A 56,283-nucleotide genomic window follows, 5' to 3' on the forward strand; every position below is an offset into this window, starting at 1 on the left:
CGATCCGGCCTGCCCTTCATACGAACCGCCCTACGAACTGTCAGGCCTTGGACCCTTGATGGGGCGCGCGATCAAGTTCGATCCGACCGCCGGTACCGCATCGCTGATGCTAGACTTCTCTCTGTCGAAGCGCGGCGCGGTCGCAAGACCAAACGGAAGCGCCGCGTCAGCCGACAGTGTGAGAAACAAGACCCAAAAATTGTCTCTGCGTGGGCTGCTGCATTTCCTCTGGCATGAGAGCGGGCTGACGGAATGGACGTCGCATTGGATAGGCAAGCGGCACTGGTCGCAGGTCTATCACCATCTGTGCGAAGCCGCCCGGCGGACGGAGGTTCGTGGGCAGGCACTGGCCGACCGGCTGCTCATTCCCGAACCGTTCCGCGCCGGTGACAAGGCGGCGATCGAACAGCGCCGGGCCCAAAAGCTTGTGGGCCTCTTCCAGGCGGCGGCCGGGGCGAAAAAGCTGATGGTGCTGATTGGGGAGATCAAGGAGTTCGCAGAGGCGCGCAACGGCCGTCAGGTGGTGATCAAACACATGCCGGGCTTCCGGCTCTATCTCGAAGAGCCTGCATGGCGGTCCCTGCAACGGCGGTTCGAAACGGAGCTGATGCTTTGGCAGAGCACCGAGACATCGCATCTGATGGCGATCATGACGATAGGGGGCACGCCAGCCGGCATTACCACCATCAACGAGATTGCCCTGATGGCTGTTACCGAACAATGGCTGCCGATCGAGAGCGCCTATGAACAGCTGCTTGTCGATCGACTCGGGCGCCTGCGCTCCAAGTCGGTAAAGGGGTTGAGGTTCAATCTCCCGCGCATTCACCCGTTAGCAAATGCGGTCCTACCCGAAGCAATGCCCCTGCCCTGCGCGCTCTATATCGTCCCACCGGATGCCGGTGATGACTTCCAGGCTGCCTTGGGCGAGATGATCGATGCGCGGCCGGATCTTGAATCCTGGATCTGGCGGGTCACCGAGGGTGAGATGCCGCCGCTGCCGGCCTAGGTCGTCAGCCTATTCGTCCTGGGCACCGTCCAGCAACCCGTCATAAACTTCCAGGAGCGCATTGGTGATTGCCTGCCCGAGGCCGCTTCCCGCGTCACGAAGTTCTCCCTCGGTGCCGTCCCGCGCGGCTTTCGCCAGCTCGAACCGCTGTTCGCCGACGATCTGCTTGGCGGCCTCGATCGCCCATGGGCCGAAATCTCCACGGCTGTCGATCGTGAGTGCGTCGTCCATTGCCGTCTACCCGTTGATGAAAAGCGACTTCTATCGTGACTCCTCGATGATCGCCAGCATTCATCAAAGTCGTGAATCCAAGCGCCTCCATCGATTCAAAACTGTCGTCGGACACGCTGGCGTCTCTTCATCATCGTTTGCCCATGGCGACTTACACCTTCCGGCTCTATTGCCAGCGCATCGACGCGACGAAAAACATGGCACGCTCTTATGCCCTGTCCATGCAGCCGACCCTGTTCGCAGAGATGGCCGTCGTACGCCGCTGGGGCCGGATCGGATCGCGCGGCGGCGAAAAGACCGAGGTGTTCGCGACGGAGCGTGAGGCTGCGATGCATTTCCTGGATCTCGCCCGCAGGAAACGCCAGAAGGGCTATCGACCCGTTGGAAACTGTGGAAATCCGGGGTTGCGGAATACTTCTTCGGCATCGCGTCAATGACAGGCCGACTTCCGCCTGTCAGGGATTTCGGATCAACTTCGATGCGGAGAGAAGAAATGACGACCACAAACGAAATCGCCGACAAGATCGCCGGCGAACACAGCGTAACCAAAGCACAGGGCAAGGCGATTGTCGAAGCGGTGATCGCTTCGATCACCGAAGCAGCTATTGCCGGCAACGAAACGAGCCTTCCGGGGTTCGGCAAGTTTAAAATCAAAAATACGCCGGAGCGCGAAGCTCGCAATCCAGCAACCGGCGCGACTATCAAGGTGGCAGCTGCTAAAAAGCTAGCCTTCACGCCGGCCAAGGCTCTCAAGGACGCGCTGAACAAGTGATCTTGTGAGCAGGCATAAAAACAGCCCGGCTTGTGGCCGGGCTGTTTGTTTTTTGAAATACGCCGCTCAGCAGGGAGCAGCATTGTTCAGCAGATCCTGAACGATCGTTTCACTGACCGGTCGGACTGCTTCACGGCTATGATCGTCCAGCAGCCGGTGAAGAGTGCCAGATGCGAGCGGCACGAAATCAAAGCCTTGATTGACAGCTGCAGCGCGCAAGGCTGCAAGTGTTTCGAATTCCTGATATTCCGTACCAAGCCAAAGTTCGAGATCCGCGCCATCGGGAGTTGCGAAAGCCTGAAGGAAGAACGTCTGCAGAGGGCGATCATAGCCGATAGTGGCGTCTGGGTCGACGTGACATGAGGCGATTTTCGTAACGGTGGTGGTATAGCGGCTCATGGGGAGATCCTTTGTTGCCGGTTGCTGGCTGGGAGAAGAAGCCGGCCCCGCTAGGAGGCCGGCAGTCCCAGTCAGGCCGGGCTGTTCCAGAGGATGACCTTCTTGCCGGGCTCCCCGCCGGGCGCCGGGGCGACGTTGCCGAAGATCACGCCGATCTCGGGCGCTTCCAGTTTCGTGGAGATGTATTCCTCGCCGGTCTGGCGGGAGATGCGGTTCCATGCGGCGCCGATTTCGAAACCGGTCTTGCGGTGGATGATGCGGTAGTCGGGTGCTTCCTCGCTCGCCTTGTTGGCGTTCGGGACGATGGCGATCGGGGCGTTGACCCGGATGGTGGCGAAGATGCCTTCGAGTGTGCCGTCGGTCTTTTCGGTGAGGGTTGCGATCGTGGTAGCCATGGGATTGTCTCCTTCGTTGCATCGGGACCATTCCCGATGGCGCCCGAAGAAGGGGCCGCGCCGCAGGCGTCACCGCAGCGTAGCGAAGGGAAACCCCTTGCGGGTTGACGCTGATCGCGGCCGGTCCCTTAGAAAGGCGACAAAAGAACGGGAATGGTCTTTGATTGCGACGTCGGCAGGAGACCTCGCCGTGGCGGCCGTTTGCTGCCGCGCGGAGTGCCGCGCTCGTGACATGCGTCGGTGGTGTTCGGGTCAAAGGACGCTAGCCGTCAACCAGTCCGACGCGACGCGAGTGATCAGCACCGTCCTTATCCATCCTCATCATCGAAGACGGCTTCGGTCGGCATGACACTCGAACTGTCGGCCTTTCCCTGACGCGACTGCAGTTCTGCGGAGCGAAACCGAGTAACAGACCTGATTTCAAGGGATGTCGCCCCGGAGTGCCGCGACGGTCAGGCATCGAGATCGATCGAGAACCGCCCGCGATGGGCCGGCCAATTACGCAATCGTGGCCGCATCAATCAGATAGCGTCAGAGATGCGCCGTGGCGGAGACGACTTCGGGAGGGCGGTGGGAAACAAGACGCGTAAGAAGCGGCATGAAGCGGCGGCACGCCTTAGTCGAGGCGGCTGACCCGGCCGGTTCGGCCGCGCGCCTCGGCAAACAGTCTGGCGATCTTCACCATGAAGGGTTTGCTGAAGCGGCCGAGGATGTCCTGATCGGGCTCAATGTACCAGGAGCGTTCGAGGATATCGTAATTGTATTCGTCGACCATGATCCAGCACTGCTTTAGATCACTTAAGCCCGCACGCTTGCGCTCGATCTCCGGGATCTCCAGAGCGATGCGAGCCGTCTGTGGCTGCGTGGCGATGGCGAGAAGCGCGAGATGGGTATTCCATCGGTTGCACTTCGGATAGCGATGACAACGCAGACGGGGCGCTGTTTGCGGCCCTCGGTTTCGCCGCGCTGCTGCTGCCAGGCCCACAGGTACGGATAGGAGATGACCTCGCCGGGGCGGAATTCACGGCTCATCGTCGTAGCCTTCGCCGCGTGCTAGCCGATCGAGCGCCTCGTCGAACAGTTCCGCATGCTCGGCGGGCATTTCCGAGATATGAAAGGCGCGGCGCGGGTCGCCACCGCTGCGCATGCGCTCATAGTGCTCGTAGCTCATCAGCACGAAACGCGGCTTCTTGTGCCGGGTGAGCATGACCGGCTCGCGGCTCGCCGCATCGGTGATATCGCCGATCTGCTTGTTGAGGTCGCCTGTCGTGAACTGCTTCATCGCAAAGATCTCCACTTCGATTCCCATATACTCCATTTTTCCCATATTTTCCATCTTTTCCATGTATCCGGGGAGACGGCGCTTACGCGCCGTCTCCTGAAGCCTGCCAGACCGGAATGCCGAGCCGGCGTGCCTTGTCGGCGAGATTGCCGGTGATGCCGTTTCCGGGAAAGACGATCAATCCGACGGGCATGACCGAAAGCATCTCGTCATTGCGCCGGAACGGCGCAGCCTTGGCATGCCTGGTCCAGTTGGGCTTGAAAGTGATCTGCGTCACCTTGCGGGCTTCAGCCCAGCAGGCGGCGATACGTTCGGCGCCTTTTGGCGAGCCGCCATGCAACAGGACCATGTCGGGATGTTTCGCATGCGCCTGATCGAGCTTCGCCCAGATCCGCTCATGATCGTTATAGTCCATGCCGCCAGAGAACGCGATCTTGGTGCCGGCGGGGATCAACACCTCGGTCTCGGCGCGACGGCGAGCCGAAAGGAAATCTCTGGAGTCGATCATCGCCGCGGTCATATGGGCGTGATTGACCTTGGAGCCGGTGCGCGGTCGCCAGGACGATCCGGTCTGCGCCTCGAACAGGTCGGCGGAAAAATCGCGCATGAACTCGAAGGCATTGCGGCGTTCCAACAGCGTGATGCCCTCGGCGATCAGACGCTCGAGCTCGACACTTTTCACCTCGGAGCCGTCCTGTTCGCGCTGTCCGGTGCGCTGCGCCTCCTCGTTTCGGTCGAGCTCGCGCTGGATGCGCTCGCCGGCGCGATGGAAGAGATTGGGGATCGACCAGAACAGATCTTCGAGATCGGGCTCCAGCCGGGTATCGCCGAGCATCTCGGCGAGGGCGTCGAAGACGGCGGTGAGCGAAGCCTGGACGATCGGCTCTTCGGGCAATGGCCGCGGGTCGGGCTCGCCCTGGAAGGGACGATAGCCGAAGACCTGCATTTCGTAGATGAAGCGGTCTGTCGGGGAGGAAGCGTGGTTGGGCTCGAAGCCGGCGTCGGCGGAAAGGATCAGGTCCATGGTGGTCTCCGTTCGGTGGGCCGCGCCTCTCGCGGCCTGACGGCGAACCCGGTCACGCGGGCCGAGGCCGGAACCGCGAGTGAAGCGCAGCGGCCCAGCGAAGCGCCGGGCGGGGACAAGAGGGTTTCTTGATCCGCGAGGAATGACGGGCCATCGCATCGGCGCGAAAAGTGGGAACCGGTTTTCGGAAGAGCCGATGCGCGAAAATGGACCGGCAGGGGAAGAAACCGACTGACCCGTTGAAGGCCCGCACGCCCGCGTGGTAAGGGTCGCCTCTCGGCAGGCCCGCGGGCGCGCCCATCCGGAATGAGGCCAATGGACGCCCTTCGCCAGTGCCGCCGCTAGCCCCTCCCCCAGCCTTTTCGCCCAGCTTCAGGCGGGGAGGAAGGTCATCGTGTGTTCGGGGATGAGTTGAGCCCTGAGGCTTGCGGTCAGCCGGTCGGGACCCAGCCAGCGCAGATCCTCGTTGAAGTCGCCGAGCTCCGGCGACAGCACCAGCGGCAGGATTCCGTGCGCCTGCGCCCGTCGGCTCAGTCCCTCGATCCCATGCCGGCCGGCGGCATCCGCGTCGGCGGCGATGTAGAGGCGCCGGCATCCGGGCGGGAAGTTGAAGGCCGCGAGGTGATTGGCCGTCAGGGCCGCGACCATCGGCATGCCGGGCATCACGTGCGAGAGCGACAGCATGGTTTCAAGGCCCTCGCCCGCCGCCATGAGAGGAACGGGTTCATCGACAGGAAAGCGCAATCGCACACCATTGCCGAGCAGCCCACCAAGCGCGCGGCGGGGATCGTCCACCTTGGCCTTGCCGACGCCGCCCGGGTCGAGCCCTGTGGATAGATACGTGCGGTGGACGCCGGTGATCGCACCGGCGTGATCGGTCACAGCTGCGACCAGGGCCGGATAGCTGGACGTCCGGCCGGTGGCCAGATCCCGGTAGTAGCAGGACGGATGGAAGCGCAACGCTGCGTGGATCGATGCCCTCAGGATGCCGCGCTCACGCAGATAGACGTCGGCAAGCGTGCCCGCCAGCGGCTGGCTCATCCGAAATAGACGCCGTGCACGCTCAGCCGCGGGCCTCTCGACCGGTGCAGCGTCGCTGGCGTCACTACGACGGAACGACATCGGTTCTGGTTGGGGCAGGCTGAGAAAGTAGCGCGCCTCCTCGGCAACGTCACGGAAATCCACAAGACCACAGCTCTCACGAACGAGATCGAGCAGATCACCGAACTGACCGGTCGCCGCATCTGTCCATCGGCCGGCACGTGGGCCGGTCAGATGCACATAGAGAGACCGGCCCTTACGATTGGCGACGTCGCCGACGAGCCAGTAGTTGCCGGCCCGGCGGCCGGCGGAGAGATAGTGGCGGCAGAACGCCTCCGCGTCTTGCGCGAGACGGTCCGCCAGATCGGAGGCGGAGAGCATGGCAGACCTCCGTCACGACCGGCGCGCGGTATCGACAAGGCGATGACGCTGCATCAACTGCGTGAGGATTACCGGACCCTCGTCGGTCGTCGGCACGAAGAAACGCAGCTTCCAATTGATCATCTCGGAGAACAGGCCGATCGACCGCAGCCAGTCGCGCATGCCATCCGTGAAGCCGGCAAGTTCGATGCGGTACTCGCTCATCACCCGCACCCGGCGGAGCGTCATATCGCCGGCAAGGCCGACGATCGAGGACCCGTCGACTAGCGACGCCCAGACCTGTTCCGGCGCGATCAGCGTATTCTGCCCGATTCCGAAGTTGCGGCAAAGGCCGGCAAGCCGGTCCGGTGCAATGACACGTCCGATGATTCGCTCACCGTCGCCCATCTGGAGACGCCGCACCCGGCAAAAATCGTGCGGCAGCAACCTCCAGATCGGCAGCAGCAGTCCGCTGACGATGTGCATCACCGACGTCGAAAATTCCGGCAAACCAGCGACTTCGGCATGCCAGGCAAGGGCGAAGACCTGTTGGTCGACCTCCTGCCAGTTCGTTTCCTGGAGCTGGCGGACCTCGAAACGGAGCTCGTCCATCGGCCGGATCAGCGACACGCCCGGTTGGACGGAGCCATCCTCGAGTATGATCGAGCGGGTCGGCACCATCACCGCCGGCCGGCCCGACTTTCCGTTCATCATCAGCTTCGCCCGCGGCTCCCGTCTGACGAGAGCCTGCGCGTCATGGAACAACATCGGTGCGTTGCGATCTCTGCGTTCTATGGTCAGCAGGTGCGACTGCGCGCCGGTGACCGGATGTGTATAGATCAGCCGGCGGTCGGTGACCGTCATGCTCTCGGCGGTGATCGTCTCCAATCCCTTGTCGTAGATTCCAGCGGCGATCGCTCCTTCGACGCGTGCCGCAAGCAGCTGCTCGAAGGCTTCGAACAGCACGTTCTGCATCGCGATGGTGAGCGCCAGCATGCGATTGAGGAAGGTCTGGATCGGAGGGAGCTCGTCCTTGAGCCCACCCTCGTCCGATGTCAACGACAGGCCCGTGATGCTCTCAAACCTATCGAGCGAGCAGCCCTCGATCTTGCCGGCGTGAAGCAGGCCGTAGAACTGCCTGAGTGCATCGCGAGCATACTGGGATTCGAGATTATCCTCGCTGCGGAACATGCCCTGCCCGCCGGTCTGGCGCTGGCCGCGGGTGATGGCGCCCAGGGTGTCGAGGCGGCGGGCGATGGTCGAGAGGAATCGCCGTTCCGCCTTGACGTTCGTTGCGATCATCCGGAAGCGCGGCGGCTGTTTCTGGTTGGTGCGATGGCTGCGACCGAGGCCTTGGATCGCGACGTCGGCGCGCCATCCCGCTTCCAGAAGATTATGCAGGCGCAGGCGCTGGTTCCGTGCGGCGAGATCCGCGTGATAGGATCTCCCGGTTCCACCGGCATCGCTGAAGACGAGAATGGCTTTCTCGTCATCCATGAAGGCACGCGCTTCGTCGAGATTGGCGCTGCCCGGCCGGCTCTCCACCCCATAGCGGGCGATCGTGCTGCCGTCGTCGCGGCGAACGATGCGGCGCGAGCGGCCGGTGATTTCGGCAACGCGCTCGGTTCCGAAGTGCTGGACGATCTGGTCGAGCGCCGTCGGGATGGCCGGCAGGCTGCCGAGTGTTTCGAGCAGTTCGTCGCGACGCCGTTCGGCCTCCCGGCAGATGACAGGGTTGCCATCCACGTCATGGACCGGCCGGGAACTGAGATTGCCCTCGGCGTCGGAGAATTCCTCGAAGAGCTGCACCGGGAAGGAGTGCATGAGGTAGTCTATGACATAATATGCCGCGTCCGCGTTATGCAGAGCACGGCGGGTCAACTCTTTGATCTGCTTTTTCATTTCTGATCTCCACTTGGCATAATCATGATGCCTCTGCTCTCAACAGCAGAAGGACACCCTCATGGCTTCCCACCCCAACTCTCGCTCCGGCAGTGACCCACGCGCCGCCGTTCTCGACGATCGTGCTCTCGTCCAGGGCTATCTGGCGCAGCACCTCAAGCTCTCGGCAGGTGCCCTGAGCGCGGCGCGACATTTTCTGAAGTGGGCAAGTGCCCACGATATCGCCTACAAGGATCTCGATGCGGCCGCGGTTGATCGTTTCGCCCGGCATCGCTGTCGTTGCGGGCGCTACAGCTCCCGGCAGTTGCGTGACGCGATCTACATGACCGATGTCCGCCGGTTCCTCCGTTATCTGGAGAATGCCGGGATCGTGACCGTTGCGACCAGTGTCGAACGGCTGGACAAATACCTGCCAGAGTTCGCAGTCGGGCTTAGAGCCGTCGGCTATAGCAAGCCGACCTATGCTGGACGATTAAGTCAGGCACGGCATTTCGCCGAATGGATCTTGCAGGTGCGCATTCCTGCAGAGGAGATCACCGACGACACCATTGAACAGTTCGCTCTGCACGATTGTCGGTGCGGTATCCGAACCAAGCGGGGCAGACGGGTGACCGGCACAGGAACTAGAGATCGCCGTCGCGGTGCCCGTCGCTTCGTCAATTTCCTGCGTGAACGGGGTGTGATCAATCTCTCTGCGCCACCCGATACTCTGGCGATCGATCCGCGGCTGGACGGCTTAGCCGAATGGCTGCGCCGCGAGCGTGGGGCAACTGAGGAGACGATCCGGCGCTACCAGCACGAGGCCGGACGCTGGATCGGCGTACTCGGCCAGGATCCAGCGCATTACAATGCAGCAACCATCCGCTCTATCGTTCTGGATCAACGCCAAGAACGATCGCGTGCTTCGATCCGTATGACGGTGACCGTGCTGCGCGCGTTTCTGCGCTTCACCGTGAGCCAGGGTCTTTGCGCCCCATTTCTGCTGCATGCAGTACCGCCAGCAGTTCGACGGAAGCTATCAACTGTTCCGCGTGTGATCCCGGCAGCGACGATTGAAGATATCATCGCCTCATCTGGCACGACGACACCGGTCGATATCCGGGATCGCGCCATCCTCCTGCTGCTCGCGCGAATGGCGCTGCGGGCGGGGGATGTGTGGCAACTGCGTCTATCCGATATCGACTGGCGGGCCAGTCGATTACGGTTGCACGGCAAAAGTCGTCGCGGGACGATGCTGCCGTTGCCCCAAGATGCGGGTGACGCACTTCTCGCCTACATCGAGGATGCGCGGCCCGTCGTCTCGACGGACCGGGTATTTCTGCGGACACAGGCGCCGTTTACACCGCTGCGTTCTTCGGCCGAGATCGCCGGCATCGTCGCCCGCGTCCTGAAGCGTGGTGGTTTCTCCTACCTGCCGACAGGATCTCATGTGTTCCGTCATTCACTGGCGTCCGCCTGGCTGGGCGACGGTGCCGACCTTGATCAGATCGGCATCGCCCTCCGGCATGCCTCTCGGGACACGACCGCGATCTACGCGAAGGTGGATATCTTGATGCTGGCAGCCGTTGCCCAGCCGTGGCCGGGAGCAGCGTCATGATGCACCACGACGTCGATCGCTACATCCAGTTGCATCGCGCCCTCGGCAAGAAGTTCGATGCGCAGGAACAGGCACTGAGTCAATTCGCTGTACTCGCCAGCGAAAGAGCCGCAACCATCATAACCGTCGAGTTGATACTAGAATGGGTGCGTGAAGCGGCTACGCCGAACGCCGCCCGTATCCGTTTTGGCCTCGCACGCGCCTTTGCCGAGTTTCTGCACGGTGAAGACCCACGGCATGAAGTGCCGGCCGCAGGGCTGATGGGGCGCGGCAGACGGCGGCGGCCAGCTCCTTACATTCTGATGCCGGATCAGATCACAGACATCATGGCGGAGGCCCTGAAGGTGCCGGGCTTGGCTCCGATCAGCCCGCTTACATATCATCATCTGTTCGGATTGCTTGCCTCGACAGGGCTCCGCATTTCGGAAGCTCTTTCCCTCCGCTACGATGATCTGACGGATGACGGCCTCATGGTTCGCAGCGGCAAGTTCGGTAAAAGCCGCATTGTCCCGTTGCACGCTTCAACCCACACTGCGCTTGAGCAATACCTTGCCGTCCGACGTGAGGTTCGCGGCGCAAGCGACGATCTTTTTGTGCTGGGTCACGGTCATGCGCCGACCAGGACCAGAGCCCATGTGGTTTTCGTCCGGATTGTTCGACAGCTCGGGTACCGCAACCCAACGGGGCCTGGTCCCCGGCTGCACGATCTACGCCACACCTTCGCAGTGCGGTCTCTGGAAGCCTGCGGGAATGATCCGCAGGCCATTCAGCGACACATGCTTGCGCTGAGCACCTACCTCGGCCATGCCGAGGTTGCCAACACCTATTGGTATCTCGAGGCGACACCTGTCCTGTTGCGCACGATCGCTTCAGCGACCGAAGGCGCTTTTGTCGGAGGTGCAGCATGACTCCGCTCGCTCCTGACCTTTCTGCGTTCCTGCAAAACCACCTTCCGAATGAACGTGGTGCAAGCCCGCATACAATCGCGAGCTACGCGCATGCATTCACGCTCTTGCTGCGTTTCACCGCCGCTCGGCTCAAACGACAGCCCTCCGACCTCATGATCGAGGATCTCGACGTTGGACTCGTGCGAGCATTTCTGCGGCATGTGGAAGAAGGGCGGGACAATACCGCCCGTTCTCGCAATGCAAGGCTCTCGGCGATCAAGGCGTTCTTTCGCTTCGTCGAACATCGGCAACCGGCCTGCCTGGAGCAGGCTATGATGATCCGGGCGCTGCCGGTCAAACGAACGGACACCCGGCTTATCGACTATCTGACTCGGGAAGAGATCGGAGCGCTGCTTGCGGCACCCGATATCCGCACACGCGGCGGCCTGCGTGACCGCGCGATGCTCCATCTCGCTTATGCCGCGGGTTTGCGGGCATCCGAACTGTTGGCGATGCGGATGGAAGACTTCCCCGACAGATCGCTTTCCAGCGTTCGCGTCCTCGGCAAGGGACGACGAGAACGTATCCTGCCGCTCTGGAAAGAAACTCAGGCCGCATTGCGTGCATGGCTGGCCGTTCGGCCAGATGGTCACGGTCCAGAACTCTTCCTGAGCCGGGACGGCAAACGCATGAGCCGCGATGGATTCGCCTACAGGCTCAGCTTGCACGTTGCCAAAGCCGGCAAGACGGTGCCGTCGATTGCCAGCAAGAGCGTCACGCCGCACGTGCTTCGGCATAGCTGTGCCATGCACACGCTCCAGGCAACCGGAGACGTCCGTAAGGTGGCGCTCTGGCTCGGTCATGCCAGCATCCAGACCACCGAGATGTATTTGCGCGCCGACCCGACCGAGAAGCTTGCTCTTCTCGAAGCGCATCATGCCCCGCTTATCAAGCCCGGAAGATTCCGGGAGCCATCGGACAAGCTGATGGCCGCTCTCGCGGCCGCAACCAACCCACGGCACCAGTAAATCTGAACAGCCACCACCGAAAACAGTGCCGGGCGATCTCCGCCCGGTGCCTATGATTATGCCAAGTGGAGATCAGGAAATGAAAAAGCAGATCAAAGAGTTGACCCGCCGTGCTCTGCATAACGCGGACGCGGCATATTATGTCTTATCCCGAACTCGGGATAAGACATATTCCCGCGGCGTCACGTCGACCTGCAGATCGCCCCATTCCTCGGTCGGGATTTGCGACAGACGGCGTTCGGTCAGTGCTGCCCCCGTGGAAACGATCTGGACAATGGCGGCGTGGCCATCTTCCAGATCCTTGGCGGTCGCTGCAAGCAGGGCCGGAGTCTTCATGCTGATCAGCAGATGGTTGAAGAAGCGCTGCTTCGAGCTTTCGAAGGCAGAACGCGCCGCGGCCTTGGCATTGTTGTTCAGCGTACCGCTTTTGCCGGTAATACCGGAGGCCTCCATCGCCGCATCCAGATGATTGTGGATCACCTGGAATGCCTCGGCATAGGAATCGTAGATGCGCACCTGTTCCTCGGTCAGCTCGTGCTCGAGGATCTCGTATTCGACGCCCTCGAAGGACAGTGAGCGCGATGCGTAGAGGCCCATGGCTTTCAGGTCTCTTGCGAGAACTTCCATGGCGGCGACACCGCCGTCTTCGATCGCGGCAATGAACTCCGAGCGTGTGGGAAAAGGAAAGTCGCTGCTGCCCCAGAGACCGAGGCGCTCGGCATAGGCCAGCGATTCGACTTCCGATGCGCCGGTCGCCGAGACGTAGACAATACGGGCGTCCGGAAGGGCACGTTGCAGGCGAAGGCCAGCCCTGCCCTGCTGCGACGCCGCCTTGTCGCCGCGCTCGGACTTGCCGCCGGCTGCGTTTGCCATCGCATGGCCTTCGTCGAAGACGATCACGCCGTCGAAATCGTCGCCGAGCCAGTCGACGATCTGCTGAACCCGCGAGCGCTTGCCCTCGCGCTCATCGCTGCGCAACGTCGCAAAGGTCGTAAAGAGGATGCCCTCTTCCAGCTTGATCGACCTGCCCTGGCGGAACCGCGACAGCGGGGTCACCAGCAGCTTTTCCTGGCCCAGCGCGCCCCAGTCACGCTGGGCGTCCTCGATCAGCTTGTCGGACTTCGAAATCCAGACATGGCGACGGCGGCCTTTGAGCCAATTGTCCAGGATGATGCCGGCGGCCTGGCGGCCCTTGCCCGCGCCCGTGCCATCGCCGAGGAACCAGCCGCGACGGAAGCGAACGGCGTGGTCGATGTCAGGCGCGACAGCCTTCAGGTTGTCGAAGGAGGCATCGACATTCCAGTAGCCGGCGAGATAACCGGAATGGGCTTCGCCGGCATAGATGACGCTCTCGAGCTGGGCGTCCGAGAGATCGCCGCTGGTGACGGTGCGCTTCGGCAGGTGCGGACGATAGGTCGGTTTCGGCGGTGCGACGGATGCCATGGCAAGGGATTCGACCAGCGTGTCGGGATGGGGCCTTGCGTCGGGGATGTGGATCGACTGCAGCCGATAGGGCTCGTAGAGACCATCGGCGGCGCCAATATGGTCCGGCGCAGCAGCATCGTGCAGTTCGTAGGAGAGTTCGATGATTTCATCGCTCACAGGTGCGAGATGCTCGACCGTTGCGCGGGGAATCCGGGCGGCAGCAGTTGGCCGATGCGGAGGAGCGATGACCGCCACAGGCTGCACGGCGCCGGCGGCCTTGCGCGCCGCCGTCTTCGCTACGACATGACGGTGGGTTCCGTCGGAGAGCGTGCCGATGGACGTCGGCGATGGCGAACGCGTTGGAAGGCCGCTGATCCAGGCGAGCAGCGTTTCCAGATCGGGCGCGGTGCCCTTCGACGCCACCACCTTGGCCGGATCATCGGCGGGAATCTTGTCGAAGACGGTGAGCCGCGTCTCCGTCGTGGTGCCATGGCGGGCGTAGATTCCGCCATCCATCGCTGCACTGAACAGGACGGTGCCCTCCCATTGGAGCCGGACGAAGGCGTCGCGCCATGAGCGGTTATCGGGGGAAAGGCCTGAGCCGGTGATCGCGACCAATCGGCCGCCGGGGGCAAGGCGGGCAAAGGCTGCGGCGAGATGACGCCAGGCGGCGTCAGTGACTCGGCCCTCGACGTGAACGCCGGCGGAGAACGGCGGGTTCATCAGCACCACGGCCGGCCGCACAGTGCGATCGAGATAGTCGTCGATATGGGCGGCGTCGTGCTGCGAGATCGACGCTCTGGGAAAAAGCTGTGCCAGCAGTGAGTGGCGGACGGAGGCATATTCGTTGAGCGATAGGCGTGCGTGTGCGAGCTCTGCGAAGATCGCCAGGAGGCCGGTCCCGGCCGACGGTTCCAGCACCACGTCGGCCGCTATCATATCGGCGGCGAGGGCTGCGACATAGGCAAGCGGCAATGGTGTCGATAGCTGCTGCAGCGCCTGGCTCTCCGTGGATCGCCGGCTATGGGTTGGCACGAGCTTTGCCACCTTCGTTAACATCGAGAGCACAGATTGCCGTGCATCCGTGCGGGCCATGATCGCCGGACCGAACTTGCGCAGAAACAGAACCTGGGCGGCTTCCGTTGCCTCATAGGCATCTTTCCAGAGCCAAAAGCCCTCGGCGTCGCTGCCGCCAAATGCCTCATTCATGATTTGCCGCAAATCAGCGGTGCCGACGGCTTTACCCCGTTCAAGAAGCGACGTGATTTGAGCGGCAGCATCCAAAAGTGCTTCAGCGCTGCTTCTGACATGAGGTCGTGGAGAGGTGGAGACGGTTTGAGGATGCGAGATGATACTCATCGGACGATGCTCCAAAATTGAGGAAAGAGCGGCGCACCCCAAGCGTCCTGCCGAAGGTTTGGATGAGCAAAACGGGGGGTAGCCGGCGAGGAATTGCGGGATCGCCGACTGAAACTCAGCCAGCGATCATCAGCGCTTAGGTTGCCGAACTCGCAATGAAGCCGGTCGGATCATCGGGGCCGGGCGGCAGATAGGCTTCGTAAGGATTGCCGTCGGCGAGATGGCCGAACGGCGTGAAAACGTATTCGTCCTCACTGCGGCTGACGGCGCAAAGCACGTAACGCGGCTCGCGCGTCGCGGCATCCAGGCATTCCAAGAGAGCAAGATTGCCCTCGGACGCGGTGCGCAGCAGCGTGTCGAAGTTTGTGCGGGCATGATCGGGGATGGCCATTGGGGTGCTCCAGACATAAAGATGCCCGGTGCTTGGCCGGGCTCTGGGATGACGATGACGGGATTTTGAGACGCGCCTGGAGTTCGGAGCCCAACCGCGTATGGAAATCGTCAGGCGGCGCTCTCGAGTAGTTTTTTCGCCTTGCCCTCAAGCTCCAGGCGCGTGTCCTGATTGGTCTTGCCGCGGGCGAGCGCGGTGATGCCCTGCACAAAATCGAAGATCGACTCGGGCGGCCGGCCTTCTTCGGAAAGAACTGTTTCGATGATCTTGGCGGTCTCCGTTTTCGAGAAGCCGCGCCGGCGCAAGAACGCCTGGCGGTCCTCATCATCTCGCGCAACACTGCGCTCGCGAGCCGCCTTGATGCCTGCAACGAACGACGCGGGAGAGGAATTGGCAAAGCTCGTCAGTGCGGGTGCTGCTTCGTGGGCGAAACGATCGGCCGCGAATTTCGAGTGCCGGATGGTGATTTCCTCAAAATTTTCGCTGCCCCAAATGTTTCGGTTGGCACACACGGCCCGAAGGTAGAATGAGGCGATGCCGAGCGTCTTCGATCCGACCTCGCTGTTCCAGGCATAAAAGCCCCTGAAATACAGATCAGGCTCTCCGTTGCGAAGCCGCCCGGCCTCGATGGGATGGGTATCGTCGACGAGAAACACGAACACGTCTCGATCCGAGGCATAGAGCGTGGTCGTATCCTTGGAGATATCGACGAATGGATTGTGGGTCATGCTGGCCCAGTCGAGAAGGCCGGGCACCTTCCAGATCGTATCGCCGGTTCCATTGCCGGCAATCTTCATGATCGCTGACACAAGTTCATGGTCCCAGATCCGCCCGTATTCCAGGCCCGTTACCGCTCGTAGCTCGACACGGCCGTCCTCCATTTCGAGCGTCTTCACCAATTCCGCACGATGATTAAGCAGGCCGTGCTGCAGGTTGATCGCCGCGAGCGGCGCGGGCAGCTGACGCATATAGGTCGCCGGCGCGCCGACCAAGCCGCAGAGCTGGCCGTAGCTCCAATGGGTCGGCGCGATCGGCTGATGCCGGCCGGGAACGACGAGTTCGAGCCGCTCGGTATTGTCACGTGTGGCCTCGACCCGGATCGCAGCGCTTTCGACGGTTCGGGCATGCGCGCGCTCGGCCCGGGACCGGACGGTTTCGTAAAGCTCTGTCAACGACAGGAACCGCTCGTCGTCTGGACGGGAAAACCATTCGGACGAGACCCGGCCGATACGTTCGCCGCGCGAGATATCGACCTTGAAGCCGGAGGACACCGGCCGCGTGCTGGGGACTAAAGTGTTCATTGGAGTGTCTCCTGAAAAACAAGCGCCCGGCGCTGTGGCCAGGCTGGGTTGAGGGGAAGCGAAGTGGATGGTCTTCAGTCAGTCTGGATAAAGGCGCCGATGCGCTGCCCGGATCGCTGCAAGTGCTGACTGGAATTCGGCGTTGCCGACGACGTCGGAGAGGTCAATCGTTATCGCGATGTTGAGGCACGCCGCATGGATTTCGTCGTCGGTCACCGCGGCCGGCGATAGCGCACCGAAACTGCGGTCGACATCCAGCACGGCCGCGATCGCATTGCGAACCTGATCTTCCTGTAGGCGAGCGAGGATATGGCTTGCCTTCGGTGGATCGACAGGCTGATCAGGGTCCGGCGCGCGGCCGAGAATGGCGGCCCCGCGCAATCTCCCAAGCCGAACGCGTCAGCCAGTCGGGTGATGGCGGCCGCGCTGCATGCGCGTCATCGAAGAAGATCTTCAGCAGGCCGAGCAGGATCTCGAAATAACGTGCACGTCGCTCGACGGCTTCATCGAATTGCGAGGGCACCGGGATCGACGGGCCGGTATAAGCGCTATGCGTGCCTCCCCAGATGCCACTGACATGGACTTCGCCGGGCGATTCGTGATCTTTCTCGACGATATCCCAATTGTCGTCCTCGATGGCCGCGCGGCAGGCCGCCTCGAGCGTTTCGGCGGCGTAGGTGCGATGCCGGAAAATCGGCAAATGGTAGGTGGTTTCGATCGTAAAGTCGGGCATTGGACTACTCCTGAAACTGGAAACGGTCCGGTCTCCTTGCGGAGCCGGGCCGTGGGTTGATCGCAAAAAACGACTATTCGGCTGCGTCGGGGTGCTGCTGCTCGTCGAGCTCGTCCTTCTGCGTGGACACATCATCGGCATCATCGGTCAGGAATGCCGGGAGATCGGGATTCCCGGGCTCGTCGGCACCCTCACTGGAAACCTCGCCGGTTGCGCTGGTCGCTTCGTCGACGGAAGCGACGTCTGTGGCGAGACGGAAAGGCTCGGGGAGCCAGCCGCTGCCGGTCATCAGCCGTTCGGCCTCGCGGGCCATATCGGCCTTCTTGAGATGGCCGATCAGCTCCGCCGATTGATCGCCTTTGGCCTCGCGGACCGCCTGCAGAATGCGAGCCTTGGTGACGCGTCCGAGATAGTTGTCGGCCGTCGGCACCCAGCCGGCCTCTACCATGCCGAAGCCGATCGAGCGGGCCAGGAGATCGGCATGCGCGAGTGCGTTTGTTCCACGGCTCGATGACCGCGTTGATCGACAGCGAGGCGCAATGCGCGAACAGCGCCTGACGACTCACCTCGTCAAGCGCGATCAGAAACGCCCAGAGGTCGTTCGGGTCCTTGGGAAGATCATGTCCCCAGGCCTCCTGCCGCTGGTCGATTTCCTTGGCCCAAACAGTGTCGCCAAGCCCGGGGGTCTGGCTGAACCGAGCACTTTGCAATGTCAGTTCCAGGCACGAATCCGAGCCATTGAGATAGAAGGTCTTCAGCACAAAGGCATGCAGCACGGCGATAAAGGCCATGAGCGGATCGTTGGCGAGCGCGTTGCGCAACGCGATGGTCCGTGCTGCGGTCAAGTCGAGAACAAGACGATCGGGAAGCGGCTTGATTGCCTCGTCATCGTCGTCGGCTTGATCGACCACCTCGCTCGGTGCCGCGGCTGCGGCTGCGGACGAGTTGCTGTCTCCACTGCCGTCGGCATCGCTTGAAGCGAAATCTGCCCGTAGCTCGTCTTCCGGTCGCACGAAACCGCGTTCGATCTTGAGTTCGCCACTGGCGGCGAGCGAGATGAAGACGCCACCGCGGAGAACATCTTCAGGGTCGAACACATACGGTCGGTCGTTCAGCCGATCGAATTCGGCGCCAAGCTCTTCGAGCTTCTGTTCAGTTGCCTCCGAATAATCGCTGGCCTCGGCATATTCGGCATCGAGCCTGTCGTATTCAGCGCGGATGGCGTCGTGGCGCGCCAGTTCCTCCTCGGTCATCTCGGCCTGGGTGCCGTAGACGCGGCGAAGGCCGGATGTGTGGCCATACGGGAAGTCGAACGCCGTCTCGACCCATTTCCAGCCCTCGGCCGACCGGATTGCCTCGGCGTCAGCCTTGAGTTTTTCCGTGGCAAGCCGTTCCAGCAATGCAGGATCCTGCAGCCATCCGCCCTGATCCTGCTCGAACAGGTCGCGCATCACCACACCGCCGGCTGCTTCGTAGACATCGATGCCGACATAAACGGCGCGACGATCGGCGGCGCGGACCGCGGTTTCCGTCAGCAGGCGTCGGATATAGTAGGGCTCGCGGCTATGCGAGCCCGAGATCGCATCCCAGACCTGCTCCTGGCGAAGGTGATCGTCGGCAATCGAAAACGCCGTGATTTGCTCAAGCGTCATCTCGTCTTCGGCATAGAAATCGAGGAGCCGTGGGGAGACGGACGCAAGCCGCAGGCGCTGTTTAACGGTTGCGACCGAGACGAAGAACCGTGCAGCGATCTCCTCCTCGCCAAGCCCCTGCTCCCGAAGCGTCTGGAAGGCGCGGAACTGGTCGAGCGGATGCAGGCTGACGCGCTGGACATTCTCTGCAAGCGAGTCCTCGACCTCAAGCGTCTCGCCGCGGCTGACGATGCAGGGAACGCCTGCGGTTTTTGCCAGCCGCTTCTGGGAAACCAGCCGTTCAAGCGCACGGTAGCGGCGGCCACCGGCGGGAATGCGGTAGATGCCAGTCTCGTCGCCGTTCTCGTCAAGCTCAGGACGGACGTTGAGGCTGGTCAGAAGACCGCGATGGGCGATGTCTTCCGCGAGCTCCTCGATCGAAACACCGGACTTTATCCTACGGACGTTCTGCTGGCTCAACACCAGTTTGTTGAAGGGAATATCGCGGGCTGCACTGAGGGTGATCTTTTCGATGGCCTGGGCCATGTCGGTTTCTCCATGACGGACCGGCCGGAGCCTCTCTCCAACCCTCTCAATCCGTCAGTGCGCCAAGCACAGCCTCTAACTCTGAACCGAAAGGAGGAAACCGAATGGGCTAAAGCCACCAACTACCCTGAGAGGGGCGCAGCCCCTCTCCCGCCCACGCGGTGCAGAGTGCGGCGACCAGCAAGTGGGTGAGGTTAGGCGACTGCTTCCGGACAGCCGTAAATTAGCAGAACCCTTTAAAGCTGGACGTGAGCGAACTTCCGGTCCCGAGATCGATCCAGCCAGTGGGTCCGCCATGGCGAGGGAAACTGAACCGACGGATGAAGCCTCGTCAGAGAGGTCCTTACCCACTTCCTGCGACCTGGCATGATGCTTCTTGCGTAGATTCTCCACCGGGCGCACACCTTTGCCGACAGGTCCTAGTTGCACGAAGTCTCGGTTTATACCACTGTGTAGCCGTGACGGAGGGTACAGTGATGGATCAGAAAAAGCCGAACCCGATTGATGTACATGTTGGATCAAGGATCCGATTGAGACGGGCCATGCTGAAGATGTCCCAGGAGAAACTGGCCGACGGGCTTGGGATTACCTTCCAGCAAGTACAGAAATACGAAAAAGGGACCAATCGGGTTGGCGCCAGTCGTCTTCAGATGATTGCAACTATACTGAACGCGCCTGTCGGCTATTTCTTTGCCGATGCGCCAACCCCGTCATCGGCAACCGATAGCAAGCCTGTCGTGCACGAGGAAGATGCGGTGACCTCCTTTCTGGCAACCCGTGAGGGGGTGGAACTCAATCTGGCATTCCAGAGGGTGGCAAATGCGAAGCTGCGCCAAAACATCGTTCAACTGGTCAAATCCTTGGGGCCCCCGTCAGGTCTGGATCGCGATCACGCGGATCCGGGCGCAACGCGTTAACGGATCATTCCGATGCTCCGCCTTGTGACATTCGGCGGCCTTTGGCTTGCTGACGAGGAACGAGGGACAGTGCCACTGCCACAGAAGGCACTGTTCGGCCTCGCCTATATGTTGGCCAGCGATGAATTTGAGCTGCCGCGAGATTATCTGGCGCGGCTGCTTTGGGCAGGCGATCAAGACGCAGCCAAGATCAACTTTCGAAAGATGACCGAGCGCGTGCGCAAATGCGCCATGGACGGCTGGCCCGCTCCACTCGATTTCACGGCTTCGACCGTACAGCGGTCCGCCGAGCCCCTTGAGGCGGACTTCTCCGTCTTCTCCAATGATCTTGAAGCGCTGCCGCGATTGAACGCGATGTCGGAATTGATGACGCGGCAGTTTATGGACGAAGCCAATTTACCCGTCGGCCTGAAACCATGGGTCGAGAAACAACGGTCGGTCCAGTGGCAACGTTTTCGCGCGGGACTCTTCGAGGCACAAGCCGCCGCGGCAAGTCGGTCGGAATGGGCCGATGTCAAGGATAGCGCAAAACAACTCCTCGAACACGATCCGGGCGATTCTGCCGTGCGCGAGGTGCTGCTTGGGGCGCATCGTCATGAAGACCAAATTGGATCCTCTAGATCATCGATCGGTCGAACCGAGTTCACGTTGCCCATGGGGACAGCAATCGTCCCCCCGATGCCCATGGAACTCCCCCGGCTGGTATTGCTTCCTCCCCAGGAAACAGAGCAAAACTCTGCTTATCCAGCTCGCGCGTTGATGGAAGATATCACGATAAGTCTTTGCTCCTTGAGGACGGTGGCGGTCGTTGCTCCGTATACGGCAGCCCGCATCCGGCAGGATGCGGATAAGATGGCCCAGCTGGAGAGACATTCCATCTCCTACGTCCTTGACACCAACATCAGCAGCGAAGGCCTCTTCGTACAGATGGTATTCCTTCCCTCGGACAGCGTTTTGTGGGCGGAGCGTTTCCGCCTCAACGCCAGCTCACTTGCTTCACACCGCAGACAAGTGGCGCAGATGATCGTGATGGCCATCAGCGACCACCTGCAGCGCACCGAAATTGTGCTCGCTGATTACCGTGCTCATCCGGATGTCTATAGGTCTTATCTTGCAAGTGCCCAGCATCTCAACAAGTTCACGCTCCCTGACGTGCGCCGGGCCAGAAACGCCTTTCGAGAAACGCTGAGAATGCGCGGGGATTTCGCGCCGGCGTTGGCGGGTTTGTCCCGTACCTACTCCTGGGAATGGGTCTTGACGGCGCGGGGAGAAACCCAGCTGCTGGTTCAGGCGGAAGAAACGGCAAGAAAAGCGGTGGCCTTGGAGCCGGAACTGGCATCGGCGCACCGGGAGCTTGGGCTATCGAGGCTTTACCGCGGCGATGTCGACGGAAGCCTGGAGGCATTCGATCGGGCGGAGGGATTGAGCCCGCACCTTGCCGACGCAATATGCGGGTATGCCGACGCTTTGGTTCATGCATCGAAGCCCGCCGATGGGTTGGCGAAGATCAGCAAAGCTATCCGCTTAAATCCGATATGCCCCGACGATTATTTCTGGATTGCGGCCGGGGCCAGCTATTTCCTGGGTGAATTTCATCAGGCTGTCAGCTACATAGATCAAATGGGGGACTCCTCGTCGGCCCGGAGATTGCTTGCGGCGAGTTATGCTATGGCCGGCGATACCGCGAAGGCACGCGTCCATCGCCGCAGGGCTCAGGAGCTCAACCCGCAATTCGATCTCGACAAATGGCTTTCCGTGCTTCCGGTGAAAGAACAATGGCAGAAGGAACTCTACCGAGAGGGCTTGCTGAAAGCCGGATTTTAGATTTTTCGTGCCAACAACCTGAGGGGTAAATATGGCAAGAGTTGTGATAATCGGGCTGCCCGGAGACGATCAGCTTTATCTGGCGGACATCGACGCAGGAACGGTCCTGCCGATGCAGCCGCCCGTTTCCGGACCGCTGGCCGCGGCAAACGATCTTAGAAATGCAGGGGGAACAATTGTCAAAGACGTCAACCTGGCGGTTGCAGTCTCCTCCTCCGAACAGGCTTTCTCCGGTGTCTTCGATGGCTAAGCTGCCGACGGCGTAAGCGATGGACCGCATCTGCTTACCCGAGGAGACCTATGAGCGGGTGCGTCCTTTTCTGAAGACGCTTGGAATAACCCGTATCGGCCGCCAGACCGGACTCGATCATATCGGCATTCCGGTCTGGTGCGCCTATACTCCAAACGCAAAATCGATCGTGGTTGCTCAAGGCAAAGGACTTGCCGATGCCGATGCGAGAACATCCGCGGTCATGGAGGCCATAGAGCGGGCGGTCGCTTGCGACCCGTTCCTGTCGATCAGGAATGTCTCCGCGTCTGCTCTTTTGGATGCCGACGAGCGTGTCGACCTGCTTGTGCCGTTTCTTGGCCGAAACCAGTCCCCTCCCCGAGCAACCGAAATTATGGCATTTGCGGCGGGAGAAGACCTCTTCAGTTTTGATCGCGTCTACGTTCCGGCCGAAGCCGTGTCACTCGATCGGACCCTGTCGAACTGCCGATACTGGCAATCTTCGGATGGCCTTGCATCGGGCAACACATATGACGAGGCAATTTTCCACGGTCTTCTCGAGCGCGTCGAACGCGACGCTCATGTCTTGTGGCAGGTTCTTCCTCAATCCAGTCAGCACTCCAGGTGTCTGGAACCCGACGCATTCAGCGATGAGGACATTAGGTCCCTCATCGTGAAGATCGAGGATGCGGGCATCCTGCTGCGCATGTTCGACATGACAAGCGATATCGGCGTACCGTGTATCGGCGCCTTCCTAGCGGCGAAAGCCGCGCTCGCGTCCCGTGCGCCGCGATATGCCGACGTGACGTTCGGCTGCGGTGCTCATCCATCCCCCGAACGCGCTGCCATACGCGCGCTGACGGAAGCCGCGCAGTCCCGGGTCACTTATATTAGCGGCGCACGCGATGACGTATTCCATGAAACCTATCGGCGGCCGCTGCCCGCGCGGTTGCTAAAGTTGTTTTCTGCGGATCCTTCACGCAGCGCGCCTTTGCCCGGTCCAGGCGACCTCGCAGGAATCCTGGGGAACTTGGAGCGGTCGGGTATCACGCAAGCAATCGCCGTCCGATTGAGCGAGCCGACATCACCTTTTGCGGTCGTCAAGATATTGGTACCCGGACTGGAAAGCCCCGAGGGAGAGCGACGGCACAGATTTGGCGGCAGGGCGATGACAGCATCGTTTACCTTATGAAAGTACTTTTTGTCGGTCCAAGCCTGCCGGAGGCAGGACGTTTCGTCTCCGACGATATGAGTGTGAGGCCGCCGGCGATGCAGGGAGACGTGCGGCTGGCGGTCGATCAGGGCGCGCGGGCCATCGGATTGATCGACGGCGCCTTCGAATATGTCGCCCCCGTCTGGCACAAGGAAATTCTCTACGGTCTCTCGAAAGGCGTGGCGGTCTTTGGAGCGGCGAGCATGGGTGCCTTGCGAGCGGCAGAGTGTCACGCCTTCGGCATGATCGGCATTGGGGAAATCTTTGCGGCCTATGCGAGCGAAACCCGTGTCGACGATGCGGATGTCGCACTGCTGCATGGACCGAAAGAGCTTGGATATGTCGCTATCACCATTCCGATGGTCAACGTCGACGCAACGATCGCCGGCTGTTGCACGCGCGGTCTGATCTCCGCCCGGGAAGCGCGGCATCTCACGGAAAGCGCGCGATCTTTGTTCTTCAAGGCCCGTAGCTGGAACGCGGTCGTGGCAAACTGCTTGGAGATTGCGAGTGGGCGCGCCAACGAATTGCTGCGAATTCTTCGCCACAACTATGTGGACCAAAAAAAAGCGGACGCCATGGCCCTGATCGATGCCCTGCGTCACGCCGACGCCTATTCTCCCCCCACTCACTTTGAATTTAACCGAACATCTCTCTGGCGCGACGACTAGCGTCATCAGCCATGCGTTGTGTCACGCCGATGTCACGCCCGACGCCCTCAAAGAGTTTTAGATTGCCCGCACAGGTTGGGGGTTGGTGCATGGCATGCTCGGATTTGCAAATTGATATGGAAGCAGAACTCGTCGCTCTGGCGAGGCTGGTGATCTACGCGAGAGAGATCGCAAAGGGCCTCAAATCGATCGAGGTCGAGGCTGGACTTTCCGTGACGCTTGAAGCGATCACCAAGGAGCTTACCGGTGATCTGGATGTTACGGCGGCCAAGCACTCACGCAAAACACCAAGTCAAACCTATCAATAGGCGGGAACCGCGATCGGATAGTGGGCGACGGTTGATGTCGCTGAACGGTGCAGTGGGGGCGGCACGAAGGGCTCGACGGGCGGTATGGAAGCACGTCGAGCCCTCGCCGCAGTGGGGGTAACCGCTGGGGCGGCCCTGCGGCAGTGGAACCTCCATACAGCTGTCGCTGTCGTCCAGTTCAATCAGGAAATGTAGCGTATCTTCGGCAAATTTCCACCGCAACCGACGAGTTACTGGGACAACTTTTGCAGGTGCATCATCTTGTCGCCGCGCCGGATCAATGCGCCAGCAGAATGCCTTCAAAATTAAATGGATTTTGGACAAATCGGATAAGACTGGCATGAAAGCGAGACTGTCAAAAACTGCTTCTGCTGAAGAAAATATATCGATCTTCGGAGTTCCAACCGCCCGCAATAACACGTCGGCCATGAGCCTGCGCGGTCCACGGCCGTGGGTTCAACTTGACCGCAGAACGGTTGCTGTTTCTCTAGCCCTTCTGAGTGCGCTTTGGATATTGGGGGCGGCGATCCTTGTCTATCTACTGACATAGAGCGTTGGTTGGTCCGAACTTCCTGGATATCCAGCTTGATTCCGGATCACCACCCGTTGTTCCACCTTGTCTATCTGGCATAGAGGCGATCGAGACGCACGACCTTGCCCAATACGGTCAGCGCAATCACCGTGAACAGGATCAGCACCGCTGAGATTGCATGCGCGGTCGGCTCCAGGCTGAAGGTTGATTCCGCGTAGATCCTGACCGGCAGAGTCGTCAGCCGCGCGGTCGTGAGGAAGCTCGTCACCGTCACCTCGCCGAAGCTCAGCAGGAAGCCGACGATGCCGGCCGCGAACAGTCCCGGCGCCATTCCCGGCATGATGATCAGGAAGAAGCGTCGCACCGGGCTTGCCCCGAGGCTCGCCGCCGCCTCCTCCTGCGCCCGATCGAGCCCCATGACCGAGGTGGTCAGAAGCGTAATTGCAAACGGCAGGATGACGATCACGTGGATCGCCACGAGGCCGAGGAAAGGCGGGATGATCAGGTAGATCTGCAAGAGCCGCAGCATGCCGACGCCGATCGCCACATGCGGCAGCGACATCGGTAAAAGCCAGAAGGTCAGCAGCGCGGACCGGCCCTTGAAGGGATAGCGGGCGAGCGCGAATGCGGCAGGCAGCGAAAGCGCCAGCGCCACCAGCATTGAGGTAACGGCAAGCCGCACCGACACCCAGAAAGCATCCGCATAGGTTCCGGCAAAGAACACCGCCTCGTACCATTTCAGCGTGAAACCGCGGAAGCCGGAAGCGGTCGCCTGCGGCACGTCGTTGAAACTCTGGACGCAGACGAGCACCAGCGGCAGCAGCAGGAGCAGCAACGAGGTTGCAAGCAGCAGCTTCGACACGATCGGCCCGAGGATGTCGATGATCGGCACCAGCCAGCGCGGAATGCCCCACGGATTGCTGGGCTTGCCCTTCAACCACGGCATCAGGCGATTGAGCGCGTAGGCGCAGAGCGCCGCAAAGGCGAGACCGGTGACGGTCATGATGATCGCAAGTGCGGCGGCAAGCGGCGCATTGAGGTTCTTGATCGCTTCCTGCAGCACCAGCATGCCGGTGGTCCAGACCTTCTTGCCGCCGAGCAGCGAGGCGGACACATAGGCCGTGGTCGCCATCAGGAAAACGATCACGGTGCCGGAACGCAGGCCCGGCAGGGAGAGCGGCAGGTCGACGGTGAGGAACCGGACCGCCGGAGATGCGCCAAGACTCTGGGCCGCTTCATGCACCCGTGGCGAGGTATTCTGCAGGTTGTCGTAGAGCGCCAGCACCATGAATGGCAGGAAGACCTGCGCCAGTGCAACCGCGACCGCACCATGGGTGAACAGCATGAACCGGGCCGGCGGAATGCCGATGAGGCCGGTGACGGAATTGACCAGCCCTTCGGGTGCCAGCAGCAGGATGATGCCGAGCGAGCGCACCACGACATTGGTCAGCAGCGGAATGAGGATGACCGCAAACGCGGCCGCGCGGTATTTCACCGGCATCCGCGCCAGCCAGTGGGCGAGCGGATATCCGAGAAGCGCGGTGATCACGGTGACGCCGAGGCCGAGCAGGATGGTTTCGGAGACGACGCCGAAATAGAAGCCATCCGATACGATATCCCGGAATTGCGCGATCGACGGTGCCAAAAACAGCGGGCCGAAAGGATCGGGATACTCGTGCAGGGAAAGCACGAGTACCACGAACATTGGCGCCGCGAAGGATAAAAGCAGCCAAAGGGTGACCGGCGCTGCAAGCGCTGGCCCGATCCAACGGTTCATCCGGCGATCTCCCGATCGTATTTCGCCTGCCATTTGGCGCGGCTGGCGTTGATCACGTCCCAATCGAAATCGACGAGCTTGGCGACATTGGCATCGCCGAGCACGAGCTTCGACTTGATGTCGTCCGGCACGGTGATGTTGCTGACGGTCGGCGAGTAGTAGATCTGGCGTGCGTAGGCGAGCATGCAGGGTTCGGAGAGATGCAGGTTGATCCACTCTTCGGCGAGCTTCTGGTTCTTGGTGCCTTCGGTGATGCAGGCGACGTTCATCGAAAGCGCCTGTCCCTCGACCGGGGTGGCGATCGCAATATTGGGATTGCGCGTTTCGACATAGGACTGGGTGAAGCTGCCGAATTCGACCGAAAGATCGGCGAGCTTCTGGTCGAACATTTCGAAAAGCTGCGCCTGGCTGCCTTGGATCGCCGCGAAAGGCTTCAGTTCCTTGACCTTTTCGAACGCGATGTCGGCGTTCTTCTCGTCGCCGCCCCAGACCCGGGCGGCCATCATCAGCGCGGAAATGCCTTCGGCGCCCAGACCATCCGGCCAGGCGATGCGGCCCTTCCATTCCGGGTTCCACATGTCCTTCCAGGAGGTGATCGGCTTCGACGCCTTGGTCTTGTCGTAGACGATCGTGCAGGGGTTGAAGGCAACTCCGTAACCGCCCTTGCGAGCGCTCGGATAGAGCGCTTCGAAATTCTTGACGGCAGGCGTCGGCGCCTGGGTCACGCCGTCCTTCACCGCCTGACGGCTTTCGAAGATGTTGAGGTAGAGAACGTCGAAGCTCGGACGGCCGCGTTCCGCATAGGCGCGGGCGCGACGGTCACCGGTGCCGCCGAGAACGTAGCTGATCTTGCAGCCGTATTTCTCGACCAGCGGCTTCTCGACATATTCCTTGACGATCTTTTCCTGCGCGCCGCCCCAGATGCCGACGACCAGTTCGTCGCCTTTTTTCGGCTCCTGCGCGGAGGCGGGACGGATGATGTGGAACGGTGCGGCAAGGCCGGCACCGGCAATCAGCTTGTTGAATGTACGACGCGAGACGTTCATGTCTTGGTTCCCCTTTTTCTGTCAGATGAATGTGGCGCCACCCGGCTGGGTCTGGATGCTGCACGGCGTCCCGAGGGGCGGAGGCGGCATATCCGAAGGCACGATCAGGCGGATCGTGCCGCATGCGGATTGGATATCGGCTTCGTAGGTGTCGCCGAGGAAGGCTGCATTGACGAGGGTGCCGGAGACATTGAGCGGCCCCGGCCCGTACGAGAGCCTGAGCCGCGACGCACGCAGGACGAGGCGGGTGGCGCCGGAAGGCGCTCCCTCGCAGGTGAGCCCCGGCGCCGTGAACAGGCCGTTCTCGGTCCTCCCCTCGATCACCGTGCGGGCGCCGAGGAAGGAGGCGGTGAACGGCGAATGCGGCCGGTCGCAGAGCCCGACCGGCGTGCCGATCTCGGCGAGCAGCCCCCTGTTCATCACCGCGACGCGGTCCGACATCGCCAGCGCCTCCTGCTGGTCGTGGGTAACGAAAACGGTGGTGATCCCGAGCCGCTGCTGAAGCGTGCGGATTTCGGTGCGCATGTCGGCGCGCAGATGGGCATCGAGATTGGAAAGCGGCTCGTCAAGGAGCAACACGTCCGGCTCGATCACCAGCGCGCGGGCAAGCGCTACGCGCTGCTGCTGGCCGCCGGAAAGCTGGCCGGGATACCGATCGCAATAGGCGCCGAGCCCGACCGTATCGAGTGCTGCGGCAGCGCGGGCGCGGCAGTCGGCCTTGCCGACATGGCGCATGCGCAACCCAAAACCGACATTGTCGAGCGCCGTCAGGTGCGGGAACAGCGCGTAGGACTGGAAGACGACGCCAATATTACGGGTGTGCACCGGCCGCTTGCTGATGTCCTCGCCGTTGAGGACGACGCGCCCTTCCGACGGCTGCACGAAGCCGGCGATCATCCGGAGCGTCGTCGTCTTGCCGCAGCCGGAAGGTCCGAGCAGCGACAGAAGCTCGCCCTTGGCGACCTCGATCGTGAGGCCGCTGACGGCGACGGAATCGCCGTAGGTGGCCGTGATGTTGTCGAGCGTCAGGTAGTGCTTATGCGACATGGTCGGTAGCCTCGGGCATGATCAGGCGAGAACGCGTCGTCCCGCCATGGCAGATGGAAATGGTAATCGGTCGCCGCGCCATTTCGGGCACGGAGGCGAACGGCCCGTTGCCGGGATGGACTTCGAAGACCGGCGTGCCTGCGCCCTGCAGGGAAAGCCGCAAGGCGAAACCTTCGGAAACGGTGACGCAGATAGGGCGCAGACTGATGCGCGTCGAAACTCTGCCACCGCCTGCGAAGCGGGCATAACCGGTGCTCAGCACCCTCGCCTCTCCAGATGGCGCGACGAGCGACAGTGTCGCGCAGAGGTCGAAACCTTCGGATTGCGTTTCGACCTCGATCTCGGCCGAGGCCTCGCCAACGAAGAAACGCGCCGCGTCGAAGGGCGCAGTGGTATAGACGGCGACATCGGCGCGGTTGTCGTGGTTGCTTCGATCGGCAAAGCCGACAGGCGTGCCGAGATGGCCACCGACAAGCGGCGTCGGACGAGTCGGATCGTGCACGAACGTGTCGCGGGCTTGCGCGCCGCTCTCCATCGACAGGCTACCGTCGCTGACCATGGCCGCACCAAGGCCTGAGGATGAGAGGAAAAACTCGGCTTCGGAGCTGACGGGGCGGCCTGCGAGATCGAGCCAGCGCCGCCGCCCCATGTCGAACAGCCTCACCGGCTGCGGCTTTTCGCCAAAGCCCTTGAGATAGAAATCAAAGAAGGCCAGTTGGGCGCGGTCGATCGAGAGTTCCGCACCAGCACCCATATCACTTGCGCCGCCTGCACGGTTCCAGGGTGCATGTGCCCAGCAGCCGATCACCAGATGAGTGCTATCCGGATGCTTGGCCCTGAACGCGGCATCTGCAGCCCAGGTGCCTTGAAGCAGGAAGTCCGCCCATCCACCGGTATGGAGAACCGGTATGTCCAGTGGATCGTCGGCCAGCAGCGCACCCGGCGAAACCGCATCCCAATAGTCCTTCTCGTCCGCCACCCATTTGGCGAGGTGCGATATGTCGGGCCGGGAGACGAGCAGGTAGCGAAGGGCTGCCTCGTCCGTGACCGCGCCAATCGCCCCATAGGTCCTGGCATCCTCGCGCCGGGCCGCGGTCAGCCGAGCCATCTGCGCCGCCCAGCCGGCATTGAGGCCGAGCCGGAAGGCAGTGCCCTCATAGGCCCAGTCGTCGCGTGGCATCCAGGAGCCCATCGCAGGCGCAATCGCATCCGGCCGCACACTTCCCTTGCCGGCAATGGCAAAATACTGTGTCACCGCCTGGTAACTGAAGCCGTAGAGGCCGAGCTTGCCGTTGCTTCCAGGCAATGCGGCCGCCCATTCCAGAGTGCGTGCGCCATCCGCGATCTCGCTGACGAAGGCCTCGAAGACACCACCGGAATCGCCGCAACCGCGCACGTCCTGGATGACGACGATATAACCATGTGAGGCGTACCAGGAGGGATGCGCCAGAACGAGCGTGGAGGCGATGGCCCGCCCGTAGGGCTGCCGCATCAAGAGGACCGGAAATGTGCCCTCCCCGACCGGGCGATAGATGTCGGACACCAGCACGACGCCGTCATCGAGCAGAAGCTCGCCCCTTTCGGGGCCGGAAACGCCGTATGATGCGGGTGACATCGTCAAATCATCAGCCCTTGTACATGGTTTTGGAAGTGATCCGGTCGAGCGGGAAATCCAGCACTTCCCTGATCAGCTTCAGGAGGTTCGTGGCACTGCGCTCGACATAAAGCCGTCCCCGCTCGGCATCGCCGGCAGCGGCATTGCCGCAGGCGCCGGAGGGCTGCACGTCCTGAGTCTGCCAGCCGTAGCCGATCCGGCCTTCCGGCATCAGCAAACCGCCGGCGGCTTCCAGCTCTACGGAGACGGGAACGAAATCCTCGGCATATTGCATGTCGATCAGCTCGCGATGCAGATGCAGCATCACGCTGGTCTCCGCCTCGCCGCCATGGATGCCGTGCTTCATCTCATGCGCGCTGAACAGATCGGAGAAATCGGCGCCGGCGCTTGCCCAGGCGCTGACGGCGAACATGTCGAGCTTGATGCGCAGCTCGCGGCAGACGATGTCCATCACCTGCGGCTGGCCGCCATGCGAATTGACGAAGATGATCTTGCGGCAGCCGGCGCGATTGACGCTCTCTCCGAGCTCGAACCACATCTTGGCCAGCGTGTCGTAGTTGAAGGTCAGCGTGCCCGGATAGGCAGTGTGCTCGACCGACTTGCCGACAGGCATCATCGGCAGGACCAGAACCGGCAGGTCGTCGTCCATCAGCTCGACCGTGCGGGCGACGACGCCGGCATTGATCGCGGCGTCGACGCGGACCGGAAGGTGTGGCCCGTGCTGCTCGACGGCGGCGATCGGCAGGATTGCCACGAATTTTTCCATCTCGAACTCGGAGAAATCCTTTGCCGAGTGGTCCCACCACCAATGCGACTTCAGTTTCATCGACATATCCTCCGTTTCAGTGTCAGGCAGCAGCGGCGCGTGCCGCCAGCTCCGCCTTGGCGATCTTGCCGGTGGGGGTCATGGGCAGCTCTGCGAGCGAGATCACCGTCATGACGGAGAGATCGTAGGGAAGCGTCGCTGCAATCTGTGCCTTGGCGGCCTCGCCATCGACCGGCGCGGCGGCCTGCACAAAGGCGACCGGCCTTGTCTTCATCACCGCATCGGGCACGCCGACCACCGCCGCCTGCTCGATGCCAGCGACCGTCGATAGCGCCTCTTCCACATCGCGCGGATACCAGGTCTTGCCGCCGACCTCGAGAAGCTCGGAGCGACGTCCCATCATGGTGACAAAACCGTGCCGGTCCATCGTGCCGATATCGCCGGTCCACAGCCAATCGTCGCGCAGCGTCTCGGCGGTCTTTTCGGGCTTGCCCCAATAACCCCACATGAAGCCGCCACGGAGCGCGATTTCGCCGACCGAACCGCAGGGAAGTTCGCTGCCGTCGGAATTGAGAATGCGCACTTCCTTGTCCGGAAGCGGCATGCCGGCGCGGCGGGTCTCGATATCGGCGGCATCGAGCTTCGGAAAGCCCAGCGCCACGAAACCGCCGAGCTCGGACTGACCATAGCTTTCGACCAGCGGCAACTTCAGCTTCTCGTGCCAGCCAGCCTTGAGAACCGGCGGAACCGGACCGCCGCCGGACATGCTCATGCGCAGCTTCGCGGGCGCGTGGCCGCGGATAGAGGCTTCATTGAGCACATCGGTTAGAATAGGCGGATTGGCGATCAGCATGGTGGCGCCACGTGCTTCCAGCGCATCGAAGCCGGTCGCTTGAGTCCAGCGGCCCATCACATTGATCGCAGCGCCTCGGGAAAGCTGCGGCAGGAGATTGCCGACCAGCTGGTAGGAACTGGATAGAGCGCTCGGGCCGAATGAAACGTCGTCCGCGGTGATCTGTAGCCGCTCGGCAATGCAGCGGGTCGCCCGCACCGTCGGCTCGTGCTTCAGGCAGGCGCCCTTCGGTTTGCCGGTCGTCCCGGACGTATAGGAAAGATGGGCAATCGCATCTTCATTGCCCGGATCGGCAGGCGCCGGCAGGGCAGCGGCCATCAGGTCCGGCAGGGAATGAGCGCCCGGTTGCGGCCCATCCATGCAGATCAATGCCCGGATCGTCGGCACGCCGGCGGCTGCCGCCCTCACCTGTTCATGTTTGTCGTGAGTATAAACGACCGCAGTCGGCTGGTGATCGCCGAAATAATAGGCAAGTTCGTCCGCGAACTTGACGTTTACGAGAGCTGAAATCGCCCCGAGCCGCCAGCAGCCCAGCATCGCCGTCAGATAGTCCATGCCATTGTGGGCAAAGATCGTTACCCGGTCGCCCGGCCTGACGCCCAGATTATGCAACGCGCCCGCCGCGCGCTCCATCGCTTCGACGGCCCCGGCATAGGTCAGGCTCCTGTCGCGATCGACCCAGTGGAAACATGCGTGGTCGGGATCGCGATTGGCGCCATCCACGAGAAGAGTGTGCATCAACATTTCGAAATTCCCCGGCGCTAAATCTGCCTGCTCAATTCTTTGGCAGATGTAAATCCTGCCTTCAGCATGAGCAAATTTGCGCCAGAGGTGAATGCCATGGCCGTCGATAGCGGGTATATCCGTTTGCTTATACCTGGCGGCGTCAAGAGGCAGCCCGCAGCGGGATTGCGGATGGCGCGGGGTGGAGTGTCTGGTCGAAGCGGCGGGCGACGGTGCGGATGACATTGCGCAGCCACCGGTTGGCGCCGCTGTTGTGAGCCCGCTCGTGCCACAACAGATAGAGGTTCATCTGGTCGAATTCCCGCGGTGCCTCGACGAGCTGCAGATGGTTGGCCGGGGCATTGGCGACGATATATTCCGCATAGGGCCGCGCCGTGGTGAAGATCAGATCTGTTTCGGCAAGGATCGCCGGGATCAGCGCGTATTCCGGCACCGACATGGCGATGCGGCGGCGCATTCCAAGCTGCGCCAGCCGCCCGTCGATCGGGCTGTAGACGGCGTTGGAGCCGGGCGTCGGCGATACATGGTCGGCATCCATATAATCGTCGAGCAGGAGGCGTCCGCGCTTCGCTAGCGGGTTCGATTTCTGCACCACGCAGGCGATGTCGCAATGCAGGAGTGTGCTCGATTTCAAGCTCTGCTGTGGCGCCGGCCAATTGCCGATCACCATGTCCACCCGGCCCGATCCCAGATCCTCGATCAGGTCGCTCTGTTCCGAGGGCGCAAAAAAGTCGACCGATATGCCGGGCGCTTCGCTTCGGATGCTGGTGGCGATCGGCGGAATGAGGAACGTGCCGAAGCAATTGACCGCGGCGATCCGCATCCGGCTGTGAACCATGCCGGGATCGAACTGGCTGCTGCGGTTGAGCGTGTCCAGAAGACCTTCGAGCATGGCCGCGATCGAGGCCATCACCTCTTCGCCGCGCTCGGTCAGCACCAGTTTCTGGCCGCTGCGCACGAGAAGCGGATCCGCAAATATCTCCCGCGCCTTCTTCAGGCAGGCACTGACGGCCGGCTGGCTGTGTCCGAGCAGCACGGCGACCTTGGAGACATTGCGCTCCCTCAGCAGCAGATAGGTGGTGCGCAGCAACCTGACGTCGATCGAGGGATTTATGTTCGCGTACACGGCCGTTTCCTCTTGCAGGCGGATCGCGGGACGCGATGCAAGTGATGTGCCACCTAACGAACTTGTATGGCTCCGGCGGTGGAGGGCGCATGAGTGACGCGGCAGCATCTCTGTGATTTTTCAGCTGGACGCCTGCGAAGTTCCTTTCTTCCGGCGGCGACGGTGCTAGAGTTTGGCCGGCGCGATCGCGAGCTTCGGCCGGGGGATGGATGAAAAGTTTTATTGCAAAGGCCGCGGCGGCGGTAATCGTCCTGTTTGCCCGGGCGGTCACGGCGGTTCGCGCCATATGGCCGGAAGAAGGGTTGCCTTCCCGCCCCTGCGTCTATTTTGCCAATCACTCCAGCCATGGCGACTTCGTGCTGGTCTGGGCGGTGTTGCCGCCAAGGCTCCGCCATCAGGCTCGTCCGGTTGCCGGCGCTGAATACTGGCTGAAATCGCCGCTCAATCGCTTCATCGGCAGCGACGTCTTCAATGCCGTCCTCATCGAAAGGGAGCGAGACAAGAGGACAGAGGATCCCATTGCGCAAATGGCCTCGGCAATCGACGCCGGTTCATCGCTGATCCTCTTTCCGGAAGGCACGCGCAATCAGTCCGAGGCCCCTCTCCTTCCGTTCAAGAGCGGTATTTTTCATCTGGTCACGGCGCGGCCGGACATAGATCTCGTTCCGGTCTGGATCAACAATCTCAATCGCGTCATGCCGAAGGGCGAGATCGTCCCGATACCGCTGATCTGCACCGTCACCTTCGGTAGTGCCCTGCAGTTCGGCCCGGGTGAAACCAAGGACGCTTTCCTCGAACGAATGCGAAGCGCTCTTTTAGCTTTGTCTCCTAAACCTGCAGGGAGTGGTGAATGAGTGCCGCGAGTTCCGATCTCTTGACGCTGGTGGCGGGTATCTTCGGCGTGCTCATTCTCGCCTCGGCCATCGGTTACGTGCTGCAGCAGCGCCTCTCGCCGACCGGCTCGAACGCGTCGATCGAAAACCTCAATGCCCGGATCAAGGCCTGGTGGATCATGGTCGTCCTGATCGGCATTGCCTTCGTGGCGGGCCGCATCGGCGTTCTCATTCTATTCGGGTTCTGCTCCTTTGCCGCGCTTCGGGAATTTGTCACCCTCATCAACACCCGCAGGGCCGACCACTGGGCACTGGCCGCCGCCTTCTTCGTGGTGGTGCCGCTTCAGTATTATCTGCTCTGGGCGGAACAATATGGCATCTTCTCGATCTTCATTCCGGTCTATGCATTCCTGCTGATGCCGATCATATCCGTGCTCAGGGGCGATACGGAGCGCTTTCTGATCCGCATCGCCGAGGTGCAATGGGCACTGATGATCTGTGTCTTCTGCGCCTCGCATGTCCCGGCACTGCTGACCCTGAACATACCGGGCTACGAGGGGCGCAACGTGCTGCTGATCGCCTTCCTGGTGATCGTGGTCCAGTTGAGTGACGTGCTGCAATATGTATGGGGCAAGCTGTTCGGGCGCACCAAGATCGCTCCGAAACTGTCGCCATCGAAAACGGTCGAAGGTTTTGTCGGCGGCGTCATCAGCGCCACTCTGATCGGTGCAGCCCTTTGGTGGATTACGCCGTTCACTCCGGTTCAGGCGGGACTTCTCGCCTTCGTCATCACATTGATGGGTTTCTTCGGCGGCCTGGTGATGTCGGCGATCAAAAGGGATCGCGGCATCAAGGATTGGGGCAATCTCATCGAAGGTCATGGTGGCCTGATCGACAGGCTGGATTCCGTCGTCTTCTCTGCACCGATCTTCTTCCATATCGTACGCTACTGGTGGTCGCTGTGATGTCGGACGCGCTGAAGCGGCTGGCGCGCAGCGGTACGGTGCATGTGCTGTTTGCGTTTCTTGCCATGGGCGGCTGGGCCGTTTTTGCCAACCGCGCTTATGAAATGCCAAAGCCGCTTTATTCCGGTGCGGTACAGGGCGTGATGTCGGCTTGCCTCACGTTTTTCCTGAAATCGGCGATCGACGGGCTTTCGAAGCGCTTTGACGGCCTGACACGGTTTTGGGCGCCGCCGGTCATTGCCTGCCTCGGCTCGGCCGCTGTTCTCGTCGCGATCCACGCGGTGAGCGGCACGCCGGAAATCCTCAAGACCGTCGCGGTTCCGCTTCTGGTATCGACGAGCTACGCCACGATCTACAACTATTCGATCTCCCCACGAGGTGCCAAGACATGACCGAGACAGGCGACAGGCGGCCTCTGGCAAGCCGCAACACTCGCTGGGCCGGCGCGATCGCGCGGTGGATGGCGTCGAGAACCATCACGCCCAACCAGATATCCCAGGCCAGCATGGTCGCGGCAGCCTCTGCCGGCGGCGCCTTCTATCTGGCGGGACAAACGGTCGGGTGGACGCGTATTGGCTGCCTGCTACTGGCCGCCCTATGCTGCCAGGGCCGGTTGCTTTGCAATCTGTTCGACGGCATGGTCGCTGTCGAAGGTGGAAAAGGAGAGCCGGACGGCCCGTTTTGGAACGAGTTCCCGGATCGCGTCGCCGATCTTCTGATCTTTGCGGGCGTTGGATACGGGATCGGCATGCCTGGTCTCGGCTGGGCCGCCGGTGCCTTTGCCGTCTTGACAGCCTATGTCCGGGAACTCGGCCGCGCCACAAGCAATCCGAGTGATTTCTCAGGCCCGATGGCCAAGCAGCACCGGATGGCAACGATCACCGCGGCAGGATTGGCATCCATCCTTGAACCCTTGTGGGGCGGGTATAACCAGGTCCTGATGATTGGTCTCGGAATAGTCGCACTCGGCGCGGCCTTCACGGCAATCCGCCGCTCAAGGACGTTGATCGCGCGCCTCAAAGGTCAGCCCAGCGCCGCGCCGTTGGTCGCCAGGAAAACCGAATAAAGCGACTTGGTGGCGGTGATGAAAAGCCGATTTTTGCGCGGGCCGCCGAACGTGACGTTTGCGACGGTCTGAGGCACCAGGATTTTGCCGAGAAGCTCGCCTTTCGGGGAGAAGCAATGCACGCCATCGCCGGCGCTCGTCCAGACGTTGCCCTGGACATCGACGCGGAAACCGTCGGGCAGGCCGTTGTCGAGACTGCAGAAAATCTTACCGTTGGCAAGACGCTTGCCGTCGACCACGTCGAAGACGCGGATATGACGCGGCGCGCTGACATCATGGCTGGAGGCGGAGTCGGCGATGTAGAGTTTCGTTTCGTCCGGTGAGAACGCGAGGCCGTTCGGCTGGCCGAAATCGGTGACGGTCGCCTCGAGGTCGCCGCTCACCGGATCGAGGCGATAGACGTTACGTGTATCCTGCTCCGGCTCGGCCCGGTAACCTTCATAATCGGATTTGATGCCGTAGGTCGGATCGGTGAACCAGACGCTGCCGTCCGAGCGAACCACGACATCGTTCGGCGAGTTGAGCCGCTTGCCCTGATAACGGTCGGCAAGAACGGTGATCGAGCCGTCGATCTCTGTCCGGATGACACGTCTGCCGCCGTGCTCGCAGGAAACCAGTCGGCCCTGCCGATCACGCGTATTGCCGTTGACGAAATTCGACGGCGAACGGAAGATCGAGACGCCGCCGTCCGGCGCCCAGCGCAGCATGCGCTGGTTGGGTATGTCGCTCCAGATCAGGCAGTTCAGATCCGCAAACCAGACCGGACCTTCGGCCCAGCGGCAATCGGAATAAAGCTCCTCGAGGGCCGCGCTGCCGACGATCAGCTGCCGGAAGGCTTCGTCGTGGATCTCGTAGATGGAGGTTTTCTGCGGCATGGGAATGTGTCCGATTGGAGTTGTTCATCGGTTGGATTGACGGCCGCCGGCAACCAGGATGACGGCGATGATGATGAGGCCGGTCAGGATGAGGCGGAACCCGGCGCCGAAGCCATAGGTATTCAACATCGACACGACAAGAAACATGAAAAGCGACGCGCCCCAGATGCCGGGGATGTTGGAGTTGCCGCCCGCGACCGCCGTTCCGCCGATCACCACGACGGCGATCGACATCAGCAAGTATTCGGACCCCATGTTCAGTGCAGCCCCGCCGGAGAAGCTCGCGAGCAGATAACCGCAGATCGAAGCCAGCACGGCACAGAGGATGTAGGTGACGAGCCGCGTGCCGTCGACCGGAATGCCGGTCATCCGGGCAGCGAATGTGCTTTGGCCGATCGCCGAGATCCAGCGGCCATAAATGGTCTTTTTCAGCAGAACCCACGCGACGACCGAGAGGATCAGGGCGACGATCGCAATGTTGGGGATGCCGAACAGGCTTGAGGTCGTGAAGCTCGCCAGCACTTCCGGCGGTTTGATGCGTAGGCCGCGGTTCGCCCAGATGGCTGTCGATTGCACGATGAAACTTATGGAGAGGGTCGCGATGATCGGCGGGATGCGCAGCAGTTTTATCAGCGCATAGTTGCCGATGCCGATTGCGAAACCCAGCAGGATCGACGTCAGCAGGCCGACGAGGATCATGCCATCCTGCACGTCCATCAGCTTCAGCGCCAGGGTTCCGGAAAGCGTCATCGTGGCGGGCACGGAAAGATCGATATTGCCGGGACCGAGGGTGATGACGAACATCTGGCCGATGCCGACGATGACCGAGAAGGCCGCGAAGGTTAAGGCTGCCTGCGACAAGCCAAGCGAGCTTGCGCCGCCGGTAAAAAGAACGGTGACGACCCAGACGATAACCGTGGCCGCGAAAGACCAGATCCAGGGCTTGGTAAACAAGAGGCGTGCGGCGGTCATCGGCCCTTCTCCCGCTTTTCCAACCGGTTCAGGAAAAGGCGAAGCGCCAGCACGACGATCAGGATCGCGCCCTGCGCACCGATCTGCCAGTCGGGCGATATGCGCATGAAGGAGAGGAAGGAGCCGGCGAGCGTGAGGGTCAATGCGCCGATAACGGCGCCGATCGGCGAGACCTTGCCGCCGACGAATTCGCCGCCGCCGAGGATGACGCCCGCGATCGACAGCAGCGTGTAGCGCAGCGCGATATTCGCATCCGCCGAGGTCGTAAGGCCGACGAGCGTGATGCCGGATAGAACGGCGAAGAAGCCGGCCAACGCATAGGTTCCGGCGCGGATGCGGATAACCGACCAGCCGGCGCGCTCGACCGAGCGGACATTGCCGCCAATGCCGCGGATCAGCACACCGACGGAGGAGCGCATGATGACGAAATGGGTGACCGCCGCGATGACGATGCTGGCGACGATCGCCATCGGCACAAAAGGAGGCCGGGAGGTCATCAGCCAGCGGGCCCAGATCGGAGCCTCGCCACCGGGAGACGGCAGCATAAGGACCGCAAGCCCGCCCCAGACGAAGCTCATACCGAGCGTCACGACGATCGAGGGTAATTCTCGAACATGGATGACAACGCCGATCACGGCATAGGCCGCAATGGCGCCCAGGAAAATCAACACGCCGATTGCCGGGGACGCCTGCAGGAACGTCGCCGTCACGCAGGCGCAGAAGCTGACGAAGGCGCCCATCGACAGGTCGAGATCGTTAACCGCCATGATCAGCATTTGCGCCACCGTCGCGAGCGCGATCGGCACGGCGAGATTGAAGAGCAGGTTGAGGCCTGTATAGCTCATGGCGCGCGGCTGCATGTAGAAGACGGCGGCGAGCAGCAGCGCCAGCGACGCGGCAGGGATGATAAGGCGGATCGTGCCGGAGGATATCTTCATGCCGCCTCGCCTGCGCTGAAGGAAGCCTCGAGCACGTTTTTCTCGGTGATCTCGTCGCCCGCGAGTTCCGCGACGATGGCGCCTTCTCGAAAAACGTAGACCCGGTCGCAGAGGCGAATTTCGTCCATTTCCGTCGAATACCATATGAAGGTGCGGCCGGTGGCAGCCTCAGAGCGCAGAATGTCATAGACTTCCTGCTTGGTGCCGACATCGACGCCGCGCATCGGATCGTCCATCAGCACGATCCTCGCGGTCGTCGCCAATGCACGGGCGAACAGCACTTTTTGCTGATTGCCGCCGGAAAGCGACAGGATGCGGTTTTCCATATCCGGCGTACGGATCTCGATACGCTTCTTCCAGCCGTTGCCGAGCACGCCTTCGCGGTCATGGTCCACGATGCTCCGGGAAGAAATATCACCAAGCGAGGCGATGCTGAGATTGTTCAGGATGCTCCAGAGCGGGAATATTCCGTTCAGGCTGCGGTCGCCTGCAACGAAGGCGATGTCCTTCCGGCGTGCCGGCCACCAGTTGCTGTTGCGCGAGAGATAGAGATCAAGAAGCGTTTCCGTCTGGCCATGTCCTGCGAGACCGGCAAGACCGATCATCTCGCCGCGATGGGCTTGAAAGGCAAGACCGTGACCCCGTCGCGGCGGCATGGCAAGCACCGGCGCACCATCACGCTTGTCCACCGCGCGCTGCCATTCCTGCTCGCGTACCACGTTGCCCATGGCTTCGACGAGGCTACGGGTACTGAACTCCGAAGCGGAGCGGTCGGCGACGACGCGGCCGTCCTTCATCACCACGATGCGGTCCGAGGTGGAGAGGATTTCGCCGAGGATATGCGAGATCAGCAGCACAGATCCCCCTTCCCCGACGAACTTCCGAATATAGGCCATGAGCTGCGCCGCCAGCCCTGCGTCGAGCGAAGAGGTCGGCTCGTCGAGAATGACGAGCTTTGGCTTTTCGTTCAGGCCGGCGAAGCTGATGGCGATCTCGACCATCTGTCGCTCGGCGATCGAAAGGTCGTCGATCGTGCTGTCGCAATCGATGCCGTGGCCGGGGAAAATTTCCCCCAATTGCTGTTTGACGAGGGCGACTGCCCTGGTGCGCCAGTTCCAGCCGGCGAGTTCCGCGTGCATGACGCGGGCGTTCTCGTTGACGGTAAGGTTGGGGCAGAGCGACAATTCCTGGAAGACGCAGCGAACGCCTTTGGCTCGCGCAGTCGAGATGCCATGTTGGGCCGTAGCACCGCCATAGCTGACTTCGCCCGCATGCGGGTTCAGGCTGCCGTTGATAACGTTGACGATGGTGGACTTGCCGGCGCCGTTGTGGCCCACGAGGCCAACGCATTCCCCGCAGTGGATGACGAGATCCGCTCCGTCCAGCGCCTTGACGGCGCCGAAGGTCACCTTGACGCCGCGCGCCGCGACCATCTCTCGTCTTGCTGTTATTTCATTCATGCGGAACACGTCATCGATGATCTGGGCAGGGCAATGCGGAGGCACGGCACCTGCTGGCGCCGTGCCCTGTTGTGTGGGAGGATCAGCTCACTTGGCGCTGCTGATGACTTTCTGGGCGTCTTCCAGCGAATATTCGACATTGGCGACGCCGCCCTTTTGGGTACTGGCGAGGTTCGTTTCGAGATTGGCCTGGTCGATGCGCAGGAAAGGAACAACCAGGTCCTTCTTCACCTGCTTGCCGTCAAGGATCTGCTGCGCCACCCAGAAGGCGAGCGTCGAGACGCCGGGCGCGATCGAGACCGACATGGTCTCGTAGCCGTTCTTGTCTTTCTGCTGTTTCCACCAGACGAGTTCGTCCTCGCGGTTGCCCATAACGATGGTGGGGGTCGGTCGGTTCGCTGCGGCGAAGGCCTGTGCCGCACCATAACCGTCGCCACCCTGGGTCACGACTGCCGTGATTTCCGGCAGGCTCGGAAGGATGCCCGCGACTGCGCGTTGCGCGACATCCTGAGCCCAGTCGCCGTTGACGGCACCGACGATCTTGAACTGCGGGTTTTTCTGAGCGCCCGCCTGGATGCCAGCGTGGATTTCATCGTCGACCGAAACGCCGGCGAGGCCTCGGATCTCCAGAAGGTTCCCACCCTTCGGCATCTTCTTGGCGAGGTATTCGACCTGGCTTTCGCCCATCCCCTTGAAGTCGACCGCGATGCGCCAGGCGCAAGGTTCGGTTACGATGCCGTCGAACGAGACGACCGTGATACCGGCGTTGCAGGCCTCCTTGATGGCGCCGTTGAGGGCGGTCGGCGAGGCGGCATTGATGACGATCGCATCATAGCCCTGCAGGATCATGTTCTGGATCTGCGCGGCCTGCTCGGTCGCCTGATTTTCTGCGGTCGTGAACGGATCGGCAGCGGCGACGATCTTCTTTGCGACGGCGTCCTTGGTGATCTTGTCCCAGCTGGTCAGCATCGCCTGCCGCCAGGAATTGCCGGCATAGTTGTTGGAAAGGGCAATCTTCTTGCCCGAAGTTTCGGCCAGGGCAGAGAACGGCCCGGCAACGCAAGCGATAGCGACAGATGCGAAAAGCATCTTTCTGATGATCATGATTTCCTCCCTAGAGTTCCCAACGGGGTTCTCCTCGGGCCGCTCCTCAACGGTGGCCGAAGATAGTGTTTGCGCTGAGCCCCGTTTGCTCAGTAGGAGGAGAATGGAGGAGAAATCAGATGTTGTATAGGCGCATACAAGCAACCTTTCTGCGGGTGCTCGCGCAAAATATGCGGGTTCCCGCAAGACAAGAACCACAACGAAGCGTCTAATGGTTTCAAGGACTGGAGGAGGTCCGTCATGCTCAATCGGGCGCGAAACGCGTTGTTCGACCGCTATCTCGGCATCTCCCGGCTTCTTGCCGGCCAGCTCGATTTTAATGCTATCATCCAGGCGGTGGCCGCCGAGATCAGCCACATCATTCCGCACGACCATCTCGACGTCTGCATCAAGATGGTGGATGGCAAATACCACATCGCTTACGAAAGCGGACTTGCGACTGCCTGGAGCCAGCAGCCGCCGGCGCTCTTGACCGGCAGCCCGATCCGCACGCTTTTGGCCGGAGAGGTGGATTTCCTTTTGTCGCCCGATGCCTGTGCCGACCCGCGCTTCCATTTCGAAGGCGCCTTTTCGAGCCCGATTATCGCGCTTTCCTTGAGGAGCAGGCTGCATGTGCCGCTCAAGGTCCAAGGAGATATCATAGGTGCCTTGAGCTGTTCCAGCCATGAACGTGACAGCTATTCGATGGAGGATGTCGAGAACGCCCGTTCGATCGCCGACCTCTTGGCACCCTATTTCTTTGCATTGAGGGCGGCCGAACAGGCCAAGCGCTCGGCGATCGTCGAGACGGAGGCACGTGCCCGCGAGGAGGGGCTGCGGCTGGGGGCGCTGAAACTGACGGAGGCGCTGGAGGCCGAACGCCAGAGGATCGGCATGGACCTGCACGACCAGACGCTTGCCGACCTGACGCGGCTCTCACGGCGCATGGAGCGGCTGTCGAGGCTTGCGGACATGCATGGCGATGCGCTCGAACCGCTCTGCCGCACCCTGCAGCAATGCATGCACGATCTTCGTGAGATCATCGAGGAGGCCAAACCGACCGTGCTGCAGCTGTTCGGCGTGGCGGAGGCGATCGAGAACCATCTCGAACGCTCGGTGCGCGAAAGCGGGCAGCCAATCGAATGGCGGATGATTGACGAAAGCGACGGAGCACTTGTTGACCTCGACCAAACCGTGGCGACGGCCCTGTTCCGCATCGTCCAGGAAGCCGTCAACAACGCCATCAGGCACGGCCAGCCGAAAACCATCCTGGTGCGTCTTGCGAGCCGCAAGCGGATGCTTTCGATCGAGGTGGACGACGACGGCAATGGCATTTGCAGCCCGCAGGACAAGGCGGGCCATGGGATCGACAACATGAAGACACGGTCGCGGCTCATCTCCGCGCGGTTCGAGATGGCCGGTCATGCCGACCGTCGCGGCACATCCGTGAAGGTCACCCTGCCCGTCGGGCCGAAGCGCCTGGTGGAGCCATTGTCATGAGGGTCCTGATCATCGAGGACGACCCGCTGCACCGGTCCTATCTGCACGAGGCGGTGCGGGCCGCATTGCCGGAATGCGACACGGTCCTGGAGGCGGAAAACGGCCATGCCGGTGAGGTGCAGGCGCGCCAATCGCGGGCCGAGCATGTGGTCATGGACCTGCAGATGAGCGAGCGAAACGGCATCGAGGCGGCCCGCACCATCTGGCGCGAGCGGCCGGACACCAAGATCCTGTTCTGGTCGAACTATTCCGATGAAGCCTATGTCCGCGGGGTGGCACGCATCGTTCCGGAAGGTGCGACCTATGGGTATGTGCTGAAATCAACCTCCGACGAGCGGCTGAAGCTGGCGCTGCGCGGCGTCTTCATGGAGTCGCAATGCGTTATCGACCGCGAGGTGCGTGGCATCCAGCAGAAGAGCCTCGGCAATGCGCATGGTTTAAGCGATGCGGAATACGAAATCCTGGTGGATGTGGCGCTCGGCCTGACCGATAAAGCGATCTCCCAGCGCAAAAGGCTCTCGCTGCGGAGCGTCCAGAACCGTCTCCAGCAGCTTTATGAAAAGCTGGATGTGTACGAAGTGCCGGGCGACGGACCGGAGGGCTGGTACAATCTCCGCATGCGGGCCGTTGCCGTGGCGCTGCTTCGTAAGGTGCTGAACGCCAGCGCGCTCGAAAGGGCCGAACGCGAATTGCGCAATTCAGGCGGGAATTAAGTGGCGAGGCGGCGGCCCGCCTTTCACCGAGTGCCGGGCTTTGACGTGCCCTGCAGCAAATCCGCTTCATCGGCAACAATCGAGGCAGCTTCGTTCTGCAGGACGTCTTTGGCGTTCTTGCGGGCGTTTTCAATAGCAAGATCAGCACTCAGGCTACGCTCGTTTGCTTCCAGGCCATCGTCTCCACTGCGAGCCAAACCGTCGTTTGTTTGCTCGCGCGCCTTGAGACGGGCTGCCAAGGCAGTCAATTCGTTTTGACGTTCGGATTCATTGAGAGAAATGACGCGCTTTTCGCGCTGCGCCTTCAATTCGGCGGCGTCCTCGACAAAATGCTGGAAATTCCGGTCGTTTTGCACCCGAGCATCATGGCGGCTTTTGAGCTGCGGCAGCAGCGCCGCCATATTGCCCGCGGCCGTATACTTCGCAGGCTTGATCTGGGCCCATGGCAGCGCGTTGTCATAACTCGCCTCGCCAAGGGTCTTCGGGTCCGAAAGGCCGGGCAAGCTGATATCGGGTGTCACGCCCCGCAATTGTGTCGTCCCGCCGTCGACACGGAAAAACTGCGCAATCGTCAATTTCAGCTCGCCGAATTTCGGTTTGCTGTTGTGGGCGACATTGTCGAGATTGATGACGGTTTGTACGGTGCCCTTGCCGAAACTAGGCTCACCGACAATCACACCGCGACCGTAATCCTGTATCGCTGCGGCAAAAATCTCGGAGGCCGACGCTGAACCGCGATTGATCAGGACACCGACCGGGCCTGCCCAGGCGGGCGCGGATAAATCATCGCTTTCTACCTCGACCTTGCCTTCGGCATCGCGTTGCTGAACTACCGGGCCTTTGCCGACGAACAGGCCCGTCAAATCGATCGCTTCGGCCAATGACCCTCCCCCGTTATCGCGCAAATCGATCAAAACGCCGTCGACGTTTTCCCGCTTGAGTTCGCCAAGAAGCTTGGCAACATCGCGGCTTGCGCTTCTATAGTCCTTGTCTCCTTTGCGCCGCGCGTCGAAGTCCTCATAGAACACCGGCAGGGTAATCACCCCAATTCTGCGCGCCGCACCGCGGTCCTCCACGGATAGGATGGCCTTTTTCGCGGCCTGTTTCTCGAGGCTTATCTTGTCCCGAACCAGGCTGATGACGCGGTGGCTCTCGCCGGCGTCTGCCGGCAGGACGTCCAGGCGGACAACGGAATCTTTGGTCCCGCGTATCATTTGCACGACTTCATCGAGGCGGGTGCCCACGACTTCTTTTACGGTGCCATCCTCGCCCTGACCGACCCCGATAATACGATCCCCGACCGCCAGCTTTCCGGACAGTTGCGCGGGCCCTCCCGGTACGAGTTCACGGACCGTCGTATAGCCATCGCGTTCCTGCAATACCGCGCCGATACCAACCAGCGAAAGCTTCATCGAAATGTCGAAGTTGGCCGAAGCGGCAGCACCGAAATAATCCGTGTGCGGATCAACCGACGTGGTGTAGGCGCCCATGAATGACTGGAAAACGTCGTCGCTCTTGTACGTATAGGCGCGCTCGAGGATATTTTGATAGCGCTTGTCGAGCGTCTCGCGAATCGCCGCATCGGCTTTGCCGGCCAGCTTCAAACGCAGCCAATCGCCTTTGACGCGTTTACGCCACAGCTCGTTCCTTTCCTGCTCCGACTGCGGCCAGGGTTCTTCGTCGCGGAGAAAAGAGTAGCTTTCCCGCACGCTGAAATCGATGTTCTGCTTGAGCAAGCTGCGCGCGTACGTCATGCGATCGACAACGCGCTGCGCATAGACATTAAAAATCGAAAACGGAATATCCAGGTCTTCCTGGACGATGGCATCATCGATCCTGGAGCTGCTGGCCATGAACTTGTCGATGTCGGCTTGCAGGAAGAGCATCCGGTCCGGATCAAGGGACTTGATGAACCGATTTATGATCTTGACAGATAGCGCATCGTTGAGCGGAACCGGCTTATAGGCATATCGCGTCAGCAATTGTGCGCTCAAATGAGCGGCTTGCGCTTGGCCCTGCAGCGGCGACAAAGCCGGCGGCGGCCCAACTTCCAGCGCATATGCTGAAGGCGCAATTGCAAGGAATATGCCGAGGAAACCGTGGTGAATGCGCATTCGACTTTGATCCCATTTGCAACGTCGAGACTATAGTGTTGGGATCTTGGTGCAACAATTATGGCGTTTTGGCAACGATATCCGCGAATGGTGCATCCGCCACGAAAACACTGGCTCCCCGCGATCGCTTGATCGCCGACACGGGCTCCGGCGCCAGGTCCGCCTTTGAGGGAAAGAATTACGCGCCGCTTCTTGTTCGGCCGCCATCTACATGAATGATCTGCCCGGTAATAAAGCCCGCTTCATCGGAGACCAAAAAAGCCAGAGCGTCTGCCACGTCCTTGGGCACGCAGGCGCGCTTGATGGTCTGTTGGGATATGATCCGCTCCATCACCTCGTCGGCCGACGGCCCATCCAGGGGCAGGCGTCCGGCGAATCCCTCCGTGAGAACGACGGTCGGAGCGAGCGAATTCACCGTGATGCCCCTGTCTGCAAGTTCGTTGGCGAGTGCCTTCGTGACAGCGTGAACGGCGCCCTTGCTGGCAATGTAGGCGAGGTCGCGCGTCTGAGGGTGAAGCGTCACGGCAGATCCCGTCGTTACGATTCTTCCCCAACCGGCAGCAGCCATCGCCGGGACAAATTCTCGGGCGAAGTGAACAATGGATTCGACGTTGATGGCGTGAACGCGTCGCCAGACCTCGGAAGTGACGGTCTCGAGCGTCGTGATAGGCATATAGGCGGCGTTATTTACAAAGATATCGCAGCAACCGAACAGGTCGAGAACGGTCGATGCAGCGCCTTCAATGTTCCAAGGTTCGCTGACATCGCAGACGAGTGCATATTTCTGTCCGTTGCCGGAAAGCGACGGCAGGAGTGGGGTGGCGTCGTCCCTGTCGATGACCACGACGTTGGCTCCGTCCGCCGCAAGGCGTTCGCAATAAGCCCGGCCTATACCGCGGGCGCCGCCGGTCACGACAGCAGTCTTTCCTTCGAGTGACATCACAGATATCCTCCCGCTGAAGGCAGGCCGTCGAGCCCGCGCAGAAGAACGGTCTCGACCTTCTTCACGATGACGCGGTCCTGTCGGATCCGTGCAAGCCCTTCCTGCCACCGTGGATCCGCATGAAAGCTATCCCAGTTGCTCTGGACATCTTCGAGCCTCGAATGGCTCGATATCTGGAAAAGCCTGTCAGTGGTTTCCTCCGTCCAGAAGCCTACCGGCATGATGCCGAATTCCGGCATCATGGGAAGGGCGAGTTCGGCAAGGACCTGCAACAGGGTCTCCATCTCGCCCTCGAGGACGTCATAGATCCGCAGGTCATACGCGCCGACCGTAGCCAATTGTGTGATCGTGTCGTTCATCGTCTTTCCTTGATTGACTGGGACCGCGTTGGCTGACGTGAACGCTTACGGTGCAGAACCCGCGTTCGAGGCGCGGGTTCTGCATTTCAGTCAGCCTGCGTAATATTCCGGGCGACCGAGGTCATCGAGAAGGCTCACCTCCCGCGGCTGCCAGCCGAGGAGTGCGCGCGTCCTCGCGCTGGAAGCCGCCATGTCGCTTCTCGCGAAATGGGCGAACCAGCCGAAATGCTCGCGCGGCCGGGACTCGACCGGAAGACCGAGCGCGGCTCCGATCGCTTCGGCGATCTGCCTGAAGGGCACGCTCTCTTCTGCGACCGCGTGATAGACCGCTTCCGTGACGCCTGTTTCCAGTGCAAGGCGATAGACGCGGGCGGCGTCGCGACGATGAGTGCCCGACCAGCAATTGGTGCCGTCGTCGACATAGGCGGAGACGCCTGTCTGACGGGCGAAACGGATCAGGGTCGGGACGAAACCATGATCGCCAATTCCATGCACCGAAGGCGCGAGGCGCACCGTGGCCGCCCGCACGCCGCGCTCGGCGACAGATCGTGCCGCGATCTCCGATTTGCGCGGAAAGGCCGGGTTTGGAAGATCGGCTTCCGTCGCCCTGCGGGGCAGGCCCATCAGACCGGAGGTGACGATCAGCGGGCGGCTGCTTCCCACCAACGCCTCGCCGAGGGTTACGATCACGCGCCGGTCCTGCTCGACATTCTCGAGGAACTTGGACAAATCGTCGTGATTGAAGGCGGTATGGATGACGGCGTCGGCCTTTGAGGCCGTTGCGCGCAGGAGCCCAAGGTCGTCCAGCGAACCTTCGACGGGGGTCGCGCCGATGGCGGACAGCGTGGCTGCCTTTCCGCTTGAACGACAAAGACCGCTCACCGTATGGCCGGCACCGATCAGGTCCTCGACAACCGCAGAGCCGACCCAGCCGGTGGCGCCTGTAACGAATACATGCATTTTCATTCTCCTATGGGTGGTTTGTTGGCGTGTGTCTCGGCATCAGCCCAGGCGGATGGAAAGCTCGATGCCCTCGGCGACCTGGGTCGAGAGGTAAGAGGCGGTCTGCGAGCGGACGTGTTTCAGGTATTCCGGGCTGAAGTCGACGTCGTCGGCAAGGACAAGCGCGCCGGGCCTCAACCGATCCTCGACCAGCGCAAGTACGTCTTCATAGAGGGCCTTGGCGCCGTCGAGCACGAGCAGGTCGATGCCTTCGGGCAGATCGCTTGCAAGCGTGTGAAGCGCGTCGCCTTCGCGCACCTCGACAAGATCCGAAAGCCCCGCTTCGGCGATGTTCCGGCGGGCGCGCGCCACCTTGGACGGCTCGAACTCGGTGGTGATGATGCGACCTCCGTCGTTGTCGCGCAGCGCGGCCCCGAGGAACAGCGTCGAGACGCCGAAAGAGGTGCCGAACTCGACGATGGTTTTTGCTTTCATGCTCCTCGCAAGCATATAGAGAAGCTCGCCCGTCTCCCTGGACACGGGCAGCCAGAGGTCCTTCAACCGGCTATAGAAGTCGAGATATTCGGTCTTGCTTGTCAGCAGACGGTCGCGTTCTTCCTCCGACATTGCTGCCATGGCGGGGCTGGTAGCAGCGTCGGCCTGCCTGAAGAGGCGGTCCAGCAAGGGAGCGAGCGGAGCGCTCAAAAGGGTGGAATTCATGATCAGAACCGTTCGTGTTTGCGTATGATTGCGTTGAGCCGGAAAATACGATTAATTAGTCGCGTTCGCTAATCGCTTTACGGGGCTGAGACATGAACGACCGGGTAAGCTATTCAATTTCTTCAAGAAAGTTGCCGAAGCAGTCCCGCTCGGAAGCGCTGGTGACGGCAATTCTCGAGGCTGCCGTTCGCGTTTTGGCTGAGGAGGGCGCGCATCGCTTCACCACCGCACGGGTGGCTGAGAAGGCGGGCGTTAGCGTCGGCTCGCTTTACCAGTACTTCCCCAATAAGGCCGCTATTCTGTTTCGTCTGCAGAGCGACGAATGGCGGCAGACCACCAACCTGCTGGGCGATATCCTGGGCGACCGCTCGATGCCGCCGCTCGCAAGGCTCCGCAGGCTTGTCCACATGTTCATTCAGTCCGAATGCGACGAGGCTGCGGTTCGCGTTGCGCTGGATGACGCTGCACCGCTCTACAGAGATGCGCCGGAGGCTTTGGAAGCACGCGAGGCGGGTAGCCGTAACATTGACGCTTTCATGCTAGAGGCGCTGCCACGGTCTCCAGAGGCAGTCCGTAACATGGCTGGTGACCTGATTTTCACGGCAATGAGCACCGTCGGCAAAGAGTTTTCCGAGGCACAGCATGACGCGGCGGAGATCGAGGGGTTCGCCGATGCAATGGCCGACATGTTCGAAGCCTATATGCGCAAGCTTGGGGGTGATGAACTTTTGCCATAGGCGCTGCCGTGTGGACGTGGAAGTCTCCGTGATCCCGAATTCTATCAGCGGCTGACTCTTTTCCAGAGCCTCGATCGTCTTTGCAATATCGAAGCAAAGGAGCAGGACCGATGAGTCTCAAGGGTAAGAATGTCGTCGTCACCGGTGGAAGCCGCGGGCTCGGCCTGGGGCTGGTGGAGGCACTTGTTGATCAGGAGGCAAGGGTCACGGTTGTGGCGCGTCAATCCGATGCGCTCGAGGCTGTCCGAACCCGACTGGGCGTTTCGACGATTGCCGCCGATGCCAGGGACGAGGCCGCCGCACACCGTATCCTTGCGGACGTTCGGCCGGATATACTTGTGCTGAACGCCGGAGCGAAACCGCCGATGGAGCGATTGGACAAGATCAGTTGGGCCGATTTCACCGCGACCTGGGAGCACGACGTCAAAGCCGGGCTACACTGGCTGCAAGGCGCGCTGAACCTGCCGCTCGAACCCGGGACCCGGGTTGTCGTCGTGTCGAGTGGCGCGGCCGTCGATGGATCCCCGATGTCAGGCGGCTATGGCGGCGCCAAACGCATGCTTTGGTTCATGGCCAAATATGCCAATCGGGTTTCCGAGCAGAGGCAGCTTGGTATCCGTTTCCAGGCAATCCTGCCTCGGCAAGTGATTTTAGCCACCGGCATCGGTGACATCGCCGCCAGCGCCTATGCCCGGGCCATGGACATCGAACCCGAAGCATTCGTGGCCCGTTTCGGGGCGCCGATGCCACCGAGGCTCTTCGGCGAAAACGTGGTGGCCGTGCTTGACAATCCGGCTTATTCTGAGGGGTTCGCATTCGGATTGTCTGGCGACAAGGGTGTGGACGTAATGGAAAGGTTTGCGGATTGAGTGCTGGATTGTCGGAACCGGACCGCGGCACACGAGCTGAGTTCACAGTCCTGGCCGAGGCATTGCGGCCGGAGTTACATCGCTATTGCGCCCGCCTCATGGGATCGGTGATCGATGGCGAGGATGTCGTTCAAGACACCTTTGCCAAAGCTCTTGTTGCCCTTGAAGACCTGCACGAGGCGCCGCACCTGCGGGCTTGGTTGTTCAAGATCGCCCATAATCGCGCCTTGGATTTGTTGCGCGGCCGGGCGATCCGTGCCGCGGAGCCCGTCGAGGCCGCGGAAAACGTCGTCGACGAAATCAATCTCGATCCCTTGGAGAGTCTCATGCATGAAGAAGCGATGCACACTGCGGTGTCGCGGTTCCATGAACTCCCTGTCCTGCAGCGCAGCGCCGTTATATTGAAAGACGTGCTCGACGAACCTTTGGCAGAGATAGCCTGTTTGCTCGGTATCACAATTGACGCGGTGAAGGGGCATCTGGCGCGGGGACGTGCGCGGCTCCGGGAGATCAATGCGCAAAGCATCCCCCTTCCGAACCGGACGGCCCCCTCCCCTGCCGTGGTGCGCTACGTTACGTTGTTCAATCAGCGGGACTGGAATGGTCTGCGCGCGCTCCTCGCCGAGGACGTGAAACTCCGGCAGTCCTCGCACCCGCTGCGCTCCGGCGCTGCAGACGTCGGTCTGTTCTTCACGATCTACGCCAAGTGCGACGGAATATGGCTTGTCCCGGCCTGGCTGGAGGGCCGGCAGGTCATCGCCGTTTTCAGCGCCCAAGGCGACCCGAAACCGACCCACCTCATGTGGTTGGAATGGAGTGGCGAACGGATCAGTTTTATCCGCGATTATCGCTACGCTCCTTACATTGTCGATGATGCGGAGTTGGTGTTCTGATCCAGCCCAACCCGATTTTCGCCCGTCCGCCGACGTCCATCCCGAAAGCGGTGTGAAACCATCACAACATGCATCTTTCGGGATGGTCCATCGATGACATCGACAGCTACGAGGGAACCACTGCGTAAAGGCGGTGATCCCTCCGATCAGGCGGCCACGCGCCGCCTTTTCACGACATCGCGGCCGGGTCGACTAACCGTGAGGAGCGGATGACGATCAAACGCTGGTGAACAGATCGCCCGTATAGAACTGTTCCGGGGGCAACGGATCCTTCACCGTGCCGAACTCCTGAAACATCTTGTTGAAATCCGCCAGCCACTTGTTGACTGTGCCGTCCCTTGTGAAGGCGTCCAGTTCTTTGCTTGTCAGCATCTTGCGGCTGCGGGCGACCTTCTCGGTCGCATCTGCCGGGGCATTGAGGAAGGCCGTCGTAATCTGAATGGACCGGTCGATATTCGCGGCGCGGTAATCCATCGCCTTTTTCATGACACGCAGGAATTTCTTCACGAGATCCGGGTTCTGCTGGACGATTTCGTTGCGGGCGACGAAGGTGTTGATGAACGACGTCTGCGGATAGAAATCCTGGTTGGACGCCAGCTCCTTCATATCCGGAACGCGCGGTTTGATCGTGTCGATCAGTGGATACCAGATACCGGCACCATCAATCTGCTTTGACGTGAACGCGGAAACGATCGTTGCAGGATCCATCGGCACGACCTGAATGTCGCCGACCGTCATGCCGGCCTTGGTGAGCGTCATGCGGAGGATCATATCGCCGGAAGTACCCTGCGGCACTCCGACCTTCTTGCCTTTCAGATCCTTGATCGTGCTGATATTGCCCTGCACGATGACGCGGTCGGAAAATCCGATATCGTTTACGCCGACCACTTTGGCCCGGCCGCTCGCTGGCAGCCAGAGCGCTCCGGGGCCGATCGTGCCGAAATTCAAGCTGCCGGCGCCCATCGCCTGGATCTGGATCGGGCCGTTGGTGAAAACTTTGACCGACGGCGTGATACCTTCCGCTTCCCAGAGCTTCTGGTCCTGAGCGATTGCCAGGACACTGGCATTGGGAAAGTCGGCAATGTAGCCGATGGTCATGTCAGCGGATTGGGCGCTTGCCTTTCCGCCGATGGAAAATGCGCTCGCCACGGCGGCGACCGCCGTCGTCTTCATCAGATTACGTCTCGTCAGCATGTTCATTTCCTCCCTGTAACAGCCGATGTTTTTGAAAGCTTCAGGCCGCGGCCGGATGGTAGACCGACCGCCACACCTCGTTGCGCAATGTCGAGAATTCGGGCGAAAGGCGCATCTCCTCGGTGCGCGGATAGGGCAGATCAACCGGAATTATTTTGTGAAGCCGGCCCGGGCGGGCAGCCATGACGACGACGCGGCTCCCCAGATAAACGGCCTCGTCGACGTCGTGGGTAATGAACATCACCGTGCGCCGCTCCTTGCTCCAGGTGGCTAGCAACTGATCCTGAAGCTGCACGCGGGTCAAAGCATCCAATGCGCCGAAGGGCTCGTCCATCAGCAATATCTTCGGATTGACCGCATAGGCCCGCGCAATCGCGCAGCGTTGCTTCATGCCGCCGGAAAGCGTCTTCGGCAAGGAATTCGAGAAGTCGCTCAAGCCCACGAGGCCGATGAAATGGTCCGCAATCTTGCCGCGCTCCGCCTTCGGGTGACCTGCAATCTGCAGGCCGAACTCGACGTTCTGACGAACAGTCAGCCACGGAAAGAGCGCGTATTGCTGGAAGATCACGCCACGTTCAGGCCCCGGTCCCTTGACCGGCACGTTATCCACCAGCACCTGTCCGGACGACGGATTGGTAAGGCCCGCCGCGATATTCATGGCTGTCGACTTGCCGCAACCGGACGGGCCGACCACGGTGATGAACTCGCCATCCTCGATATCGAGGTTGAGCCCCTGCAACGCGTTGAAGGAGGTCTGCCCTGCGATGCTGAAAGTCTTGGTGACGCTTTGGAACGAGATTTTTGTGTTCATAGCTTTTCCTGCCAGGCGGTCAGCACGCTATCGGTCGTCTGAACGATGCGGTCCATGATGAGACCGAGCACGCCGATCGCGATGAGGCTGACGAAAATCGTCGGAAGATCGTAGTAAAGCTGCGCCTGCTGCATGCGGAAGCCAAGGCCCGATTGCGCGGCAATCAGTTCGGCGGCGACGACGGTCGCCCAGGACGACCCGAGACCGATACGGACGCCGACCATGATGTAGGGCAACGAGGCAGGCACTATAACCCGCCGGAAGATGGTGAAGTCGTTGGCACCAAGCACGCGTGCGGCGTTGATCAGCGTTCTATCGACGTTGACGACGCCCTGATACGTCGCCACGACGCTCGACAGGAAGGACGCCAGGAAAATGACGAAGATCTTCGGTGTTTCATCGATGCCCATGGTGACGATCGCCAGGGGGATGATGGCAAGCGGCGGGATGGTGCGGAAGAACTGCACGTAAGGCTCAATGATGCCGCGGGCAATGCGATACCAGCCCATCAGGAAGCCCACAGGGATTGCCACCGCGATGCCGAGCGCAAAGCCGGTAAAGACACGGCCAAGGCTCGAAATCGCATCCGACCACAAAAGCCCGTTCTGCGCCTGGATCACCGCCTGCTTCGCCACGGCAAGAGGCGTCGGCAGGCCGACCACCCCCTGTGACGTCACGACGGCCCAGAGAATGATGCCGACGGCCACGGCGGCGATGTTGACCGCCAACATTGCGATCGAACCGGACATGAGAGACGGCCGGCTGGCCGGCTCGGGCTTTTCTTCGCTCGTTGTGATGGACAAGGTCATGTCTCCCTCCGGGAAGCTGATCTGTCCCGGCAATATCGATGGCTCATCGCGCACCCGCCATGACGTCACGCGTCTTGAAGTTGGATTCGATCAGCCAGTCGCGCATAACATCCAGAAGCTCGTGCTTCCGTTCCGTATGGGCCGGATCGCTCCAGAGGTTCCTCACCTCCTTCGGATCGTTCTCGAGGTCGAACAGTTGTCCGTCCTCAGAGCCCTTGAAGTGGACGAGCTTCCACCGATCGCTCCTCACGCCGGTCATGAACTCGACGCCACCGGCCATCGCCACGTCGCCGATCTGTTCGCAGAACACGTGGTCGCGCGGCGCCCAGTCCTTGCCTTCGAGCGCCGGCTTAAGGCTTTTTGCTTCGAAGGTTTTCGGCGGCATAATGCCGGCATATTCGAGGATGGTCGGGCCGAGGTCGAAGAGCTGGCAGAGACCGTCGACCGTGCGGCCGCCTTCGAACCGGCCGGCCGTCGACCAGATCACGGTCGGCACGCGGGTGACGACGTCATACATCGACCATTTCTGGATCAGGCCATGCTCGCCCAGGCATTCGCCGTGATCCGAGGTGAAGATGACGATGGCATCTTCGAGATAGCCGCGCTCCTGAAGTGAACCGAGCAGTTCGCCGACCTTTTCATCGATCAGCGTGACATTGCCAAGATAATGCGCCCAGAGCCGCTGCATCTGATCTTCAGACGGGTCGAGGCTCCAGACGACGGAGTCGTGATCGACCTCCACGTCGTGCTGGCGCTTGTCCTTCAGCTCCTGATGGAGGGAGCGCAGCTCTTCTTTCGTCGGCCTTGGCAGCGGCAGATCGTTGCGCCTGAGATACGGCTCGGTATAGCGCGCCGGCGGATCGAACGGTGGATGCGGCCCGGGGAAACCGACCTGCAGGAACAGCGGCTCGGTCGTCGGATAGGTCTCGACCCACCACTTCGCCATATTGCCGACGAAGGCGTCGGAATGCAGCGCCTCGGGCAGTTTCCAGTCGAAGCAGCCCAGCCTGTCACGATAGTCGTCGAGCTTACGGTAGTGTTCGCGCTGCTGTTTGACGAGGCCATTGGCGGCCAGCGCCTTGTCCCACTCGTCGAAATACCAGCGGCCTTCCATATAGCGATCCTTGTTTTCCACGACGTAGCGCTCGTGGAAACCGGAATCCGAATTGTAGGGGATTGTATGCATCTTGCCGACGTTGACGCAGCGATAGCCGGCGTCACGTAGCTGCTCGACCCATGTCCGCTGCCATGCCTGGCCGTTGGCCAGAACGCCCGTCGTATGCGGGTAGTAGCCGGTAAACAGGCTTGCGCGCGAGGGAACGCAGCTTGGCGCATTGACGTGGCAATTGGTAAGCGCCACGCCTTTTTCGACAAGTCCATCAATATTGGGGGTCACGGCATAGGGGAACCCGAGCGCCGATATCGAGTCGTAGCGCTGCTGGTCCGTCATGATCAGAATGATGTTTGGCCTTTCAGCCATATACTGCTCCTCCGCGTCGCCGATAGCTG

51 protein-coding genes and 5 pseudogenes are annotated in these 56,283 nt (G+C 61.3%); 21 read left to right on the plus strand and 35 right to left on the minus strand.

What is annotated here, in order from left to right; genetic code table 11:
- Nucleotides 1-1,006 (plus strand): DUF1173 family protein (locus tag MOV63_RS09000; protein WP_247033355.1); only part of this gene is annotated, 1,006 nt, incomplete at its 5' end.
- 9 nt (nucleotides 1,007-1,015) lie between these two features.
- Here MOV63_RS09000 and MOV63_RS09005 read toward each other — a convergent pair.
- Nucleotides 1,016-1,237: a hypothetical protein gene (locus tag MOV63_RS09005; RefSeq protein ID WP_247033356.1), complete on the minus strand. Its 222-nt coding sequence runs from the start codon at nucleotides 1,235-1,237 to the stop codon at nucleotides 1,016-1,018.
- Between the two features lie 143 nt (nucleotides 1,238-1,380).
- On the opposite strand from MOV63_RS09005, the gene MOV63_RS09010 reads away from it, so the two are divergent.
- Both MOV63_RS09010 and MOV63_RS09015 read left to right on the plus strand, forming a co-directional pair.
- On the plus strand, nucleotides 1,381-1,674 hold the full coding sequence (locus tag MOV63_RS09010) for a WGR domain-containing protein (protein WP_247033357.1): 294 nt from the start codon (nucleotides 1,381-1,383) through the stop codon (nucleotides 1,672-1,674).
- Nucleotides 1,675-1,730: 56 nt separating this feature from the next.
- Nucleotides 1,731-2,009: an HU family DNA-binding protein gene (locus tag MOV63_RS09015; RefSeq protein ID WP_040124885.1), complete on the plus strand. Its 279-nt coding sequence runs from the start codon at nucleotides 1,731-1,733 to the stop codon at nucleotides 2,007-2,009.
- A 66-nt stretch (nucleotides 2,010-2,075) separates the two neighbouring features.
- Here MOV63_RS09015 and MOV63_RS09020 read toward each other — a convergent pair whose 3' ends face one another.
- The 7 genes and pseudogenes from MOV63_RS09020 to MOV63_RS09050 all read right to left on the minus strand — a co-directional run.
- The gene (locus MOV63_RS09020) at nucleotides 2,076-2,408 is read right to left on the minus strand and encodes a hypothetical protein (RefSeq protein WP_040124886.1); all 333 of its coding nucleotides are present in this window, start codon (nucleotides 2,406-2,408) and stop codon (nucleotides 2,076-2,078) included.
- Nucleotides 2,409-2,479: 71 nt separating this feature from the next.
- On the minus strand, nucleotides 2,480-2,803 hold the full coding sequence (locus MOV63_RS09025) for a DUF736 family protein (protein WP_040124887.1): 324 nt from the start codon (nucleotides 2,801-2,803) through the stop codon (nucleotides 2,480-2,482).
- A gap of 616 nt (nucleotides 2,804-3,419) precedes the next feature.
- A pseudogene (locus MOV63_RS09030) lies at nucleotides 3,420-3,835 on the minus strand (hypothetical protein).
- Complete coding sequence (locus MOV63_RS09035; protein ID WP_040125807.1) at nucleotides 3,825-4,085, minus strand: type II toxin-antitoxin system Phd/YefM family antitoxin; 261 nt, start codon at nucleotides 4,083-4,085, stop codon at nucleotides 3,825-3,827. The pseudogene MOV63_RS09030 and the gene MOV63_RS09035 overlap by 11 nt, the downstream one beginning before the upstream one ends.
- A gap of 82 nt (nucleotides 4,086-4,167) precedes the next feature.
- Entirely contained in the window at nucleotides 4,168-5,109 is a 942-nt protein-coding gene (locus MOV63_RS09040) for a DUF2493 domain-containing protein (protein WP_040124889.1), read from the minus strand.
- Nucleotides 5,110-5,481: 372 nt separating this feature from the next.
- Nucleotides 5,482-6,531 (minus strand): toprim domain-containing protein, encoded by a 1,050-nt coding sequence (locus MOV63_RS09045; protein ID WP_247033358.1) that lies wholly within the window; start codon nucleotides 6,529-6,531, stop codon nucleotides 5,482-5,484.
- A gap of 12 nt (nucleotides 6,532-6,543) precedes the next feature.
- Nucleotides 6,544-8,352, minus strand: a pseudogene (locus MOV63_RS09050) (strawberry notch C-terminal domain-containing protein); the annotation flags it as partial.
- A 121-nt stretch (nucleotides 8,353-8,473) separates the two neighbouring features.
- Here MOV63_RS09050 and MOV63_RS09055 point away from each other — a divergent pair.
- Genes MOV63_RS09055 through MOV63_RS09065 form a run of 3 tightly spaced genes read left to right on the plus strand, consistent with a single transcriptional unit; the run spans nucleotide 8,474 to nucleotide 11,924 of the window.
- On the plus strand, nucleotides 8,474-10,009 hold the full coding sequence (locus MOV63_RS09055; protein ID WP_247033359.1) for a tyrosine-type recombinase/integrase: 1,536 nt from the start codon (nucleotides 8,474-8,476) through the stop codon (nucleotides 10,007-10,009).
- Nucleotides 10,006-10,917: a tyrosine-type recombinase/integrase gene (locus MOV63_RS09060; protein WP_247033361.1), complete on the plus strand. Its 912-nt coding sequence runs from the start codon at nucleotides 10,006-10,008 to the stop codon at nucleotides 10,915-10,917. The genes MOV63_RS09055 and MOV63_RS09060 overlap by 4 nt, the downstream gene beginning before the upstream one ends.
- The gene (locus MOV63_RS09065; protein WP_247033363.1) at nucleotides 10,914-11,924 is read left to right on the plus strand and encodes a tyrosine-type recombinase/integrase; all 1,011 of its coding nucleotides are present in this window, start codon (nucleotides 10,914-10,916) and stop codon (nucleotides 11,922-11,924) included. The genes MOV63_RS09060 and MOV63_RS09065 overlap by 4 nt, the downstream gene beginning before the upstream one ends.
- A gap of 165 nt (nucleotides 11,925-12,089) precedes the next feature.
- On the opposite strand, the pseudogene MOV63_RS09070 reads toward MOV63_RS09065, so the two are convergent.
- The 5 genes and pseudogenes from MOV63_RS09070 to MOV63_RS09090 all read right to left on the minus strand — a co-directional run.
- Nucleotides 12,090-14,708 (minus strand): annotated as a pseudogene (locus MOV63_RS09070) (strawberry notch-like NTP hydrolase domain-containing protein); the annotation flags it as partial.
- A gap of 136 nt (nucleotides 14,709-14,844) precedes the next feature.
- Nucleotides 14,845-15,099, minus strand: a complete 255-nt coding sequence (locus tag MOV63_RS09075) for a DUF6117 family protein (RefSeq protein ID WP_040124893.1) — start codon at nucleotides 15,097-15,099, stop codon at nucleotides 14,845-14,847.
- 110 nt (nucleotides 15,100-15,209) lie between these two features.
- Nucleotides 15,210-16,400 (minus strand): hypothetical protein, encoded by a 1,191-nt coding sequence (locus MOV63_RS09080; protein ID WP_040124895.1) that lies wholly within the window; start codon nucleotides 16,398-16,400, stop codon nucleotides 15,210-15,212.
- A 78-nt stretch (nucleotides 16,401-16,478) separates the two neighbouring features.
- Nucleotides 16,479-17,133, minus strand: a pseudogene (locus MOV63_RS09085) (hypothetical protein).
- Nucleotides 17,134-17,206: 73 nt separating this feature from the next.
- Nucleotides 17,207-19,310: pseudogene (locus MOV63_RS09090) on the minus strand (ParB/RepB/Spo0J family partition protein).
- A gap of 476 nt (nucleotides 19,311-19,786) precedes the next feature.
- On the opposite strand from MOV63_RS09090, the gene MOV63_RS09095 reads away from it, so the two are divergent.
- The 6 genes from MOV63_RS09095 (at nucleotide 19,787) to MOV63_RS09120 (ending at nucleotide 24,472) form a co-directional block, all read left to right on the plus strand.
- Entirely contained in the window at nucleotides 19,787-20,227 is a 441-nt protein-coding gene (locus MOV63_RS09095; protein WP_151046383.1) for a helix-turn-helix domain-containing protein, read from the plus strand.
- A 12-nt stretch (nucleotides 20,228-20,239) separates the two neighbouring features.
- The gene (locus tag MOV63_RS09100) at nucleotides 20,240-22,051 is read left to right on the plus strand and encodes a peptide antibiotic resistance protein (RefSeq protein ID WP_247033365.1); all 1,812 of its coding nucleotides are present in this window, start codon (nucleotides 20,240-20,242) and stop codon (nucleotides 22,049-22,051) included.
- A gap of 31 nt (nucleotides 22,052-22,082) precedes the next feature.
- Complete coding sequence (locus MOV63_RS09105; RefSeq protein WP_040124903.1) at nucleotides 22,083-22,301, plus strand: hypothetical protein; 219 nt, start codon at nucleotides 22,083-22,085, stop codon at nucleotides 22,299-22,301.
- 19 nt (nucleotides 22,302-22,320) lie between these two features.
- Complete coding sequence (locus MOV63_RS09110; RefSeq protein ID WP_247033366.1) at nucleotides 22,321-23,472, plus strand: YcaO-like family protein; 1,152 nt, start codon at nucleotides 22,321-22,323, stop codon at nucleotides 23,470-23,472.
- 77 nt (nucleotides 23,473-23,549) lie between these two features.
- Nucleotides 23,550-24,164: a TfuA-like protein gene (locus MOV63_RS09115; RefSeq protein WP_309500819.1), complete on the plus strand. Its 615-nt coding sequence runs from the start codon at nucleotides 23,550-23,552 to the stop codon at nucleotides 24,162-24,164.
- A gap of 89 nt (nucleotides 24,165-24,253) precedes the next feature.
- Nucleotides 24,254-24,472, plus strand: coding sequence for a hypothetical protein (locus MOV63_RS09120; protein WP_157885310.1), 219 nt, complete (start codon nucleotides 24,254-24,256; stop codon nucleotides 24,470-24,472).
- Here MOV63_RS09120 and MOV63_RS09125 read toward each other — a convergent pair.
- The 8 genes from MOV63_RS09125 to MOV63_RS09160 form a co-directional block, all read right to left on the minus strand.
- Entirely contained in the window at nucleotides 24,440-24,901 is a 462-nt protein-coding gene (locus tag MOV63_RS09125) for a hypothetical protein (protein WP_247033368.1), read from the minus strand. The two genes, MOV63_RS09120 and MOV63_RS09125, sit on opposite strands and share 33 nt — an antisense overlap.
- A 191-nt stretch (nucleotides 24,902-25,092) precedes the next feature.
- Nucleotides 25,093-26,781 (minus strand): ABC transporter permease subunit, encoded by a 1,689-nt coding sequence (locus MOV63_RS09130; protein ID WP_247033369.1) that lies wholly within the window; start codon nucleotides 26,779-26,781, stop codon nucleotides 25,093-25,095.
- Nucleotides 26,778-27,827 carry a PotD/PotF family extracellular solute-binding protein gene (locus MOV63_RS09135; protein ID WP_040124912.1) on the minus strand — a complete coding sequence of 350 codons (1,050 nt, stop codon included), beginning with the start codon at nucleotides 27,825-27,827 and terminating at the stop codon, nucleotides 26,778-26,780. The genes MOV63_RS09130 and MOV63_RS09135 overlap by 4 nt, the downstream gene beginning before the upstream one ends.
- 21 nt (nucleotides 27,828-27,848) lie before the next feature.
- Nucleotides 27,849-28,874: an ABC transporter ATP-binding protein gene (locus MOV63_RS09140; protein WP_247033370.1), complete on the minus strand. Its 1,026-nt coding sequence runs from the start codon at nucleotides 28,872-28,874 to the stop codon at nucleotides 27,849-27,851.
- The gene (locus MOV63_RS09145; protein ID WP_247033372.1) at nucleotides 28,864-30,489 is read right to left on the minus strand and encodes a CocE/NonD family hydrolase; all 1,626 of its coding nucleotides are present in this window, start codon (nucleotides 30,487-30,489) and stop codon (nucleotides 28,864-28,866) included. The genes MOV63_RS09140 and MOV63_RS09145 overlap by 11 nt, the downstream gene beginning before the upstream one ends.
- A gap of 10 nt (nucleotides 30,490-30,499) precedes the next feature.
- On the minus strand, nucleotides 30,500-31,315 hold the full coding sequence (locus tag MOV63_RS09150) for a creatininase family protein (protein ID WP_247033374.1): 816 nt from the start codon (nucleotides 31,313-31,315) through the stop codon (nucleotides 30,500-30,502).
- Between the two features lie 22 nt (nucleotides 31,316-31,337).
- A complete protein-coding gene (locus tag MOV63_RS09155; RefSeq protein WP_247033376.1) occupies nucleotides 31,338-32,846 on the minus strand; it encodes a class I adenylate-forming enzyme family protein in 1,509 nt (502 codons plus the stop codon).
- 148 nt (nucleotides 32,847-32,994) lie between these two features.
- Complete coding sequence (locus tag MOV63_RS09160) at nucleotides 32,995-33,978, minus strand: LysR family transcriptional regulator (RefSeq protein WP_247033377.1); 984 nt, start codon at nucleotides 33,976-33,978, stop codon at nucleotides 32,995-32,997.
- A gap of 209 nt (nucleotides 33,979-34,187) precedes the next feature.
- On the opposite strand from MOV63_RS09160, the gene MOV63_RS09165 reads away from it, so the two are divergent.
- From MOV63_RS09165 to MOV63_RS09180, 4 genes are read left to right on the plus strand one after another with little or no spacing between them, the layout of a single operon-like run.
- Complete coding sequence (locus MOV63_RS09165; protein WP_247033378.1) at nucleotides 34,188-34,832, plus strand: lysophospholipid acyltransferase family protein; 645 nt, start codon at nucleotides 34,188-34,190, stop codon at nucleotides 34,830-34,832.
- Nucleotides 34,829-35,776 (plus strand): phosphatidate cytidylyltransferase, encoded by a 948-nt coding sequence (locus tag MOV63_RS09170; protein ID WP_247033379.1) that lies wholly within the window; start codon nucleotides 34,829-34,831, stop codon nucleotides 35,774-35,776. Before MOV63_RS09165 ends, MOV63_RS09170 begins: the two co-directional genes overlap by 4 nt.
- Nucleotides 35,776-36,168, plus strand: a complete 393-nt coding sequence (locus MOV63_RS09175; protein WP_247033380.1) for a hypothetical protein — start codon at nucleotides 35,776-35,778, stop codon at nucleotides 36,166-36,168. The genes MOV63_RS09170 and MOV63_RS09175 overlap by 1 nt, the downstream gene beginning before the upstream one ends.
- The gene (locus MOV63_RS09180; RefSeq protein WP_247033381.1) at nucleotides 36,165-36,842 is read left to right on the plus strand and encodes a CDP-alcohol phosphatidyltransferase family protein; all 678 of its coding nucleotides are present in this window, start codon (nucleotides 36,165-36,167) and stop codon (nucleotides 36,840-36,842) included. Before MOV63_RS09175 ends, MOV63_RS09180 begins: the two co-directional genes overlap by 4 nt.
- On the opposite strand, the gene MOV63_RS09185 is transcribed toward MOV63_RS09180, so the two are convergent.
- The 5 genes from MOV63_RS09185 to MOV63_RS09205 all read right to left on the minus strand — a co-directional run bounded on the left by MOV63_RS09185 (nucleotide 36,800) and on the right by MOV63_RS09205 (nucleotide 42,191).
- A complete protein-coding gene (locus MOV63_RS09185; protein ID WP_247033382.1) occupies nucleotides 36,800-37,717 on the minus strand; it encodes an SMP-30/gluconolactonase/LRE family protein in 918 nt (305 codons plus the stop codon). The genes MOV63_RS09180 and MOV63_RS09185 overlap by 43 nt on opposite strands.
- Before the next feature lie 24 nt (nucleotides 37,718-37,741).
- Complete coding sequence (locus MOV63_RS09190; protein WP_247033383.1) at nucleotides 37,742-38,689, minus strand: ABC transporter permease; 948 nt, start codon at nucleotides 38,687-38,689, stop codon at nucleotides 37,742-37,744.
- Nucleotides 38,686-39,627 (minus strand): ABC transporter permease, encoded by a 942-nt coding sequence (locus MOV63_RS09195; RefSeq protein ID WP_040124928.1) that lies wholly within the window; start codon nucleotides 39,625-39,627, stop codon nucleotides 38,686-38,688. The genes MOV63_RS09190 and MOV63_RS09195 overlap by 4 nt, the downstream gene beginning before the upstream one ends.
- Nucleotides 39,624-41,087, minus strand: a complete 1,464-nt coding sequence (locus MOV63_RS09200; RefSeq protein WP_247033384.1) for a sugar ABC transporter ATP-binding protein — start codon at nucleotides 41,085-41,087, stop codon at nucleotides 39,624-39,626. The genes MOV63_RS09195 and MOV63_RS09200 overlap by 4 nt, the downstream gene beginning before the upstream one ends.
- Nucleotides 41,088-41,174: 87 nt before the next feature.
- Nucleotides 41,175-42,191 (minus strand): ABC transporter substrate-binding protein, encoded by a 1,017-nt coding sequence (locus MOV63_RS09205; protein WP_040124930.1) that lies wholly within the window; start codon nucleotides 42,189-42,191, stop codon nucleotides 41,175-41,177.
- 240 nt (nucleotides 42,192-42,431) lie between these two features.
- Here MOV63_RS09205 and MOV63_RS09210 point away from each other — a divergent pair, with 240 nt between their 5' ends.
- Together MOV63_RS09210 and MOV63_RS09215 are read left to right on the plus strand one after the other, a co-directional pair.
- Nucleotides 42,432-43,670 (plus strand): GAF domain-containing sensor histidine kinase, encoded by a 1,239-nt coding sequence (locus MOV63_RS09210; RefSeq protein WP_247033385.1) that lies wholly within the window; start codon nucleotides 42,432-42,434, stop codon nucleotides 43,668-43,670.
- The gene (locus MOV63_RS09215; protein WP_247033386.1) at nucleotides 43,667-44,383 is read left to right on the plus strand and encodes a response regulator transcription factor; all 717 of its coding nucleotides are present in this window, start codon (nucleotides 43,667-43,669) and stop codon (nucleotides 44,381-44,383) included. The genes MOV63_RS09210 and MOV63_RS09215 overlap by 4 nt, the downstream gene beginning before the upstream one ends.
- A 23-nt stretch (nucleotides 44,384-44,406) precedes the next feature.
- Here MOV63_RS09215 and MOV63_RS09220 read toward each other — a convergent pair whose 3' ends face one another.
- From MOV63_RS09220 to MOV63_RS09240, 5 genes are all read right to left on the minus strand, one after another.
- Nucleotides 44,407-46,497, minus strand: coding sequence for a carboxy terminal-processing peptidase (locus MOV63_RS09220; RefSeq protein WP_247033387.1), 2,091 nt, complete (start codon nucleotides 46,495-46,497; stop codon nucleotides 44,407-44,409).
- A gap of 178 nt (nucleotides 46,498-46,675) precedes the next feature.
- A complete protein-coding gene (locus MOV63_RS09225) occupies nucleotides 46,676-47,437 on the minus strand; it encodes an SDR family NAD(P)-dependent oxidoreductase (RefSeq protein WP_247033388.1) in 762 nt (253 codons plus the stop codon).
- Nucleotides 47,437-47,799: an NIPSNAP family protein gene (locus MOV63_RS09230; RefSeq protein ID WP_247033390.1), complete on the minus strand. Its 363-nt coding sequence runs from the start codon at nucleotides 47,797-47,799 to the stop codon at nucleotides 47,437-47,439. Before MOV63_RS09230 ends, MOV63_RS09225 begins: the two co-directional genes overlap by 1 nt.
- A gap of 90 nt (nucleotides 47,800-47,889) precedes the next feature.
- Entirely contained in the window at nucleotides 47,890-48,759 is an 870-nt protein-coding gene (locus tag MOV63_RS09235; protein ID WP_247033392.1) for an SDR family oxidoreductase, read from the minus strand.
- A gap of 42 nt (nucleotides 48,760-48,801) precedes the next feature.
- Nucleotides 48,802-49,461 (minus strand): O-methyltransferase, encoded by a 660-nt coding sequence (locus tag MOV63_RS09240; protein WP_247033393.1) that lies wholly within the window; start codon nucleotides 49,459-49,461, stop codon nucleotides 48,802-48,804.
- Between the two features lie 92 nt (nucleotides 49,462-49,553).
- On the opposite strand from MOV63_RS09240, the gene MOV63_RS09245 reads away from it, so the two are divergent.
- The 3 genes from MOV63_RS09245 (at nucleotide 49,554) to MOV63_RS09255 (ending at nucleotide 51,960) form a co-directional block, all read left to right on the plus strand.
- Nucleotides 49,554-50,198, plus strand: coding sequence for a TetR family transcriptional regulator (locus MOV63_RS09245; protein WP_247033394.1), 645 nt, complete (start codon nucleotides 49,554-49,556; stop codon nucleotides 50,196-50,198).
- Between the two features lie 110 nt (nucleotides 50,199-50,308).
- Complete coding sequence (locus MOV63_RS09250; protein ID WP_247033395.1) at nucleotides 50,309-51,067, plus strand: SDR family NAD(P)-dependent oxidoreductase; 759 nt, start codon at nucleotides 50,309-50,311, stop codon at nucleotides 51,065-51,067.
- Between the two features lie 8 nt (nucleotides 51,068-51,075).
- On the plus strand, nucleotides 51,076-51,960 hold the full coding sequence (locus MOV63_RS09255; RefSeq protein ID WP_258719150.1) for a sigma-70 family RNA polymerase sigma factor: 885 nt from the start codon (nucleotides 51,076-51,078) through the stop codon (nucleotides 51,958-51,960).
- A 216-nt stretch (nucleotides 51,961-52,176) separates the two neighbouring features.
- On the opposite strand, the gene MOV63_RS09260 is transcribed toward MOV63_RS09255, so the two are convergent.
- From MOV63_RS09260 to MOV63_RS09275, 4 genes are all read right to left on the minus strand, one after another.
- Nucleotides 52,177-53,133 carry an aliphatic sulfonate ABC transporter substrate-binding protein gene (locus MOV63_RS09260; RefSeq protein WP_405029312.1) on the minus strand — a complete coding sequence of 319 codons (957 nt, stop codon included), beginning with the start codon at nucleotides 53,131-53,133 and terminating at the stop codon, nucleotides 52,177-52,179.
- Nucleotides 53,134-53,194: 61 nt separating this feature from the next.
- Complete coding sequence (locus tag MOV63_RS09265) at nucleotides 53,195-53,965, minus strand: ABC transporter ATP-binding protein (RefSeq protein ID WP_040124951.1); 771 nt, start codon at nucleotides 53,963-53,965, stop codon at nucleotides 53,195-53,197.
- Nucleotides 53,962-54,714 (minus strand): ABC transporter permease, encoded by a 753-nt coding sequence (locus MOV63_RS09270; protein WP_040125812.1) that lies wholly within the window; start codon nucleotides 54,712-54,714, stop codon nucleotides 53,962-53,964. Before MOV63_RS09270 ends, MOV63_RS09265 begins: the two co-directional genes overlap by 4 nt.
- A 103-nt stretch (nucleotides 54,715-54,817) precedes the next feature.
- A complete protein-coding gene (locus MOV63_RS09275) occupies nucleotides 54,818-56,254 on the minus strand; it encodes a sulfatase (protein ID WP_247033397.1) in 1,437 nt (478 codons plus the stop codon).
- Nucleotides 56,255-56,283 lie beyond the last annotated feature (29 nt).

This window comes from Neorhizobium sp. SHOUNA12A, assembly GCF_023006505.1.
Lineage (GTDB): Bacteria > Pseudomonadota > Alphaproteobacteria > Rhizobiales > Rhizobiaceae > Neorhizobium.

Coding starts and splice junctions, on each gene's coding strand:
- MOV63_RS09195 (WP_040124928.1), bottom strand. CDS start 39,627: ATGAAGATATCCTCCGGCACGATCCGCCTTATCATCCCTGCCGCGTCG.
- MOV63_RS09040 (WP_040124889.1), bottom strand. CDS start 5,109: ATGGACCTGATCCTTTCCGCCGACGCCGGCTTCGAGCCCAACCACGCT.
- MOV63_RS09270 (WP_040125812.1), bottom strand. CDS start 54,714: ATGTCCGGTTCGATCGCAATGTTGGCGGTCAACATCGCCGCCGTGGCC.
- MOV63_RS09230 (WP_247033390.1), bottom strand. CDS start 47,799: ATGAACGACACGATCACACAATTGGCTACGGTCGGCGCGTATGACCTG.
- MOV63_RS09245 (WP_247033394.1), top strand. CDS start 49,554: ATGAACGACCGGGTAAGCTATTCAATTTCTTCAAGAAAGTTGCCGAAG.
- MOV63_RS09155 (WP_247033376.1), bottom strand. CDS start 32,846: ATGCACACTCTTCTCGTGGATGGCGCCAATCGCGATCCCGACCACGCA.
- MOV63_RS09220 (WP_247033387.1), bottom strand. CDS start 46,497: ATGCGCATTCACCACGGTTTCCTCGGCATATTCCTTGCAATTGCGCCT.
- MOV63_RS09095 (WP_151046383.1), top strand. CDS start 19,787: ATGGATCAGAAAAAGCCGAACCCGATTGATGTACATGTTGGATCAAGG.
- MOV63_RS09015 (WP_040124885.1), top strand. CDS start 1,731: ATGACGACCACAAACGAAATCGCCGACAAGATCGCCGGCGAACACAGC.
- MOV63_RS09240 (WP_247033393.1), bottom strand. CDS start 49,461: ATGAATTCCACCCTTTTGAGCGCTCCGCTCGCTCCCTTGCTGGACCGC.
- MOV63_RS09100 (WP_247033365.1), top strand. CDS start 20,240: ATGCTCCGCCTTGTGACATTCGGCGGCCTTTGGCTTGCTGACGAGGAA.
- MOV63_RS09020 (WP_040124886.1), bottom strand. CDS start 2,408: ATGAGCCGCTATACCACCACCGTTACGAAAATCGCCTCATGTCACGTC.
- MOV63_RS09075 (WP_040124893.1), bottom strand. CDS start 15,099: ATGGCCATCCCCGATCATGCCCGCACAAACTTCGACACGCTGCTGCGC.
- MOV63_RS09200 (WP_247033384.1), bottom strand. CDS start 41,087: ATGAATGAAATAACAGCAAGACGAGAGATGGTCGCGGCGCGCGGCGTC.
- MOV63_RS09170 (WP_247033379.1), top strand. CDS start 34,829: ATGAGTGCCGCGAGTTCCGATCTCTTGACGCTGGTGGCGGGTATCTTC.
- MOV63_RS09005 (WP_247033356.1), bottom strand. CDS start 1,237: ATGGACGACGCACTCACGATCGACAGCCGTGGAGATTTCGGCCCATGG.
- MOV63_RS09035 (WP_040125807.1), bottom strand. CDS start 4,085: ATGAAGCAGTTCACGACAGGCGACCTCAACAAGCAGATCGGCGATATC.
- MOV63_RS09105 (WP_040124903.1), top strand. CDS start 22,083: ATGGCAAGAGTTGTGATAATCGGGCTGCCCGGAGACGATCAGCTTTAT.
- MOV63_RS09260 (WP_405029312.1), bottom strand. CDS start 53,133: ATGAAGACGACGGCGGTCGCCGCCGTGGCGAGCGCATTTTCCATCGGC.
- MOV63_RS09110 (WP_247033366.1), top strand. CDS start 22,321: ATGGACCGCATCTGCTTACCCGAGGAGACCTATGAGCGGGTGCGTCCT.
- MOV63_RS09010 (WP_247033357.1), top strand. CDS start 1,381: ATGGCGACTTACACCTTCCGGCTCTATTGCCAGCGCATCGACGCGACG.
- MOV63_RS09150 (WP_247033374.1), bottom strand. CDS start 31,315: ATGAAACTGAAGTCGCATTGGTGGTGGGACCACTCGGCAAAGGATTTC.
- MOV63_RS09250 (WP_247033395.1), top strand. CDS start 50,309: ATGAGTCTCAAGGGTAAGAATGTCGTCGTCACCGGTGGAAGCCGCGGG.
- MOV63_RS09130 (WP_247033369.1), bottom strand. CDS start 26,781: ATGAACCGTTGGATCGGGCCAGCGCTTGCAGCGCCGGTCACCCTTTGG.
- MOV63_RS09025 (WP_040124887.1), bottom strand. CDS start 2,803: ATGGCTACCACGATCGCAACCCTCACCGAAAAGACCGACGGCACACTC.
- MOV63_RS09145 (WP_247033372.1), bottom strand. CDS start 30,489: ATGTCACCCGCATCATACGGCGTTTCCGGCCCCGAAAGGGGCGAGCTT.
- MOV63_RS09065 (WP_247033363.1), top strand. CDS start 10,914: ATGACTCCGCTCGCTCCTGACCTTTCTGCGTTCCTGCAAAACCACCTT.
- MOV63_RS09165 (WP_247033378.1), top strand. CDS start 34,188: ATGAAAAGTTTTATTGCAAAGGCCGCGGCGGCGGTAATCGTCCTGTTT.
- MOV63_RS09265 (WP_040124951.1), bottom strand. CDS start 53,965: ATGAACACAAAAATCTCGTTCCAAAGCGTCACCAAGACTTTCAGCATC.
- MOV63_RS09210 (WP_247033385.1), top strand. CDS start 42,432: ATGCTCAATCGGGCGCGAAACGCGTTGTTCGACCGCTATCTCGGCATC.
- MOV63_RS09190 (WP_247033383.1), bottom strand. CDS start 38,689: ATGACCGCCGCACGCCTCTTGTTTACCAAGCCCTGGATCTGGTCTTTC.
- MOV63_RS09055 (WP_247033359.1), top strand. CDS start 8,474: ATGGCTTCCCACCCCAACTCTCGCTCCGGCAGTGACCCACGCGCCGCC.
- MOV63_RS09125 (WP_247033368.1), bottom strand. CDS start 24,901: ATGGCCGACGTGTTATTGCGGGCGGTTGGAACTCCGAAGATCGATATA.
- MOV63_RS09120 (WP_157885310.1), top strand. CDS start 24,254: ATGGCATGCTCGGATTTGCAAATTGATATGGAAGCAGAACTCGTCGCT.
- MOV63_RS09215 (WP_247033386.1), top strand. CDS start 43,667: ATGAGGGTCCTGATCATCGAGGACGACCCGCTGCACCGGTCCTATCTG.
- MOV63_RS09080 (WP_040124895.1), bottom strand. CDS start 16,400: ATGAACACTTTAGTCCCCAGCACGCGGCCGGTGTCCTCCGGCTTCAAG.
- MOV63_RS09045 (WP_247033358.1), bottom strand. CDS start 6,531: ATGCTCTCCGCCTCCGATCTGGCGGACCGTCTCGCGCAAGACGCGGAG.
- MOV63_RS09275 (WP_247033397.1), bottom strand. CDS start 56,254: ATGGCTGAAAGGCCAAACATCATTCTGATCATGACGGACCAGCAGCGC.
- MOV63_RS09235 (WP_247033392.1), bottom strand. CDS start 48,759: ATGCATGTATTCGTTACAGGCGCCACCGGCTGGGTCGGCTCTGCGGTT.
- MOV63_RS09225 (WP_247033388.1), bottom strand. CDS start 47,437: ATGTCACTCGAAGGAAAGACTGCTGTCGTGACCGGCGGCGCCCGCGGT.
- MOV63_RS09175 (WP_247033380.1), top strand. CDS start 35,776: ATGTCGGACGCGCTGAAGCGGCTGGCGCGCAGCGGTACGGTGCATGTG.
- MOV63_RS09135 (WP_040124912.1), bottom strand. CDS start 27,827: ATGAACGTCTCGCGTCGTACATTCAACAAGCTGATTGCCGGTGCCGGC.
- MOV63_RS09185 (WP_247033382.1), bottom strand. CDS start 37,717: ATGCCGCAGAAAACCTCCATCTACGAGATCCACGACGAAGCCTTCCGG.
- MOV63_RS09180 (WP_247033381.1), top strand. CDS start 36,165: ATGACCGAGACAGGCGACAGGCGGCCTCTGGCAAGCCGCAACACTCGC.
- MOV63_RS09140 (WP_247033370.1), bottom strand. CDS start 28,874: ATGTCGCATAAGCACTACCTGACGCTCGACAACATCACGGCCACCTAC.
- MOV63_RS09060 (WP_247033361.1), top strand. CDS start 10,006: ATGATGCACCACGACGTCGATCGCTACATCCAGTTGCATCGCGCCCTC.
- MOV63_RS09205 (WP_040124930.1), bottom strand. CDS start 42,191: ATGATCATCAGAAAGATGCTTTTCGCATCTGTCGCTATCGCTTGCGTT.
- MOV63_RS09115 (WP_309500819.1), top strand. CDS start 23,550: ATGCAGGGAGACGTGCGGCTGGCGGTCGATCAGGGCGCGCGGGCCATC.